The sequence below is a fragment of the Streptomyces sp. TE5632 genome, assembly GCF_054061295.1.
On sequence record NZ_JBSSEA010000003.1, the window covers coordinates 4,824,045 to 4,881,450 of the forward strand.

The following is a 57,406-nucleotide window of genomic DNA, read 5'->3' on the forward strand; positions in this document are numbered from 1 at the left end:
CCTTCGGGAATGACATACGAAGAAGGCCGTCCCGAACCGCCTCCCATCGGACCGGCGCTCTCGCCGAAACCCTGACCGCCGGGATCGCACCTGCGGTACCTCGAGACTTCGGTCCTGTTCAGACCCTCTCAGGGCTCCTTGCAGAAAGATCTTGTTGTGACACGGTGGAGATGTACGTGATCCCGTGCTTCGTGGGGTGACCATGACGCGGCGGAAGCAGTGGGAGGTCAGCGACCAGGGCTTCGGCGTAGTCGCATGATGTCCGGTTTGTGATCACGTGAGTCCCAGGAGGACGAGTGGGCGTCGTGCGTCGCGGGCGTTGTGTCGCAGGCCGGCGGCGATGTCGGTGCTCCCTGCGAGGCGGAGGGCGCCGACGGCGAGGCTGCGCCAGGTGGCCATGGCGCGGGGAGCGGCGCCGGTCCGCAGCTGGGAGGCATCCTCGGCGAACGTCACATCTCTGACGTGGTGCAGGGCCTCGACCTTCCAGTGGTCGCGGATCAATCTCGCGAGTTCGGCGGGTGTGGCCTGTTCGGCGGTGAGGCTGGTGACCGCGTAGACGGTCTTGGTGCTGATCCTGCCGGTCTTGCGGTCCGCTCGGCGGCGCTTGAGCTGGCCGGCCCGGCGGGCCCCGGGGAAGAGCAGGTTGTTTACCGTGCACACCTTGATCCGGCGGATTCCGCCTCGGCCGTGCCCGGCGTCGCGGGTGCGTGACTGCAGCGGAATCTGCTTCCACGGAAGGGACTTGAGCTGCTTGCGGAGCTTCTTCTGGTTCCCTTTCACGATCACGACGTAGTGCGCGGCCCGGCCGAGCAGGTACTGAGCGTGCTCGCGCCGGGTGTGTATCGCATCGCTGGTCACGACCACGTCCGTCAGGTCGGCGACGGTGTCCAGCAGCGGCTGGAAGCAGGTGATCTCGTTGGTCTTCTCGCCCACGTCGAGCTGGGCCAGGACCAGGCCGCCGGCGTGGTCGCATGCGGCGAGCAGGTGGATCTTCCGGCCCTTGGCTCTGGCCGCGCCGCGCAGGCTCTTGCCGTCGACCGCCAGGCCGCGCAGCCGGCTGCCGGTGCTGGAGCGCCGGTCGGCCAGCCAGTGGCCCACCGCCCGGTCCAGCGCGTCGCCGTCGATGCGCGGCCCAGTAGCCGCCGCACTGTCGTTTCCGCAGGCAGGCACCGCTTCGGGAACAGCGGATCGGGCCGTATGCCAAGACGTTCCAGGACAGATGGCGGGGCATCAGCGATCCACTCGCCGACCGCGAGCAGGGAGGTGGCTCCGGCCGGCACCGCGCACGCGGTCAGCGCGAGTACGACGACCGGAGCGTGCCGCACACCGGGCGGATCTCGTGGCTCGGGCACCTCATGCAGTCGCTCCAGCAGGCCCAAGATCTCCTCGGGCACGGCCTCGGGATGCTGGCGGAGTTGGTCAAGGCAGGCGGGATCAGCGATGCTGCGTCGGCAGGCACGGTCTTCCACTCGGATCACGGGGCGTCGAGAACTCCATGATCTTGGAAACCCGTGCGTCACGTCCCCGGACCCTCACCGAGCCGGCAGATCACCACGAACCGGGCGTCAAGCGACTACGCCGAAGCCCTGGCTACTTGCCCACTACCTCGCGGACAGCATCGCCCGCCTGACACACGGCAGCCCTCGGCCGAGATGCCTACCGTCCGCTGTCTTTCGAAGGCCCCAAGTTGCTCACCGTATTCGACCAGGGCTGCCACTTGGAAGTGGTCGTTGCGTTCTGCGCGGATCACGGAGGCCAGGGTTCTTGAGCGGGCCGCGCCGATGCCGAGGCGATTGCGGAGGGTCTTCACAGGGCTGCGGCTCGATCCCCACCCCTCACACGCAAGCCATCCGGCACGGCCCACGGCACGCTCCCACGACCCACGGCGCACTCCCCCTGGCCCCGGCAACCGGCAACCGACATCCCCCAGCTGTGCCCACCCCATGGATACGGGTCAGGGGCCCGCAGCGAGAGCTGCTGGGCCCCTGACCCGTAGTGGGGTCCGCCCCCGACCTCGGGGAGTTACGCCGCCAGGCTGCGCTCAGCGTTCTGCGGGGTCTTGGCGGGGTCCTCGGCGAGGTAGCGCTCGATCGAGTCGTCGAGCTCTTCGAGCCACGGTGTGTGGTGCTCGGCGGCCAGGGTTCCCGTCATGACCGAGCGGTAGGCACGGTCGCGGTAGCCCATGATGTCGGCCTTCTTGTCGCGCTTCCACGCGAGGAAGATCTCGACGACCCGGTCGAGGTCGAACTCGGGGTAGTCCGTCTGCCGCAGCAGATCACGCACGTAGTCGGCCTGGAAGCGGACCTCTTCGGCGTCCGAGGAAAGCTTCTCGAAACGTTCCCGCCACTCGGCGATGGAGGCGGAGCGTTCGGTCTCCGACGGCAGCTCGGCGCGGCCCAGGATGAGGTCGCGTACGTACCAGGCCTGCGCGTCGAACATGTTGAAGGTGAACCACTGGTCCTGCGCGCCGAGGTAGGCCAGACGCGGGTTGTCCTGCCACACGACACCGCGGTAAAGGCCGTCCGGGTACACGTTGTTCGGGGAGGCCAGCGCGAGCTCGTCGGGCAGGAACGGGTACTTGTGCAGGTAGCCGGTGCACAGGATGACGGCGTCGATGTGCTTCGAGGTGTCGTCGGCGAAGTGGACCGTGTTGCCCTCGATGCGCTTGATGACGGGGCGTTCCTCGAAGCCCTCGGGCCAGTCGTAGCCCATCGGCGCGGAACGATAGCTCGCCGTCACCGAGCGTGCGCCCATCTTGAACGCCTGGCTGCCGATGTCCTCGGCCGAGTAGCTGGAGCCGATGACGAGGACGTCCTGCCCCTTGAAGGCTTCCGCGCCGCGGAAGTCGTGCGCGTGGGCGATGTGCCCGGGGAAGGTCTCGATGCCAGGGAAGTGCGGCACGTTGGGGAAAGCGAAGTGGCCGCTGGCGACGACCACATGGTCGAACTCCTCGGTCGTCGATTCTCCGGTGGGGAGATTCTCGACCGTGAGCGTGAAGACCTCACGCTCGGCGTCGTATTCCGTCCAGCGCACGACGGTCTGGAAACGGATGAAATCGCGCACGTTCGTCTTCTTCAGCCGGGCGGCGATGTAGTCCCACAGAACCGGGCGCGGCGGGTATGAGGAGACGGCGCGACCGAAGTGCTCGTCGAAGGTGTAATCAGCGAACTCCAGCGCTTCCTTCGGCCCATTCGACCAAAGATTGCGGTACATGCTCGAGTGCACGGGCTCGCCGTACTCGTCGAGTCCGGTGCGCCAGGTGAAGTTCCACTGGCCACCCCAGTCAGCCTGTTTCTCAAAACAGACAATCTCGGGGATGTCCGCCCCCGCGCGCGCTGCGGTCTCAAAGGCCCGCAGCTGAGCCATGCCCGAGGGGCCGGCACCGACAATCGCTACTCTTTTTCTGTTCGTCACGTATGTCCCTTTATTTTCGCCATGCGGCTCCGTACCCACCCTCACGGGCAGGGCGGAGCCATCCGGTCGCCAGAGTCCGCACGTATCGACCGGTCCAGAGAGACGGATTTCTTTTGACCGTAGCAGGATTGGCTCAGTTGCGCTAATTTGCTGTCGCAATCAATGGCGTCAACCCGTCGGAGGTGCGGGCCGCGACAGCCGGTCCGGCCGTGCGGCTGCAGGTCGACATCAAGCCCCACTCTCGGCGGATGAACTGCAGATTCGTCACCTCGTCGGGTGTGACGGGGTCGCCCGCCGGGCTGGCCGCGAAGGTCGTCGCCCTGCATGTCTTCACCCTTGAACTTCACATCGGCAACGCAGCGGAAAGGGTGGATGGCGCCCTGGCGGAAATGTGCTCGACCACAACTCCTTCCCGGTCTGCGCAATCTCATTCCTCCGAGATGCAGAAAGAAGCGGATCCGTAATCTGGTTCTCCGTCTTGTCCGAGTGAAGGAGGGTTTTCCGTCATCGGTCTGAGCCGGCCGGATGAAAGCAGAGGGCGGCTTGGGCGAGGCTGGTGATCCGGGTGGTCGAGCACCGGAGCTTGCGGAGGAGCCGCCAGGACTTGAGGGTGGCCATGGCCTGCTCGACGAGTGCGCGGATCTTCGCGTGGGACCGGTTCACCGCCTGCTGACCGGTGGACAGGGTCTCCCACCGTCCCCGACACGGGGTGCGGACCGTGCCGCCGGCACCCCGGTAGCCCTTGTCGGCCCAGCACGTGATGTCGGCCTCGGCGAGGGCGTCGACGATGCCGTGTTCGCGAGCCGCGCGGATGTCGTGGACGGCGCCGGGCAAGGCCGGTGAGGCCCACAGCAGCCGGCCGAGGGGATCGGCAGGGACCTGAACGTTCACCCCGTGCCTCTTGTGCTTCCCCGAGTTATTAGGGCCGGTCCGCGGCGATCTCCCCCAGCCTTCGGCCGGGAGGTGCCCCCGGTCGATCGGCAGCAGGGTCCCGTCCAGCAGCACGAACGCCTTCAAGGATGCTTTCCGGACCGCCTCCGCAAGGGTCGGCGCGAGAGCGGCCAGGACCTCGACGGCCCCGGTGATGTACCGGTACGCGGTCGTGATCCCGATGCCGAACCCGGCCGCGAGCTGGGCATGCGGGTGGCCGTTGCGGAGATGGGCAAGAGTGGGCAGGGCCTGACGGCCGACGCTCAGGCGCCGCCAGCGGGTGCCGAGCTCTTGGCGGCGCCGGCGGAGCTTGGCGGACAGGAAACGCAGGGCGGAACTGGACACGTCGACGCGATGGGGCCTCCCCTGCTCTGGGGGCACCTCCCAGCGGTAGCCGGGGGAGAAGCCGAGAGCTCGGGGAAGGGTGGACAGGCACACGGAGCCTCTGGTGGAGACGGATTTCTTGGTCGAAAACCCATCTACCAGGGGCTTCACCTGTCTGTCACCTCAACTGGCCCTCCAACCGGACAGGTTGGAAAGAGCTCAGTACATCAGTGCAGATTTTGCTGTTCCAGCCTTCTGAAGACATCGGACCTCTTGTACTGGACCTTCGCATTTCTGCCCCGACCAGGCTTGCAGCCCTTGAGCCCCAGCTTTCGGGTCTTCTCTGTATACCCAGCTCTCGGACATGTTGGTCATGACTGCGAGCTCGGAAGTATCCATGAGTATGGGCTCCACGAGGGAGCTGCTGCCCTCAGCAGAATGAGGCCGGGGGGTTTTCTCGGAGCGGTTTCGTCCCGCGTGTATCGGCATCTCTTCTCCATTCGGTGAGGTACTCATCAAAGCCCGAGGGTCATTCATCAAGAAGGACGACCGGCTTGGTCGAGGTAGGAGAGTGATGCGGAGTATCGCCGGTTCGGCTGACCGGGGAACTCCGGCTATGTTCCGCGCCGCCTCGTGATGCGGCACCTTCGACGGGGGGTGTTCGGGGGCCCTGTCGGACTCGGCTGTGAGCCCCTGGGGGCCTCCACTCCGAGCCGTGATGGCTGGGCTCGGAGTGATCCCTGCGGGGCGCTTCCCGCCTGACGGGGCGTCAGGAAAGTCGGCAATGGGTCAGCGTGAGTCCTGCCAGAGGCTCAAAGATCTGGCAAAACAGGCAGGTGGTTGAATCATTCAACAATCGTCGGCCGACCCGGGAATGCAAACGTATCTTATGTAAGAAGTCATCTCAATTGGCGAGTCGGCGGTAGCAGATCAGGGTGCAGGCGATGCTGGTGAAGGCCAGGAAGTGCTCGGCCTTACGCTCGTACCGGCGGTGCAGACGGCGGCAGCCGGCCAGCCAGGCCATGGTGCGTTCGATGGTCCAGCGGTGCCGTCCCAGCCGCTGCGAGGTCTCGATGCCTTTCCGGGCGATGCGATGGGTGATGCCGCGTCCGCGGAGCCATCGCCGCAGGTGGCGGTAGTCGTATCCCTTGTCGGCGTGCAGCTTTCCCGGCTTGCGCCGACGGGGTCCCCGCCGGGAGCGGATCGGCGGGATGCCCTGCACCAGCGGGATCAGGGCCTGGCTGTCGTGGACGTTGGCGCCGGAGATCCCCACGGAGATGGGCAGACCGGTCCGCTCCGTGATCAGATGGATCTTCGACCCGTACTTGCCCCGATCGACAGGATTCGGACCCGTCAGCTCCCCCTTTTCAGGGCCCGCATGTTCACCGAGTCGATCGCGCACCGTGACCAGTCCAGCTCGCCGCGGGCTCCGAGTTCGTCCAGGACCAGGCGGTGCAGTTTGGCCCAGACCCGGGCCTTGGTCCACTCGGTGAACCGGCGGTGCGCCGTGGCGCCGGACGGCCCGAACGACTCTGCCGGCAGCTGCTGCCACGTGCAGCCGGAGGTCGCGACGAACACGATCGCGGCCAGCACCTCGCGGTCGCCGTGCCGGCGCCGACCGCCGCCCTGGGGCCGCGTCGGTGCCTCCGGCACCACGCGCTGGAACAGCTCCCACAACTCATCCGGCACCAGCCGCTCAACGATCCCTGCCACGGCCGACAGCCTACCGAGCCAAATGAGATGACCTCTAAAGCGGTTCCGGGTTTCCTTGTGTTGCCCGTCCCCGGGCGTGCGGCCCTACCAGTCCCCTCGCGTCTGCCGTCCGAAGAGGATGCCGCCCGGTTCGGGTGGTGGGGGAGTGCCCGGTTTGAGGGGCCAGGCGATCAGCATGCCGACGACGAAGCCGACCACGTGGGCCGCGTAGGCCACCGTTCCGGCGCCGGAGACGCCCGCGCCGGAGGAGTACACCGCCTGCAGCAGGAACCACAGGCCCAGCACGGTCCAGGCGGGCAGGCGCAGGGGCAGGAAGATCAGGAAGGGGACGAGGACCCAGACCCGTGCCTTCGGGTAGAGGACCAGGTAGGCGCCGAGGACGCCGGCGATGGCTCCCGAGGCGCCGATCAGGGGAGTGGTGGCGTTCGGGTTCGTGAGGGCGAATCCGTATGCGGCCGCGTAGCCGCAGACCAGGTAGAACAGCAGGTACCGCAGATGCCCCATGCGGTCCTCGATGTTGTTGCCGAAGATCCACAGGAAGAGCATGTTGCCCAGCAGGTGCAGCCAGCCGCCGTGCAGGAACATCGCCGTCAGCACGCTCAGCTCGGGCGACTTGTCGTAGCCGGGCGGCCCCACCAGACAGCCCGGTCCCTGCGGGCCCACCCCCGTGCCGCCGGTGGGCACCAGGCGCGGCAGCTGGTGGTGGATCAGCTCCCGCGGCACGGCCGCGTACTGGTCCAGGAACGCCTGCAGATGACAGAACTCCGCCAGGCTGCCCCCGCTGCCCGTCAGCGAACCGGCGACACCGGGTGTGAGGAACAGGAAGGCGACGAAGTCCGCGGCGAGCAGCGCGTACGTCACCCAGGGGGTGCGCCGCGCCGGATTCACGTCATGGACCGGGATGACCACATCCCACGTGTGCCCGCCCGGCCACCGGTGGAATCAGCGGCCGTGCTGAACGCCGCCGTCCGGCCGTGCGTATCCCTTCCCAACCGCCCGCGGCGCGGGGAAGGGGCCGCGGGGCCGACGTGAGGAAAACACAAGTGATGAACGACCGAGGGACCGCTGCGATGCAGGCGCTGCCCGACGGCGAGGCGGAACTCACTCTCGTGGTGCGGCTTCCCTGGGAGGACGTCGCCCGGCTCGGCCAGGAGGCGGGACGGCTCGCCGCCCAGAAGCAGCGGCCGGTGACGCTGGACGAGGCGGTGAGCCACCGCCTGCGCTCCACGCGGCCCGCCGCGGCGCACGCACGGCCGGCCGGGGAGCAGCCGCCGGCCGTGACCTCCGGTACGTCCGGCGCCGTCGGCACGTCCGGAACCTCCGCCGCCGCGAGCGTCTCAGGCGGTTCCAGCGCCTCCGTGTCGTCCCTGCCGCCCCGGCCCGCCACCGACCAGGCGCGGCCTCCGGCCGAACAGGCGCGGCAGGCGATCGAACGGATCAACGGGACCGCGTAGCACCGGCAGGGCGCGTCGGGCCTCCCGCCGTGGCGCGGATTCTCGCCGTCGCCTTGCGGGCCGCCACCAGCACCGGGTCCCAGGTGGGGGAGAAGGGCGGTGCGTAGCCCAGGTCCAGCATCGTCATCTGCTCCACCGTCATCCCGGCGGTGAGGGCGACCGCCGCGATGTCGACGCGCTTGCCCGCTCCCTCCCGGCCGACGATCTGGACACCGAGGAGGCGGCCCGTGCGCAGCTCGGCGAGCATCTTCACCGTCATGGGGGAGGCGTTCGGGTAGTAGCCGGCGCGGCTGGTCGACTCGATGGTGACCGTCTCGAACCGCAGCCCCGCGCGGTGGGCGTCCTTCTCCCGCAGACCCGTGCGCGCGATCTCCAGGTCGCAGACCTTGCTGACCGCCGTACCGACCACGCCCGGGAAGGTGGCGTAGTCGCCGCCGACGTTCGAGCCGATGATCTGGCCGTGCTTGTTGGCGTGTGTGCCCAGCGGGATGTGCCGCTCCTGTCCGGAGATCAGGTCGAGCACCTCCACGCAGTCACCGCCCGCCCAGACGTTCTCGTGCCCGCGCACCCGCATCGACCGGTCGGTGAGCAGCCCGCCGTGTTCCCCCAGGGGCAGCCCCGCCGCCCGCGCCAGGCCGGTCTCGGGCCGCACCCCGATACCGAGCACCACCACGTCCGCCGGGTACCGGGCGTCCGCGGTGGCCACGGCCCGCACCCTGCCGTCGTCCCCGGTGAGCAGCCCGGTGACCTCGGCGTCGTTCACCATGGTGATGCCCAGGCCCTCCATCGCCTTGTGCACCAGGAGCCCCATGTCGGGGTCCAGGGTCGCCATGGGTTCCCGGCCCCGGTTGACGACCGTCACCTCGTAGCCGCGGTTGATCATCGCCTCGGCCATCTCCACGCCGATGTACCCCGCGCCGACGACCACCGCGCGGCGGCCGTCGGTACGGGCCAGCGTGTCCAGCAGCGCCTGGCCGTCGTCCAGGGTCTGCACGCCGTGCACCCCGGGGGCGTCCATGCCGGGCAGTTCCGGACGGATCGGCCGCGCGCCGGTCGCGATCACGAGCTTGTCGTACGACGTCCAGGACTCGGCCCCGGACTCGACGTCCCGCGCGCGTACCCGCCCCCGGTCCGGGTCGATCTCCGTGACCTCGGTGCGCAGCCGCAGGTCGATGTCCCGCGCGCGGTGCTCCTCGGGCGTACGGGCGATCAGGGTGTCCCGGTCGGTGATGTCACCGCCCACCCAGTAGGGGATGCCGCAGGCCGAGAACGAGGTGAAACGACCGCGCTCGAACGCCACGATCTCCAGCTCGTCCGGCCCCTTCAGCCGGCGCGCCTGGGACGCCGCGGCCATCCCCGCGGCGTCCCCGCCGATCACCACCAGGCGCTCCCGCGCGCCCGGGGCCGCTGACGTGCGCGTGTCCGTACTCTTCTCACCCGTGCTCCGGCTCGTGTGCTCGCTCGTGCTCATACGAACACGCTACGGGGGCCGCGCACTTCGGATCCGGCCCTACGGCGTCTCCTCCGGCGCCCGAGTCGGCGCCGACGCGGGCGCGGACATCGGCGCGGGCCGCGTGCGGCGGGGCAGCCTGGGGCGTACGGCCTTCAGCCACAGGAGGGCGAGCAGCGCCGCCACCGCCGCGAACGGCAGCACCGCACCCAGCGCCACCGCGATCCAGCGCAGCATCGTCACGAACGCCTCCCAGCCGCCGGCGAGCGCGTCCAGGAACCCGGGGTCGTCGTCCTTCGCGGGCCGTTCCACCGGCTTCTCGGACAGGGTCAGGGTGATGGTGGCGAGGCTGGTGCGGTCCTTCAGGGACTCCTGCCGGGCGAGCAGCGCCTCCAGGTCGGCCTGGCGGGTGCTGAGTTCGCCCTCCAGGGTGACCACGTCACTGAGCCGGGTGGCCCGGTCCATCAGTTCGCGGATCCGGGCCACGCTGGCGCGCTGCGTCTTGATCCGGCTCTCCACGTCGACGACCTGGTCGGTGACGTCCTCCGCCTTCGCGCGGCGTTCGACGAGCTTTCCGGCGCCCTCGAGCTCCGTGAGCACCGCGTCGTACTTCTCCACGGGTACGCGCAGCACCACGCGCGTGCGCTCGTGGCCCTTCCCGTCCCGGCGGGTGGTCTCGTCGCCGATGTAGCCGCCCGCGTTCTCGGTGGCCGTGCGGGCCTCGTCCAGGGCCTTCGGCGCGTCCTCGACCTGCACGGTCAGCGAGGCGGTGCGGATGATGTGGGCCGTGACGCCCCTGTTCGAGGGCGGCGCGGTGGCCCGCGAGCCGTCCGCCGACGAGCCGCCGGGCGCCCCGTCCTTCGCCGCCGCTCCCGCCGCTTCCTCCGTGCCCGCCTGGGCGTCCGCCTGCGGGGCGGCGGCCTTCTGGTCGGCGGCCGAGGCCCCGCCGGAGTCGGAGTCCGAGCCACCGCATCCGGTCAGGACGAGAGCGGCGGCCAGCAGCAGACCGGCCATCGCGTGGACCGGCCGGCCGGCTCGTCCGGGGCGTGCGGGTCGTGCGGATCGTCGTATGCGCATGCGGGTTCCCCCCAGGGGTCGTGACCACTGACGTTCCTTCGACGCCGGGGGCGGGCCGAACGTTGGCGCGAAACGGTCCCGAAGCGGTCACGGTAGGGACACGAGAGGGCCGGATGGCCCTGGCGGGAACGCGGGCCGAGTCTGAGAGGGTGGAGCCATGAGCGGATCACGTGCGGGCGCGGAACAGCAGGTCGTCGTCGTGGGAGCCGGCATCGCCGGCCTGGCCGCCGCGCACCGGCTGCTCGGACGCGGGGCGCGGGTGACCGTACTGGAGGCCTCGGACCGGGTCGGCGGCAAGCTGCTGCCCGGTGAGATCGCGGGCGCGCGGGTGGACCTCGGCGCCGAGTCGATGCTGGCCCGCCGCCCGGAGGCGGTGACCCTCGCACGCGAGGTGGGCCTCACCGACCGGCTCCGGCCCCCGGCCACCGCGACGGCCTCGTTGTGGACCCGCGGCGCCCTGCGCCCCATGCCCAAGGGCCATGTCATGGGCGTCCCCGGCACGGCCGCCGCCCTGGCCGGTGTGCTCTCCGACGAGGGCCTCGCCCGGATCGAGCGCGATGCCGAACTGCCCCGTACCGAGGTCGGCGACGACATCGCCGTCGGGGAGTACGTGGCGGCCCGGCTGGGCCGCGAGGTCGTCGACCGACTGGTCGAGCCCCTGCTGGGCGGGGTGTACGCGGGCGACGCGTACCGCATCTCGATGCGCGCGGCGGTCCCCCAGCTGTTCGAGGCCGCGCGCGCCCACGCCTCCCTGACCGAAGGGGTACGGGAGATCCAGGCCCGGGCCGCCGCCGCGCAGCAGACCGGCCCGGTGTTCATGGGCATCGAGGGCGGAGTGGGCACCCTCCCGCTCGCCGTCGCCGAGTCGGTGCGGGCACGCGGCGGGGAGATCCACACCGGCACCCCGGTCACCGAACTGCGCCGGGAGCCGGCCGGCGGCTGGCGGGTCGTCGCCGGGGAGCGGGAACTGCACGCCGACGCGGTCGTCGTCGCCGTGCCCGCCCCGGACGCCGCGCGCCTGCTGCGTGCCGAGGCCCCGGGGGCCTCCGCCGAGCTCACCGGCGTCGAATACGCCTCCATGGCGCTCATCACGCTCGCATACCGCCGCGCGGAGACCGGCCTTCCCGCAGGCAGCGGATTCCTGGTGCCACCGGTCGACGGCCGCACCATCAAGGCGTCCACGTTCGCCTCGCACAAATGGGGCTGGATCGCCGAGGAGGACCCCGGCCTCACCGTCCTGCGCACCTCCGTCGGCCGACACGGCGAGACGGAGATCCTCCGCCGCGACGACGCCGACCTCGTCGAGGTCTCCCGACACGACCTGAAGGCCGCCACCGGCCTGGACGCCACCCCCGTGGCCACCCGCGTCACCCGCTGGCACGACGGACTGCCCCAGTACCCCGTCGGCCACCACGCGCGCGTGGCGCGCGTCCGCGAGCACCTCGCCGCCCTTCCCGGGCTGGCCGTGTGCGGCGCGGCCTACGACGGCGTCGGCATCCCCGCGTGCATCGCGAGCGCGTACGCCGCCGTCGACCAGATCCACGGTGACCTCCCGCACGCCGTGCGGCAGGCCACCGCCGACCCGATGCAGAGCCGCCACGGCGGAGCAGGAGAATAAGGGACATGAGCGACGCCACCACCACCCCCGACCCCGCACGGATCCCGAACAAGGGCAAGCTGGCCAAGGACCTCAACGAGGTCATCCGCTACACCCTCTGGTCCGTCTTCAAGCTGAAGGACGTGCTGCCCGAGGACCGCGCCGGGTACGCCGACGAGGTCCAGGAGCTGTTCGACCAGCTCGCCGCCAAGGACGTCGTCGTCCGCGGGACGTACGACGTCTCCGGTCTGCGTGCCGACGCCGATCTCATGATCTGGTGGCACTCCGAGAGCAGCGACCAGCTCCAGGAGGCGTACAACCTGTTCCGCCGCACCAAGCTGGGCCGGGCCCTCGAGCCGGTGTGGTCGAACATGGCACTGCACCGCCCCGCCGAGTTCAACCGCTCGCACATCCCGGCGTTCCTCGCCGACGAGGAGCCCCGCGCGTACGTGAGCGTGTACCCCTTCGTGCGCTCCTACGACTGGTACCTGCTGCCCGACGAGGACCGCCGCCGTATGCTCGCCGACCACGGCAAGATGGCCCGCGGCTTCCCCGACGTGCGCGCCAACACGGTCCCCTCGTTCTCCCTCGGCGACTACGAGTGGGTCCTCGCCTTCGAGGCCGACGAGCTGTACCGCATCGTCGACCTCATGCGGCACCTGCGCGGCTCCGAGGCCCGGATGCACGTCCGTGAGGAGGTCCCGTTCTACACGGGCCGCCGCAAGGACATCGCCGAACTGGTCGCCGGCCTCGCCTGATCAGGCGGCGGGCCGGGGCTCCGGCTTCGCCCGCGGCTCAGGCTCCGCCCGCGACTCCGGTTCCGGGCGCGGCGCGCAGGACGCGCGCCGCCCCGGGACCCGGCCGGTCAGCAGGTACGCCTCCAGGTGGCCGTTCACACAGGCGTTGGGGCCGCCCGCGACACCATGGGTACCGGTGTCCCGCTCGGTCACCAGCGCCGAACCCGCGAGCCGCCGGTGCAGCTCCAGCGCCCCGTCGTACGGGGTCGCCGCGTCCCGCTCGGCCGCCAGGATCAGCGTCGGCGGCAGCTCACCCGCGCCGGCCCGGACGTCCAGCGGCCGCTGCCGGGGCGCCGGCCAGAAGGCGCACGGCAGATTCGTCCACACATTGGCCCAGGTCTCGAACGGGGCCCGGCGGGCGAGCCGGGTGTTGTCCCGGTCCCACACCGCCCAGTCCGTCGGCCAGGGTGCGTCGTTGCACTCCACGGCGACATAGACCGAGCGCGCGTTCTCCGTCTCCACCGCCGCCTCGGGCTGCGGCTCCGCCTGCTCGACCAGCGGCCCCGGATCGCCCTTCAGATAGGCCGACAGGGCGTGCGCGCGATGCGGCCAGTGGTCGTCGTAGTACCCGGTCTGCAGGAACGCCGCCTGCAACTGCCCCGGCCCCACCTTTCCGCCCGCCGGTTCCCGCGCGAGCCGCGCGTTCACCTCCTCGTAGCTGCGGTGCACCTTCGCGGGCGTGTCGCCGAGCCCGTACACGTGGTGGTGCCGGGCCGCCCACGTCCGGAAGTCCGCCCAGCGGTCCTCGAACGCCGCCGACTGGTCGAGGTTGTTGCGGTACCAGATCCGCTCCGGGGCCGGGTGCACCGCCGAGTCGAACACCATCCGCCGGACGTGCGAGGGGAACATCGTGGCGTACAGCGCCCCGAAGTAGGTCCCGTACGACGCCCCCATGAACGTCAGCCGGGGCTCCTTCAGCGCGGCGCGCAGCACGTCCAGATCGCGCGCGTTGTTCAGGGAGTGGTAGTGCCGGAGCGCGCCGCCGACCCGCTCCGCGCAGCCGCGCGCGTACGCCTTGGCCTGTGCGATGCGCTTGCGCTTGTACGACTCCGAGGGGTGCGCCGGCGCCTGTGTGGGGCCCTGGACTGACTTCTCCGGGTCCTCGCAGGACAGCGGCGCGGACCGGCCCACCCCGCGCGGGGCGTAGCCGACGAGGTCGTAGGCCCCCGCGATCCGCTTCCACTCGGGGAGCAGGCCGATGAGCGGGAAGTACGTGCCGTCGGCGCCCGGCCCGCCCGGGTTGTGGACCAGGGCGCCCTGCCGGGGCACCTTGCGCTTTCCGTTGTCCGGGTCCTTCCCGGTGGCCCGGACGCGGCTGACGGCGAGTTCGATCTGCCTGCCGTGCGGACGGGCGTAGTCGAGCGGGACGGTGACCGTGCCGCACTCGATGGTGCCGGGCAGGTCCTGCGCGTCCGGGCAGGCGCCGAACTCGACGCCCTCGGCCGCGGCGCGCGCGGCGGCCACCGCGGTGCCGCGCAGCTCGGCCGCGCCGGGGGCGTCCGGGGCCGCGACAGCGGCCGGGGCGGCGGGACCCGGGGCGGCGGTGGCGCTGCCGGTCGGCGCGACGGCCAGGGTGGTGAACAGCAAGGACCCGGCGGCCGCGTGGACGACGGCAGTTCTCATCGCGTGTTCCCTTCGGTGCACGGCGGCGACAAAAGGGATGTTTCGTTCGGTGGTTGGGGAAGGCAAGCACCGTTCGCCGGTGTCGGAGTCAATGCCCCCGTGTGCCTCCGGGGCCCTGGCCCTGCCGCGGGTGCGGGTGCTCGCGGTGTGCGAAGGCCGCACGCAGATCCGGTTCACCGACCGCGCGGACGCCGCGTACGGCGACGGAGGTGAGATACGTACGGTCGTCACCGGCGCCGTGGGTACCGCGGGGCAGGGCGCCCAGCAGCCGTTGACCGGCGGGAGAGGCCCGGCGCGCGTACGGGTGGACCTCGATCCGTGCTATGACCAGGCAGCTCAGGGTCAGGGTCAGCGGCAGCGCGAACCACAGGGCGACCAGATGGTGCGGCAGTTCCGACGAGGCCGGCAGCAGCAGGGCGGCGGCCCCCAGCCCGACCACGGCCAGCGCGGCGAACCGCACCTGACGCACCCCGTCGAGGATCGTCGTGCCGGTGCCGTCGTCAGGCACGGCCAGTCCCGCACGGACCAGCCGGTCGGCCAGGCCGCGCACGGGGTCCGCGGTCGCCGCTGCGGCCCGTACGGGCGCGATGAGGGCCTGCCCCTCCGGACCGATGGCCCCTATCACCGACCGCTCCATGGCGTCCCGCCCCCGCGGGTCGACCACGGTCGCCCAGCCGGTGCGGGCCAGCAGCAGTCGGCGCCGGCGCGCCATGGAGACCAGGGTGACATCAACGACCCGCCGGGGCCCGCCGCACAGGAACGCCGCCTCGTACAACGTCAGTTCATGCCCGTCGTCGGTGGCCGCACCGGTGGTACCGACGGCCGCCGCGCGGACGGCGGCCAGGCACAGCCGGGCGCACGCCACACCGGCGACGGCCCAGGCCAACAGCAGGAGGAGAACCCAGAACATGGATTGTTTGTAAGGGACACGGACGCGGAAACACCATGCCCTTTCCACCATCCGGACGGAGTGTTGTGGTGATGTGATGTTCCGCTCGGCTTCCCGTCTGGTTCCGGGAGGATTTCGGGGCCACGGCGGCTCAACGCCGCAGCAGCACCCGCCGGGTGGCCCGGGCCAGTCGCACCGCCGGCCGGTGCGACCGCGGCTTCGGCCCCGACCGCTCCAGCCACCACTCCCGCAGCTCCCGCCGCGTCCGCCCGTCCTCCGGCCGCCCGGCGAGCAGCAGTTGCTCCACGAAGTCCAGCGCGTCCCGCCGGTACCCCCCGGTCATCGGCCGGCTCTGCGCATACGAGAGGAAGGCGGCCCGGTACCCCTCGCCGAGCAGCACCGGCAACTCGGGCGCCACCTTGGCGACGACGTCCGCCCGTTTCGCGGCCAGCGCCCGTGCCTGCACCGCCATCCGTCCCCGGTCGAACCCCTCGGGCACGGGCGTCCCGGCGACCAGCGCGGACAACACCGAGGTCTGCGCGAGCGCGAGGCGCTGCCGCGCGGGTTCGGGACACCCCTCCTCCGGCTCGGCGTGAGCGGCGCGGGCGGCGGGAGCAGCCGCCGCCCGCGCCTCCGCCGCGCCCTTCGCCACCGCCGCCCGGACGGCGCCCAACTCGTCCCGCAACTCGGCCGGTTCCGGGAAGTTCTCGTCCCGCTCCAGCAGCACCCCCGGCGGGGACACGCGGGAGGCGAGATCGGTGAGGATGTCCAGCACCGGCCGGGGCACGGGATGGGCGTGGCTGTCGTGCCAGACCCCGTCCCGCTCGACGCCGCCCGCGACATGGACGTACGCGACGGCCTCCAGGGGCAGTTCGGCGAGCGCCCGCGCGGGGTCCTCGCCGCGGTTGACGTGGTTGGTGTGCAGATTGGCCACGTCGACGAGCAGCCGCACCCCGGTGCGGTCGGCCAGCTCGTACAGGAACTGGCCCTCGGTCATCTCCTCACCGGGCCACGAGAACAGCGCCGCGATGTTCTCCACGGCGAGCGGCACGGGCAGCGCGTCCTGGGCGATCCGGACGTTCTCGCACAGCACGTCGAGCGCGTCCCGGGTCCGCGGCACCGGCAGCAGGTGCCCCGCCTCGAGCCGCCGGGAGGCGCTGAGCGGCCCACCCGCCCGGACGAACGCGATGTGTTCGGTGACCAGCGGCGCCCCCAGTGCCGTGGCCCGCTCGGCGAGCGCCGCCAGCCGCCCCGCGTCCGGCCGCTCCGCCCCGCCGAGCCCGAGCCCGACCCCGTGCGGCACGACGGTCACCCCGCGCTCGCGCAGCCGCAGCAGCGACTCGGGGAGATGCCCGGGACACACGTTCTCGGCCACCACCTCGACCCAGTCGATCCCCGCCATCCCCTCCACGGCCTCGGCGATCTCCGGCCGCCACCCGATCCCCGTCCCCAGTCGCACCATGTCGCTGTCCCCCTCCTCCACCGGCCACCCCGTCGGCTCCCGCCTGACTCCCGGTCGGACATGAAGGGGGTATGGCCCCGAAGCCCGCGCCCGAACCGCGTCGCGGCCACCTTCAGAGGAACATTTGAGCTTTCGGGAGGAAACTGCCGGGCGGGGGCCGGTGAGGACGCGCGGTGGGGACCCGTCAGTCAGGTCCGGCCGGACGTGGGCGTACTAGCGGTGGTCGCTCACGGGAATGCCGGGCGCGAAATGGGCGACGGCGGCGATCAGCCGGTCCCGGTCGAGGCGCCACCCGGTCACTGACCGGGAGGCCGTCGCGACCGGGACCGGCACCGGCACGAGGTGCTCCAGGACGGTACGGGCCTTCGGTCCGTCACCGGACAGGACCGGAGCGCCCTCCCGCCGGACGACCCCCACCCAGGGCACGGAGGAGCGGCCCGCGGCCTGCCGCCAGAGCACCACACCGGTGATGTCGCTCCAGGGCACACGGGCGGTGGTGGCCCGGTACCGGGCGGGGCTCCCGCCGAGCAGCACACCCGTCTCGTCCACCCGGAACGCGACCTTGCCGCTGAGCGCCGTGTACGCCATGAGCAGCCCGCCCGCGCCGAAGAGCGGCAGACCGAGTACGCGCGCGTACAGCGGCACGTCCGAGAAAAGCAGGACCGCGGTGAAGGCGGCGCAGACGGCCACGACTCCCGTGGTCCTGAGGTCCCAGCCGTAGTGCGCCTGGTAAACGGGTGAGGTGGTACCGGCCATGGCCGAATCATGGCAGTGGCCGGTTCTCCGGAAGGTCCGGGGGCGGCGCCGCTCCCGCCACACCGGGCAGGGACGTCAGCGCAGGGACGGGTGGTCCGCCACCACGGTGCTGGAGCCGGGGGCGATCTCGGTGAAGCCCGCGTCGCGGACCAGGGGGAGGCCGCTGGTGATCAGGGCCGGCCAGTGGGAGGGGGCGGCGGGGCGGACGGAGAGGGGGAAGCCGGCGTCGTGCCAGGCGGTGCGGTCCTCGTCGGTCAGCTCCCACCAGGCCAGCTGGGCGGCGTGGCCCGCCTGGGCCATGGCCTTGCCGGCCGACATGTCGAGGTCGGGGTTGAGCCAGAGGACGGGGACGGCGGGATCCGCCGGGGGCACGGGCTCCTGGTCCTCCAGGTCGGTTCCGGAGACCTGGAGGCGGGCCAGGTCCTTGGGCCAGCCGTCCAGCGGGACCGGCGGGAAGACGCGGACCTCCGCCGACGTGCCGGTGACCGTGATGCCGTCAAGCGCCTCCGCGCGGCGCCACTCCGCACCGCGGGCCCGGCGCACCACCTTGCGGATGCGGGCGTCCTGCCAGTCGCGGATCGCCTGCGCCCACTCGCCCTCGCCCGTCGACCGCTCGTCGGCCAGCATCGTCAGCACCGCGCGGGCCGCCGTCTCCAGTGCGTCCGTACGGGCCGGGGGCGCGGCTCGCTCGATGCGCGCCACCAGGGGCAGCACGAACTGGGGTGCCGCGTCGCGGGCGCTGGACTCATGGCGGAAGGGGCTGTCGGCGGCGAGCGTCCGGTCGTTGTTCACCGGTCCAGTCTGCCAAGCCGCCGGGCACCGGCGACCGTCACCCCGAGCAGGACGTGCGCTCGGCCTCCCGCCACTCGCATACGGGACACAGCGTCATGCCCTTGTACGACTCCGGGTACTCGGTCGGCTCCCGGCACAGCACGCACTCCGCGTACGGGGGCCCGTCGGCCTTGGGCGGCCTGGACGCTTCGATCAGGCAGTAGTCGTTGTCGCCGATGCTCATACCCCCACCCTAGGACGGTCGGTTTCGTCCGTTCGACGTCGCGATCAGGTCGGAGACCTTCACGAAGTGGTAGCCCTGCTCGCGCAGCTCCGGGACGATCGTCCGCAGGGCCCGCTCGGTTGCCGGGGCCGCGCTGCGGGTGCAGTGCAGCACGACGACGGAACCCGGGCGCACCCCGTCCAGCACCTGCCGGGCCACCGCGTCGGCGTCCGTGGCGAAGGCGTCGCCGCCGACCACGTCCCACTGCACGGCGGTGACACCGGCCGGGGTGAGTGCCCTGAGCGCCGCACGGTCGTAGCACCCGCCGGGGAAGCGGAAGTACGGCATCGGGTCCGGCACCCCCACCTCGCGGAAGGCCGCGTACGCCCGCTCCACGTCCGCGCGCATCCGGTCCGCGGAGACGGTCGGCAGGCCGTAGCAGTCGTCTGTGAACGCGTAGTGGCTGTAGGAGTGGTTGGCGACCTCGAAGAGCGGGTCCCGGCCGATGGAGCGGGCCTGGTCCGGGTACTCCTCGGCCCAGCGTCCCGTCATGAACACGGTGGCCGGCACCTGCAGCGTGCGCAGCGTGGCGATCAGCTGCGGGTGGTCGAAGTGCTCGCCCGCCGCGGCCCGCGGGCCCTGGTCGGCGGTCATGTCGGCGTCGAAGGTGAGGGCGACGGTCTTCCCGTCGGTGCGCGGGCCGTGCTCGAAGACCGGGATCAGACCCGCCGGCCCCGGAGCCAGGGTGGGCGGCCGCGAGGACGGTGCCACGGGTGTGGCGGAGGGCGCGGGGCGCGGCAGCCGTGAGGGGTGGGAGGTGCCGCAGGCGGTGAGGACGGCGCCCAGGGCGACGCATACGGCTGCCGCTCGGCGGGCTCGGCGCGCCCGGCGTACAAGTGTGATCACCGTATGAAGGTATGAGTGATGTACGAGCTTTCCTCTGCTTTACGGGCTGACGTGGCGCCGTGTCACCCGGGTGGCGGTTCCCGGCTCGGTCCGTACGCGGTTTCCGGTTGCGGGGCGGGGTGTGGGGGGTTAACGTACAATCAAATGGTTGTAGATAAGTTGAGTGACGAGGCCGTGGACCGGCTGTTCCAGGCCCTGGCCGACGCGACGCGTCGCGACATACTCCGTCGTTGTGTGCGGGGCGAGCTGTCCGTGTCGCGTCTGGCCGAGGCGTACCCGATGAGCTTCGCCGCGGTGCAGAAACACGTCACGGTGCTGGAGCGCGCCGGGCTGGTCACCAAGCAGCGGCGCGGGCGGGAGCAACTCGTGCGTACCGATCCGGACGCGGTGGGCCGGGCGCGGCAGGCCCTCGACGAACTGGAGGCGGCCTGGCGGGCGCGCGTGGACCGGATGTCCGGTCTGCTCGCGGACGACGCCGGGCCCGACGAGGACTCGACGAAAGGACAGGACACATGACCGTCACGAGCGTGGACAAGGATCTCGACAACCTGACCCTCACCGTGATCGCGGACTTCACCGCACCGGTCGAGAAGGTGTGGCAGCTGTGGGCGGACCCGCGGCAGCTGGAACGCTGGTGGGGGCCGCCGACCTACCCGGCGACCGTGGAGGAGCACGACCTGAGCCTCGGCGGGGAGGTCAAGTACTTCATGACCGGCCCGGAGGGCGAGAAGTTCGGCGGCTGGTGGCGGATCACCTCTGTCACCCCGCCCACCGCCCTGGAGTTCACCGACGGCTTCTCCGACCAGGACGGCAAGCCGAACCCCGAGATGCCGACCACGACGGTACGGATGACGCTCAGCGAGCGCGAGGGCGGTACCCGGATGGAACTGCGCTCGGTCTTCGACAGCCGTGAGCAGATGGACCAGCTCGCGGAGATGGGCATGGTCGAGGGGCTGAAGCAGTCGATCGGCCAGATGGACGACCTGCTGGCGGCCTGACCCGCGTACGGACCGCGGGGGCGGCCGGGGCTCTCCCCGGCCGCCCCCGCGTGCGTCACCGCCGCCAGGGGCCGGTGACTGCGAACGTCGTTCCGGGGGAATAGCAGTTGACGTACATCGTCCGGCCGTCGGGGGAGAAGGTGACCCCGGCGAACTCGCCCCACTCCGGTTTCTCGGGCGTTCCGACGTTCTGCCGGTTGCGCGCCATCGCGTACACCTCGCCGCGCCGGGTGACGCCGTAGACGTGCTGCGCGCCGCCGCCGTCCTCGCAGACCATCAGGCCGCCGCTGGGGGCGAGGCAGATGTTGTCCGGCGACTCGCCGGGCAGTTGTACGTCGGTGTCCGGCCCGAAGACGATCACCAGCGTCAGCCGCCGCCGGTCCGGGTCGTAGCGCCAGATCTGCCCGTAGTGGTCACCGGCCGAACCCTCGGCGCTGCGGGCGAAGGAGGACACGAAGTACACCGACCGGCCGCCCCAGTAGCAGCCCTCCAGCTTCTGTGCGTGCGTGATGCCCCCGGAGCCGAAGTCCTGGAAACGGATGGGGGTTTCGGCGGCCTGCGGATCCGGTACGTCCACCCACTCGATGCGGTCGAAGCGCGCGCCCGTCTCCCGGACCGAGGACAGGTCGGGCACCCCGGGCACCCGCATCGCCTGGAGCCGGCCGCCCGCGCGCAGCGAACCGGTGCCGCCGAGCGGCTTGTCCGGCAGGAAGCGGTAGAAGAGCCCGAAGGGCCGTTCGAACGCGTCCTCCGTCTCGTAGACGACGCCCCGCTTCGGGTCGACCGCGACCGCCTCGTGCTGGAAGCGGCCCATCGCGGTGAGCGGCACGGCACCCGTGCGGCGCGGGTCGGCCCCGTCGACCTCGAAGACGAAGCCGTGATCCTTGGTGTAGCCGTTGGTGCCCGCCTTGTCCTCGGTCTCCTCGCAGGTCAGCCAGGTGCCCCAAGGTGTCGGCCCGCCGGCGCAGTTGACGGCGGTGCCGGCGATCGCGACCCGTTCCGACAGCACCCGGTCGCGGGAGTCCAGGGTCAGCGACGTACAGCCGCCCTTGCCCTGCGGGTCGTACGTCAGCCCGTCGATCACCGGGACCGGGACCCTGCCGTTGGCGCGGTTCTCGTGGTTGCGGACGAGATGGACGCGGCCGTGTCGGCCCGCTAAGGCGGCCATGCCGTCATGGTTGGAGGGGACGGGGCCCTCGCCGGAGCGCAGTTCGTCGCCCTCGCGGGAGAGCACCCGGTAGCGGAAACCCTTCGGCAGGTCGAGCAGCCCGTCGGGGTCGGGGACGAGGGGGCCGTAGCCGTGGTGGCCGAGGTTCTGCGCGGCGGCGGCAGTGGGGGTGAACAGCTCGGAGAGGGAGCCGGAGAACGCGATGCCGATTCCCAGGGCGCCGGAACGGGCGAGCAGTTGACGTCGTGTCGTGGAGGAGGAGCCGGTGGCGGATCCGGTGGACTCCACGGACCCGGTGGACTCCGTGATCCCGGGGGCCCCGGGAGTCCCTGATTCGGTCATGGTGGGGGAACCTTCCTGCTGGCGGACAGGAACTGTGACCCGCCGTGTCTATCACCTGCCGTGAGTCACGGGAACCACGCGTGGCGCACGTGTCACGGGTCCGGGAACCGGTCGGGCGGCGGCCCCGGTTCGTGGGGTGGCCCCGGTGCGGCGGGGGGCGGCCCCGGTTCCTCCAGGGCGCGCTCCGTCGGCGCCGGCTGCTGGGCGGACCGTTCCAGGAAGCGCAGCAGCTCCACCGGGAAGGGCAGCACCAGCGTGGAGTTCTTCTCGGCGGACACCGCCACGATGGTCTGCAGCAGCCGCAGCTGCAGCGCGGAGGGGGTGTCCGCCATCTGCTGGGCGGCCTCGGCCAGTTTCTTCGACGCCTGGAGTTCGGCGTCGGCGTTGATGACCCGGGCCCGCCGCTCACGGTCGGCCTCCGCCTGCCGGGCCATGGACCGCTTCATCGTCTCGGGCAGCGAGACGTCCTTGATCTCGACCCGGTCGATCTGCACGCCCCAGCCGACCGCCGGGCTGTCGATCATCAGCTCCAGGCCCTCGTTGAGCTTCTCCCGGTTGGACAGCAGGTCGTCGAGGTCGCTCTTGCCGATGATCGAGCGCAGTGAGGTCTGCGCCATCTGGGAGACCGCGAACCGGTAGTCCTCCACGTTGATGAGCGCGGCGGAGGCGTTGACGACCTTGAAGTAGACGACCGCGTCCACCCGTACGGTGACGTTGTCCCGGGTGATGCCCTCCTGTGCGGGGATCGGCATCGTGACGATCTGCAGATTGACCTTGTGCAGCCGGTCCACCCCGGGAAGGATCATCGTGAACCCGGGCTGGCGCTCCACGCCGCGCAGCCGGCCGAGCCTGAAGACCACACCGCGCTCGTACTGCTTGACGACCCGCGCCGCCGCGGTGAGATAGACGACGCCCGCGGCGCCGGTGGCGACGACCGCGGTGATCAGCTCCTCGACCATGACGACCTCCCGTTCAGAGGCCTGCTTCCCGCTTTTGTGCTCGCTTCTGCCACGATATGCCCGGTATCCGGTCCGCGGCCATGGCCCGAGGTCGAGGGCTCGGGGCACCGGGCCCCGGGGCTACGGCGTCCCGGCGAGCCGACCGGCGTCCCGGGCCAGCGCGGTGAGCCGGGAGATCGCCCGGAAGTACTTCTTGCGGTAGCCGCCCTTCAGCATCTCCTCGCTGAACAGCTGGTCGAAGGGCAGTCCCGAGGCGAGTACGGGCACCTCGCGGTCGTAGAGCCGGTCGGCGAGGACGACCAGCCGCAGGGCCGTCGACTGGTCCGGTACCGGCCGCACGGCGGTGAGGCACACGGCGGTGAGCCCGTCGGTGAGGGCGCCGTAGCGGCTGGGGTGCACCTTCGCGAGGTGCTCCAGCAGATCCGCGAAGCCGTCCAGCGAGGCGCCCTCGGTGGCGTACGCCGTCTTGGTCACCAGTTCGTCGGTGTACGGCGGCGGTGCCTGGGGCAGACCGCGGTGGCGGTAGTCCTCGCCGTCGATGCGCAGGGCGCGGAAGTGGGCCGACAGGCCCTGGATCTCGCGCAGGAAGTCGGCCGCGGCGAACCGGCCCTCGCCGAGCTTGCCGGGCAGCGTGTTGGAGGTGGCGGCGAGCGCGACCCCCGCCTCGACCAGCTTGCCGAGCAGGGTGGAGACGAGCACGGTGTCGCCGGGGTCGTCCAGTTCGAACTCGTCGATGCACAGCAGCCGGTGCCCGGAGAGCGTCCGTACCGTCTGCTGGAAGCCGAGGGCGCCGACCAGGTTGGTCAGCTCCACGAAGGTGCCGAACGCCTTGAGCGCGGGCTCGGCCGGGGTGGCGTGCCACAGGGAGGCCAGCAGGTGGGTCTTGCCGACGCCGTAGCCGCCGTCGAGGTAGACACCGCGCGGGCCGGCCGGGACGGGCTTCGCCGGCTTCCCGAAGCCGAACAGCCGGCGCCTGCCGGAATTGCCGCCCGGCGCTCCGCCGAGACCCGTCGCGAAGCCTTCGAGGACGCGCACGGCCTCGGTCTGGCTGGGCTGGTTCGGGTCGGGTATGTAGGTGTCGAAACGGACCGCGTCGAACCGGGGCGGGGGCACCATCTCGGCGACGAGCCGGTCCGCGGGGACGTGCGGCTCACGGGCGCACAGGGACAGCGGGGCCGCATCGGCCGGGGGAGCGAGCCGGGAGGCGGGGGAGGAGGACGACACGCTTACTCATACTACGGGGCGTGGAACACTGCACGGCATGCGACGCCTCTTCCCTGTGATCGACGAAACAGCAGCTCCCGCCGGGGAGACGACCGGTGTCTCCCGCGCGGGAGAGGGCACGGAGGGCCGGGAGTGGAGCCTGGCCGAACTGGCCGCCGCGTACGCCTACCCGGAGCCGGAGCCCGGTGGGGACCGGCAGCCGTGGCTGCGGGCCAACATGGTGTCCACGCTCGACGGAGCCGCCCAGCACGAGGGCCGCTCGCAGCCCATCTCCAGCCCGGCCGACATGCGCGTCTTCGGCACGCTGCGGGCCCTCGCGGACGTCGTGCTCGTCGGCGCGGAAACGGTTCGGCAGGAAGGCTACCGCCCGGCCCGCGCCCGTGCGGAGTTCGCGGCGGCGCGCGAGGCGGCCGGACAGGGCCCCGCGCCGGTGATCGCCGTGGTCTCGGCCGGCCTGGACCTGGACCTCTCCCTGCCGCTGTTCACCACCCCGCTGGTGGACACCCTGATCCTGACCGGTGCCGCCGCGTCCCCCGACCGGATCGCCGCCGCCGAGGCGGCCTCCGGGACCCGTGTGGTGATCGCGGGGGACGGCACCGGAGTGGATCCGGCTCGCGTGGTGCGGACCCTCGCGGAACTGGGCCACACCCGGCTGCTGACCGAGGGCGGGCCGCGGTTGCTGGGGCAGCTGGTGGCGGCCGGAGTGCTGGACGAGCTCTGTCTGACCGTGGCCCCGATGCTCGTCGCGGGTGACGCTCAGCGTATCGCCGGTGGACCGTCTGTGACACTTCCGAGTCGTTTCACGCTGAAATCGATGTTGGAGGAGGACGGTTTTCTTTTCACGCGGTACGCGCGGTCCTGACCGGACGGGCGGACCCGAACCCTCCGACGGTGTCCGGGAGAGTCCAGGAGCACCCGGATGCGCGTTCAATGGTTACCGCTGGTCCGGTAATCGGCGGAATGTTCCGTTCCGCTTGATGTCGCGACGGGCACACTGAACCCGGTGGTGCCCGTACGGGCACGGGCAGGACGGATTCCGCAGGGCCTGGCTCGGCCCACGGGGAGAGAGGGCCCACGGCCCTCCGAGGAGAAGGGGCGCCTGGTGTTCACAAGCGTACTGATGATCGAGAAGGCCCTGACGTCCGCCGACGTGGAGTTCGTCACCACCTTGCACGGCGACGAGGAGGTCGCCTTCCAGGTGCTGCTCCAGCCGCGCGGCGAACAGGCGGACCGGCTGCTGAGGGCCATCGACGACGTGGCCCTCGGCGAGCTCGACGACGCCGTCCGGGAGGCGGAGACGCCTGAGGGCGAGGATGCCAGGACGATGGGGGAGCGGGCGCTCGAGGTGTCCCTGCAGGCCCTGCGCGCCGCCGGGCACGGGGCCGACGGCCGGCTGATCGAGGACCACCCCCTGGACGCGCTGAGAACGATGGTCCAGGAGGCCGGGGCGGACGAGGTGATCGTGCTCACCGACCCGCACTACGTGGAGGAGTTCTTCCACCGGGACTGGGCCTCCCGGGCCCGGCACAAGGTGGGCGTGCCGGTGCTGAAACTGTTCTCGCACAGCAAGGCATAGGCTGGGGCGGCGCCTTTCGCACGAGGGCGCGGGGACCGTCGTCCCACTCGTCGCACCACCCGTACGGCCCGCACCGCTCGTACGACCCGCACTCGTCACCACTGGGGAGAAAAACGCATGGCACCCGGCCTTCCTACCGCCATGGACCGACCGCACTTCATCGGCATCGGCGGCGCCGGGATGTCGGGCATCGCGAAGATCCTCGCGCAGCGCGGCGCCGAGGTGGCCGGCAGCGACGCCAAGGAGTCGGCCACCGCCGGGGCGCTGCGCGCGCTGGGCGCCACGGTCCACATCGGGCACGCCGCCGGGCACCTGGCCGACGACGCGAGCTGCGTGGTCGTGTCGTCGGCGATCCGTGAGGACAACCCGGAACTCGTCCGCGCGGCCGAACTGGGCATTCCCGTGGTCCACCGTTCCGACGCGCTGGCCGCCCTCATGGACGGCCTGCGCCCGATCGCGGTGGCCGGCACCCACGGCAAGACCACGACCACCTCGATGCTGGCCGTCTCCCTGACCGAGCTGGGCCGCCGCCCGTCGTACGCGATCGGCGGCGACCTGGACGTGCCCGGCTCCAACGCGCTGCACGGAGAGGGCGAGATCTTCGTCGCCGAGGCGGACGAATCGGACCGCAGTTTCCACAAGTACGCCCCCGAGGTCGCGATCATCCTCAACGTGGAACTGGACCACCACGCCAACTACGCCTCCATGGAGGAGATCCACGAGTCCTTCGAGACGTTCGTCGGCCGGATCGTGCCCGGCGGCACGCTGGTGATCTCGTCGGACCACGAGGGCGCGCGGGAACTGACCCGGCGCCTGCGCACCTCGGCGGGTACGGAAGGTCCTGAAGGTTCGGCCGGCTCCGTCCGGACGGTGACGTACGGGGAGGCGCCCGACGCCGACGTACGGGTGACCTCGGTGGTCCCGCAGGGGCTGAAGAGCGAGGTGACCGTCGAGTTCGAGGGCGTCCCGCTCACCTTCACGGTGTCCGTCCCGGGCCGCCACTACGCGCACAACGCGGTGGCCGCGCTCGCCGCCGGCGTCGCGCTCGGCATCCCGGCCACCGAACTGGCTCCGGCGCTGGCCGCGTACACCGGCGTGAAGCGGCGCCTGCAGCTCAAGGGCGAGGCGGCGGGCGTCCAGGTCATCGACTCCTACGCGCACCACCCGACCGAGATGACCGCCGACCTGGAGGCGATGCGCGCCGCCGCGGGCGACGCCCGCATTCTGGTCGTCTTCCAGCCGCACCTGTTCTCCCGCACCCGGGAGCTGGGCAAGGAGATGGGCCAGGCCCTGGCCCTGGCCGACTCCTCGGTCGTGCTGGACATCTACCCGGCCCGCGAGGACCCGATCCCGGGCGTCACCAGCGAACTGATCATCGAGGCGGCGCGGGCGGCCGGCGCGGACGTGACGCCGGTGCACGACAAGGCGGAGATCCCGGACGCGGTCGCGGGAATGGCGAAGCCCGGCGATCTCGTTCTCACCATGGGAGCGGGCGACGTCACCGACCTCGGCCCGCTGATCCTGGACCGTCTCTCGAAGTGAGACGCGGAAGAAGCACGCAGCAGCAGAAGCGAAGGGGCTGAAGGCTCATGTCGTACGACGTGGAGAAGCCGGACGAGCAGTGGCGCGCGGAGCTGTCGCCGTCCGAGTACGCCGTCCTGCGCCAGGCGGGCACGGAGCCGGCCTTCACCGGTGAGTACACCGACACGAAGACCGAGGGCGTCTACGCGTGCCGTGCCTGCGGCGCCGAACTGTTCACCTCGAAGACCAAGTTCGAGTCGCACTGCGGCTGGCCCTCCTTCTACGACCCGCGGGACTCCGAGGCGGTCGAGCTGGTCGAGGACCGGTCGCACGGCATGGTGCGCACCGAGGTGCGCTGCTCCCGCTGCGGCTCCCACCTCGGGCACGTCTTCGAGGGCGAGGGGTACGCGACGCCCACGGACCAGCGGTACTGCATCAACAGCATCTCGCTGAAGCTGCGGCCCGCCGAAGGCTGATCCGCACGGACGCGCGCCGAGTCGCGCCGTGCTGCCGGGGGAGGCCGCCGGGATTTCCGGCGGCCTCCCCCGGCAGGTGGTTTCCCGAGGTCGGGGCGGGGCAGGTGGCCGCGTAGCGCGGGGCGTGTTCCCCGGGCGCTGTCGGAGGTGCCGTCTACACTCGACCGGCGGCAGACCGTGCGGCCGGCTCGGCCGGAAACTTCCAGCCACCCGAAGGGTGTTCGGCGTCTTGATACGGATCGACTCAGTGACGAAGCGCTACCCGGACGGCACGGTGGCGGTCGACCGGCTCTCCCTGGAGATCCCCGACCGCTCGATCACCGTTCTGGTCGGACCGTCGGGCTGTGGCAAGACGACCACCCTGCGCATGATCAACCGCATGGTCGAACCCACCGAGGGAACGATCCTGCTCGACGGTGCGGACATCCAGCGGCAACCGGTCACCACCCTGCGCCGGTCCATGGGGTACGTCATCCAGAACGCCGGACTCTTCCAGCACCGCACGATCGTCGACAACATCGCCACCGTGCCGCGCATGCTCGGCTGGGGCAAGCAGCGGGCCCGGGAGCGGGCGGCGGAGCTGATGGAGCGGGTGGGCCTGGACACCGCCCTGGCCAAGCGGTACCCGTACCAGCTCTCCGGCGGCCAGCAGCAGCGCGTCGGAGTGGCACGCGCACTCGCCGCGGACCCGCCGGTGCTGTTGATGGACGAGCCGTTCTCGGCCGTCGACCCGGTGGTCCGCAAGGGCCTGCAGGACGAACTCCTCCGGATTCAGGAAGAGTTGGGCAAGACCATCGTCTTCGTCACGCATGACATCGACGAGGCGGTCAAACTCGGCACCATGGTCGCCGTACTGCGCGAAGGCGGCCGGCTCGCCCAGTACGCGCCGCCCGCCGAGCTGCTGTCCGACCCCGCGGACGCGTTCGTCGAGGACTTCCTCGGCGCCGACCGGGGCATCCGGCGGCTCTCCTTCCTCACCACCGCCGCGCTGGAACTGGCCACCGACGCGGTGATCCCGCCGGACGCCACCGCCGAGCGGATCGGCGCGTCGAACGCCCCCCACCTCCTGGTGACCGACGAGGAGGGGCGCCCGCTCGGCTGGTCCGAGCCCCGGCGGCTGACCGCCGGGGACATCGGACCGGACCGGCTGCTGCCGTACGGGCGGCCGTTCGTGCCCGGCGTGGACTCGCTGCGGGTCGCGCTCGACTGCGCCGTGCTCTCCCCCACCGGCTGGGCCGTCGCCGTGGACGACGTCGGCCGGGTGCGGGGCGTCGTCTCCCAGCAGACCATCGGGGACGCCATCCGCACCGCCCACCGGGACGGCCGCACCGGCGACGAGAAGGTCGCCGGATGAGCGGCTTCTTCGACATCCCCAGCGACCTCCAGCACAGCTGGGCGGGCCTGATCGGACTGCACCTGAGGGAGGCGTTGATCCCGGTCGCGGCCGGGCTGCTGCTCGCACTGCCCATCGCCCAGCTGTGCGGACGCTTCCGCTGGCTGTACCCGCCGGTGCTGGGCATGACGACCGTGCTGTACGCCGTCCCGTCGCTGGCGTTCTTCGTCGTCCTCATCGACTACACCGGCCAGACCGAACTCACCGTGATGATCCCGCTGGCCCTGTACAGCCTGGTGGTGCTGATCCCGGCGATCGTCGACGGGGTGCGCGCGGTGCCACCGGAGACGCTGGCCGCGGCCACCGCCATGGGCTTCGGCCCCATGCGCCGGTACACCCAGGTGCAGTTGCCGATCGCCGCGCCCGCCATCATCGCCGGCCTGCGGGTGGCCACCGCGTCCAGCATCTCCCTGGTCAGTGTCGGCGCCCTGATCGGCAATCAGGGCGCCCTCGGCAACCTGCTCGCGGCCGCGCAGAAGTACGACCGGCCCGAACTCGCGGTGAACTCCGTGGTCACTATGGCCGTGCTGGCGATCCTGTGCGACGCGCTGCTGGTCCTGCTCAGAGTCCTGCTCACGCCGTGGATGCCGCGCGGCACACGGCCGAAGCCCGCCGCACGTCCCGAGCCGTACGCAGCCGGGGGCGCGGCCCGGTGAACATCCTCGACTTCATGAACGCCTTCTTCAGCGACAGTGCCCACTGGCACGGCTACGACGGCATCCCGCAGCGCTTCCTCGAACACGTCCGGTACTCGCTGCTGGCCCTCGCGATCGCCGCCGCGATCGGCCTGCCCGTCGGCCTGCTGACCGGGCACACCGGCCGCGGCGGGAACGCACTCGCCTTCATCGCCAACGCCGCCCGCGCCCTGCCCAGTTTCGGCCTGCTGGTGCTGGTGGTGCTGCTGATCGGCTTCGGCCTGTTGCCCGTCATGATCCCGCTGGTCGTGCTGGCCGTTCCGCCGATCCTGGTGACCACCTACGAGGCCGTCCGCACGGTGGACCCCTCCCCGGTGGACGCCGCCCGCGGCATGGGCATGCGCGAGTCGCACATCCTGTTCCGGGTCGAGGTACCGGTGGCGCTCCCACTGATCCTGAGCGGGCTGCGCTCGGCGGCCATCCAGATCGTGTCGACAGCCACCATCGCCGCGTACGTCAGCCTGGGCGGGCTCGGCCGGTACATCATCGACGGGCTCTACCAGCGCGACTACGAGAAGGTGGTCGGCGGGGCCACCCTGGTGGCGGTCCTGGCCCTCGTCACGCTCGCGCTGTTCTGGGCGGCGGGACGGCTGGTGGTGTCACCGGGCGTACGACGGCGCTGAACCGGCCCCGGGCGCACGGGCGGCCGAGTGACAACCGTGATCCGGCCGCGCTTGACGGCCGTCGACCGGCTGGATTGGATCGGTGGATGACTTCTACCGCGAAGAGCAGCAGGTCCAGGACGAGGCACACCGGCGCGGCGCTCGTCGCGCTCAGCGCCGCGACGGCGCTGCTCGCGGGCTGTTCGTCCGGCGACACCTCCGACAACCCCCTCGAGGAGGAGAAGGCGAAGGCCGGCACCGTGGTCGTCGGCTCCAACAACTTCGCCGAGAGCACCCTGCTCGCCGACATCTACGGCGAGGCGCTGAGGGCCAAGGGCCTCAAGGTCACCTACAAGCACAACATCGGCAGCCGGGAGACGAGCTACGGCCTGCTGAAGAACGGTTCCGTCACCGTCCTGCCCGAGTACAACGGCTCCCTGCTCGCCTACCTCGACCCCGAGGCCGAACAGGAGTCCGCCGACGCCGTCAACGCCGCCGTCAAGGCCGAGCTCGACAAGAAGCTGACGCTGCTGGACCCGTCGCCGGCCGAGAACAAGGACTCGGTCAGCGTCAACGCCCGGACGGCGAAGAAGTACGGTCTCACGGCGTCGTCCACCCTCGCCGAACTCAAGGACGCCGCACCGGAGATGGTGATCGGCGGCTCGCCCGAATTCCAGACCCGGCAACAGGGACTGAAGGGCCTGGAGTCCGTCTACGGCCTGAAGTTCAAGTCCTTCAAGGCGCTCGACGCGGGCGGCCCGCTCACCCAGGCCGCGCTCACCGGGAACGAGGTCCAGGCCGCGGACGTCTTCACCACGGACCCGACCATCGTCAAGGAGAAGTTCGTCGTCCTGAAGGACCCGGAGAACCTCTTCGGTTTCGCCAACGTGACCCCGCTGGTCCACAAGGACGCACTCCCCCAGGAGGGCGTCGACGCGCTCAACGCGGTCTCCGCCGCGCTGGACACCCAGACCCTGCTCGACCTCGACACCCAGGTCCAGTTGGAGAAGAAGGACCCGCTGGACGTGGCGAAGGCCTGGCTGAAGTCGGCCGGACTGGACTGACCCCGCGCGGGGTGCGGTGAACGGACCGCACCCCCTGCGCCGTTCACCGTGGCTGGGCCGCCTCCGCGATCAGCCGGTCGAGCAGGGTGGTCAGGACGTCCCTGGACGACTCGCGCTCCCGCGCGTCGCAGAGCAGCACCGGCACGCCCTCCGGCAGGGTCAGCGACTCCCGGATGTCCTCGACCGGGTAGGGGTGCTTCCCGTGGAAGCCGTTCGCGGCGACGACGAACGGGATGCCCCGGCTCTCGAAGAAGTCGATCGCGGCGAAACTGGACTCGGGTCTGCGCACATCGATCAGGACCACCGCGCCGAGCGCGCCGAGGGCCAGGTCGTTCCACATGAACCAGAACCGCTGCTGGCCCGGCGTACCGAAGAGGTACAGCACCAGGTCGTCGGAGACGGTGATCCGGCCGAAGTCCATCGCCACCGTGGTGTCACGTTTTTCCTCGATGCCCTCGAGGTCGTCGACGTCCAGGCCCGCCATGGTCAGCGGCTCCTCGGTGCGCAGCGGGGCGATCTCGCTGACCGAGCCGACCATGGTGGTCTTGCCCACGCCGAAGCCTCCGGCGATCAGGATCTTGACCGTGTCGGGTGCCGAACGCTCGGTGGGTGCCTGAGCGGTGGTGTCAGAGCCGGCCAAGTCCGTCCCTCACTTTCTGCAGCAGATCCAGGTCCGGGGTGGTGCGGGTGACGTGGTGCGGCGGGCGGACCGTGATCCTGCCCGCCTCCAGCAGGTCGCAGAGCATGATGACGATCACGCTCATCGGGAGGTCGAGGCGGGCGGCGATTTCCGCCACCGCGACGGGCTCCGCGCACAGCCGCAGGATGCGGGTGTGCTCGGGCTGCGGCCGGGCGGCCGCCTCGGGCTGCGGATCGACCGCCGTCACCGTCGTGATGAGCGTGAAGTCGGCGCGGCTGGGCCGCGTCCGGCCACCGGTCAGGGTGAACGGTCGGACGAGCCGGCCCGCGACATCGCCTCCGCCCACCTCACGCGCCGGAGTCGACGGTGGGGCCTGCCGTGCCCCCGGGGCGCCGCGCTGAGATGTTCGCCGATCTTCTTCACCAGCATGTTCATCTGGTAGGCGACCACACCGACGTCCGCGCCCGGTCCGGTCAGCACCACGAGATGGGCGCCCGGCCCGGCCGAGGTGAGGATCAGATAGCTGTTGGCCATCTCGATGAGCGCCTGGCGCACCGGACCGCCGCGGAAGTCCATGCTGACGCCCTTGCTGAGGCTCATCAGCCCGGACGCGGTGGCCGCCAGACGCTCCGCGTCGTCGCGCAGGAACCCGGTGGACTTACTGACCACCAGACCGTCCTCGGACAGCACCACGGCCTGGTTCACCTCGGCGACCCGCTCCACGAGTCCGGTGAGCAACTGATCGAGCTGGGTGTGAGTGGCGGGTACGGGGCGTGTCATTTCTGTGTTCCTTCGTCGACGTTCAGCGGTCGGAGGGCGGATTCGGGGGGTTCGGGAGCTCTCGGGAGCCGGCGGGGGCCCCGGAGGAGGCCGTCGTGTCGGTGGTGGCGGACGGTGGCACGGCATCGTCGTCGGCACGGGCGTCGTCGCTGTCCGCACGTGCCCGGGACGTGCCGCGCTGGAAGCCGGCCAGGGAGGAGGCCGCGTCTTCCGCCGTGAAGTCCCCGGAGTCGTGCTCGGTGGCGGACACCGCCACCTCCTCCCGCAGTTCGGCGGCCAGGCTGGTCTGCGGCACCCGGCGGGGGAGCGGGGTGAGCCCGCTGTGCCCGGGCGCGGCCGTGGCCGGGCGGGGAGCGGTCCGTACGGCGGCCCCGGGCCGGGACGGCGCCGTACCCGCGGCCGTGTCGGTCGTGTCAGCCGCATCGGTCGCGGGGAGCGGGGCGTCCGCAGCGTCCTCGGGCTCCTCGGCGTCCGCCGTGTCCGACACGTCCGCCGTGTCCGTGGTGCCGGTGGTGGCCGCCCGGTCCGGGCCGGCCGCCGTGCGGTGCCCGTTCACCCCGACGGCGGGGGTGGCCTCGGTCCCGTGCGGCGCGTCGGCCGCGTCGCACACCACGATCGTGTGCGGGAGCAGCACGATCGCCGTCGTCCCGCCGTACGGCGACGGGCGCAGGGTGACGGTGATGCCGTGCCGGTGGGCCAGCTGGGAGATCACGAACATGCCGAGCCGCAGGTCGTCGGCGAGGGCCACCACGTCGAACTGCGGGGGCTTGGCCAACTGGGCGTTCATCGAGGCGTAGTCGTCCTCGGACATGCCGAGTCCCCGGTCCTCGACCTCGACGGCGAGGCCCTTGGCCACCAACGCGGCACGCACCCCGACGGGGCTCGGCGCGGGCGAGTACACCGTCGCGTTGTCGATCAGCTCGGCCAGCAGGTGGATGACGTCGGCCACCGCGGGCGGAGCCAGCGCCACCTCCTCGTCGGTGTGCACCTCCACCCGCTGGTACTCGGCGACTTCACCGACGGCGCTGCGCAGGATGTCGATCAGTGCGACCGGTTCGCTCCACGAACGGCCGGGCCGCTCACCGCTGACGATGACCAGGTTCTCCTCGTAGCGGCGCAACTGACTTGCCGTGGAGTCCAGTTCGTACAGCCCCTTGAGGACCTCGGGGTCGGTGTGCCGGCGTTCCAGCGCGTCGAGCTTGCTGAGCTGGAGGTTGACGAGGTTCTGGCTCTGCCGTGCGATGCCCAGGATGATCTTCTGGAACCCACGTCTGGTGTCGGCGAGTTCGACCGCCGTGTGCACCGCGGTGCGCTGCGCGGTGTTGAACGCCTGGGCGACCTGCCCGAGTTCGTCGTGGCCGTAGTCCAGGGGAGTGGTCGCCGACTCGGCGTCGACCTTCTCGCCCCGCTCCAGCCGGGCCACCACGTCGGGCAGCCGTTCCTCGGCGAGGCTGAGGGTGGCCATCCGCAGGCCGTGCAGCCGGCGGGACAGCGAGCGGGTGATCCGCCACGACACGCCGACGCACAGCAGCAGGGCGAGCAGCCCGCCGGCGCTGAGCGCCGCCGCGGTCAGCAGCAGACCGCGGGCCTCGTCGGCGCTGCGGGTGAGCAGCGCGTCGGTCTGCTGCCGGATCAGAGCGGCGTACTGCGGTGTGACCTCGGTCAGAGCCGCCTCCCACCGCTTCTGCGCGTTCGGCAGGTCGGCCGCGCCCTTTGCGGTGGGGTGGACGGCGAGCACCTCGTTCTCGACCTCCTGCAGGGTGTGCCATTGCGGGCTGTGCAGGATCCGCTCGGTCTGCGTCTTGGTCTCGCCGCGCAGGGACGGCACGATCTGGTCCTCGATCAGCCAGCGGCGGGTGGCGACCGACCCGGCGAAGGCGGACCAGGACGGCTCGTCGAGTTCCCCGGACGGCCAGGCCAGGGTGAGCCGCGCGTCCTCCTGGGACACCAGTTCCGCCGCGTGCTCCAGTGAGACCAACGGCCTGGCCTGTGAGGTCAGGTCGCCGTCGTCGACCTGCGACAGTTCCTGGAAGGCGTGGATCTGGTCGTCGATGATCGAGGTGTACTGGTCGAGCGCCTGCTCGGCGGTGATGTCGCTCGGTTTGTCCACCTGACCCCGGTAGTACTCGAGGCTGCCCACCGAACCGAGCACCGAGTACAGCCGCTCCGACACACGGGCCGGCGCCTCGGCGATCGCGTCGGCCTGCCCGACCAGCTTCGCCACCGCCGCGTCCGTCTTCTCGCGCTGCGCGTCGAGGGCGGCCCGGGACGTCTCCGGCGAGACCAGCCAGGCCGCAGACAGTCTCCGCTCCTGCTGCAACGCGAGGGTCGCCTCGGTGCCCATCGCACCGGTCGCCCGGCTCAACTCCGTCTGTGCACGGAGCTGAAGCCCCTCCGAGAACATCTGGATCGTCGTCACGCCCCACATGGCGGCGAGGGTGACGCTGGGCACCAGAGCCAGGAGGACCAGCGAGAGACGTATGGAGCCGAGACGGCGCCGGGCACCTGTCCGTGGAGACATCGTCGTCCTAGAGCGGTCGGATCAGCGGGGATTGCGGGTGCGGAGCAGTCGGGGAACGGGCTGCGGACGGGTGGGCCGGACGCACGCCCGGTCACTCCGGGGTGATGCGCGGGAGGTTGTCCGCACACGTGACCGTACAGTCCGTGCGTAACCGAGTCCTTGGGTACGTCCTCACCGGATGCGACCGTCACCGGGTTCCGTTGGCGGCGAACTCGGCGACCGAGGCGGCGTTGGTCTTCGTGACGAACGCCGGTCCGGTGAGCACGGGAGACACCCCGCCGCCGCTGATGTTGCCGTTGGTCCGGTACAACCACAGCGCGTCCACGGCGAGATAGCCCTGGAGGTAGGGCTGCTGGTCGACGGCGAACCGGATGTCACCCCGGCGGACGGCGTCCACCAGGTCCTTGTTGAGGTCGAAGGTGGCGACGCGTGCCCCGGTGTCCGCCTTCTTGGCGGCTTCGGCCATGGTGAGGGCCTGCTGCGCGCCGTTGGCCACCACCTCGTCGATGGTCGGGTCCTGGCGCAGCCGGGCGGTGACGATGCCGGAGACGGCGCGTTCGTCGGTACCGTCCACGTAGAGGTTCTCGGTCTCCCCGTCGAACGTCTTCCGCACGCCGGCGCAGCGCGCCTCCAGCCCGACGTTGCCCCGCTCGTGGATGACGCAGAGGGCGTGCTCGGCCTTCAGTTCGTTCAGCTTGTTGCCGACGGCCTGGCCCGCGACGCCGTCGTCCTGACCGAAGTACTCCAGCAGCCCCGTCGACTTCCAGGCGCCGATACCGGAGTTGAGCCCGACCACGGGGATGCCCGCCTTGCGTGCCTCCTTCACCGCGCCCTTCATCGCCTGCGGTTTGGCCAGTGTGAGGGCGATGCCGTCCACCTTGTCGCGGACCGCGTCGCGCACCAGTTCGGCCTGGCCGTCCGGGTCCGCGTCGCTCACATAGGTGAGGTCGATGCCGTCCTTCGCCGCGGCGGCCTCGGCGCCCTTGCGCACCCTGTCCCAGAAGGCGTCCCCCTCACCGCCGTGCGTCACCATCACGACCCTCATCCCGTCACCGGCCGCACCCGCGCTCCTGGAGTCCGGGGAGTCGCCGGCCACGTCGAAGACGGAGCAGCCGGTCACCAGCAGACCGACGGCTGCCGCGAGCACGGCCGGACGGACGGGCCGTCTCGGGAAACCGTGGGACGGGGGACGAGTGTTCATGAGGGAGCGGACCTCGCTGTACGGCCGAGCAAGTGAGGAGACGGAAGCAGGTGCGGAGTCGCGGGTGTTACGCCGACCGGGTGACTCTCGCTGGCCGGAGCCAATCGCGTCGCACCACCGGTAGTCAAGTGAGGGGCCACGTGAAGTGAGACGCCGCTGCCGCATTGTGATGAACGGTGAGTTCCGAGGTGACAGGGGTGACCGCCCCCCTTCTCCCCTCTAACCGCGCGGCCGGTACGGAACCCGAACGGGTCCGCCCGACAGGCGCGGACGGGCTTGCTCCGGATCAACCCCGAAGGGTTTCCGGGGCGTTGGCGGGACACGGTGACACATCGCGACGAGTTCCGCCCGGATCCGCCCGCCGTTCTCTTTCGCCGACGCGGCTGCCACACTCAGATACCGGACGCGCTGTTTTCTTTCGGCGTCCGAACTTGAATTGCCGGATGTGCACCGCATCACGGGACGAACCGCTGGAACGAACGCCGCCACAAGGTGAGTTATCGTGTACGCGGGGTAAAAACAAACGGCACGACCCGTTCCTTTCCGGCTCAGGAGTTCAGTCGATGGCGAGGCAGGTACGCGCCGAGCAGACCCGCGCGACGATCATCACGGCCGCCGCCGATCTGTTCGACCGGCAGGGGTACGAATCGACGAGTCTCAGCGACATCGTCGGGCACGCCCGCGTCACCAAGGGAGCCCTGTACTTCCACTTCGCCGCGAAGGAGGACCTGGCCCACGCGATCCTGGAGCTCCAGTCCGCCACCTGCCGCCGGCTGGCCAGGGACACCGAGACCCGCGGCCACACCTCCCTGGAGGCGCTGATGCGTCTCACCTTCTGCATAGCCCGCCTGTCGGCCGAGGATCCCGTGCTGCGGGCGGGCCTCCGGCTCGCCACCGGGGGCACCCGGCCGCGCCCTCCGCTCAGTCACCCCTTCGCCGAGTGGATGGACATCGTCACCGCCCGGCTCCTCGGCGCGGTCAAGGAGGCCGACGTCAACCCGGAGGTCGACATCGAGGTCGTGGCCCACTCCCTCGTCTGCTTCTTCATCGGCACCCGGGTCGTGGGCCGGTCCCGGGAACCCGTCGCCCGGCAGCCCCGCCGCACCGCGGAGATGTGGCAGATCCTCATCAGGGGCCTGGTGCCGGTGACCCGCAGGGCGCGCTATCTCAGCCTGGCCGCACGGCTGGAGCGGGAGATCGCCCCGGTGTGACCCGCCCGGCCGCCCTGCCGCCGGTGCGGCCGTTCCTGCCGGTGCGGCCGGTCACGCCGGCCGGCGCCGCGCGTTACGGTGAGCCGCATGCCCGACACCTCCACCGCTCCCGTGCTCCTCGGCAACCGGCCCGGCTCGTTCCCGTACGGCGTGCTCGCCGAGCGGCACCCCGCGATCATCCGGCAGGTGCGCGACGCCTTCCCCTACGAGCCCGCGCAGCGGCACGCGCTCGACGCGCTGCTGGCCAACTGCACCGAAGGCGCGATCGAGGCCCTCCCCGCCGACGCCCACGACCGGGACCGCTGGACGGCCTGGGGGATGGACACGTACACCGGACAGTCCTGGTACGACGTGCCCTGGCTGTGGTCCGAGAGCTGGTTCTATCGCCAACTGCTGCGAGCAGTGGGGTACTTCGGCCCCGGCCCCTGGCAGGGCATCGATCCCTTCCGCCCCTCCAAGCTCGCCGAACTCGACTCGCCCGAGACCGACGAGGAACTCGCCGCGCTCGACGACCTCGCCGGACGGCCCGCGGACGAACGGGGCCGGGCCCTGCTGCACGGCTCCCTCTGGGGAAACCGCGCCGACCTCGGCTTCCGGCTGTCCGCCGAGGGAACCGACCTCGCGGCGGCCGTTCCCGCGCTGGTGGCCGACGACAGCGAGCGCCTGTGGTCGCTGCTGGACCCCTCCCGCGCGGGCCCGACGAGCACCCTGGTGCTGGTCGCCGACAACGCCGGCCGCGAACTCGTCCCCGATCTGCTGCTCATCGACCACCTGCTGGCCCACGGGCACATCGGCCGGGTGGTGCTGCACGTCAAGCCGTACCCGTACTACGTCTCCGACGCCACCACCGCCGACGTCGTCGACGCGCTGCGCCGGCTGACCGACGCAGGGGCGGCGGCGGCCGGTCACGGGCGCCGGCTCCGGGACGCCCTCGCCGACGGACGGCTCGCGCTGCGCGCGCACCCCTTCTCCTGCTCCCCGCTGCCCTACGAGGAGATGCCGGACGACCTCCGCGCCGACTTCGCCCGGGCCGCCGTCACCATCGTCAAGGGAGACCTCAACTACCGTCGTCTGGTGGGCGATCGGCAGTGGCCGCCGACCACGCCGTTCGCGGAGGCCACCGGGTACTTCCCGGGGCCGGTCGCCGCCCTGCGCACCCTGAAGTCCGACGTCGTCACCGGCCTGGCACCCGGTACGGAGGAGGCGCTGGTCGCGGCCGAGGAGCAACGCTGGCGCACCAGCGGCACCCACGCGCTGATCCAGGTGCGGCCATAGCACGCCCCGGCCCGTTTTCGACGCATCGGCGAGGTTTCACGCGATGGTGTGATCATGGTCGGGCCGGTGGATGCCGTCCCGCGCCCACGGGTAGTGCCCGGCCATGTCCTCAGCGTCTTCGGCGAGTCAGCCGTTCGAACTTCCGCACTTCTACCTGCCGCACCCCGCGCGGCTGAACCCGCACCTCGACCAGGCCCGCGCCCACTCGTCGGTGTGGGCGCGCGAGATGGGCATGCTGGAGGGATCCGGGGTCTGGAACCAGGCCGACCTCGACGCGCACGACTATGGCCTGCTCTGCGCCTACACCCATCCCGACTGCGACGGGCCCGCCCTCTCCCTCATCACCGACTGGTACGTGTGGGTCTTCTTCTTCGACGACCACTTCCTGGAACTGTTCAAACGCAGCCAGGACCGTGAGGGCGGCAAGGCCCACCTGGACCGGCTGCCGCTGTTCATGCCGCTGGACCCCGCGGCCCCGGTCCCCGAGCCACGGAACCCGGTCGAGGCGGGCCTCGCCGACCTGTGGGCGCGCACGGTACCCGCGATGTCCCAGGACTGGCGGGCCCGGTTCGCCCTCGCCACGGAGCACCTCCTCAACGAGTCGCTGTGGGAGCTGTCCAACATCAACGAGGGGCGGATCGCCAACCCCGTCGAGTACATCGAGATGCGCCGCAAGGTGGGCGGCGCCCCCTGGTCGGCGGGGCTCGTCGAGTACGCGACGGCCGAAGTGCCCGCCGCCGTCGCCGGAACCAGGCCGCTGCGGGTGCTGATGGAGACGTTCTCCGACGCCGTGCACCTGCGCAACGACCTGTTCTCCTACCAGCGCGAGGTCGAGGACGAGGGCGAGAACAGCAACGGCGTGCTCGTCCTGGAGACCTTCTTCGGCTGCACCACGCAGGAGGCCGCCGACACCGTCAACGACATCCTCACCTCGCGGCTGCACCAGTTCGAGCACACCGCGTTCACCGAAGTGCCCGCGGTCGCCCTGGAGCAGGGCCTCGCCCCGCACGAGGTCGCGGCCGTGACGGCGTACGCGAAGGGGCTGCAGGACTGGCAGTCCGGCGGTCACGAATGGCACCTGCGCTCCAGCCGCTACATGAACGAGGGCGCGCGGCGGACCGGCCCGTGGGCGGGCCCGACCGGGCCCGGCACCTCGGCCGCCGACGTGCGGGGGCTGCTCGCCGTGGGTACGACGAGGCTGCGGGCCCACACCCATGTGCCGTACCGGAAGGTCGGCCCGTCCCTGATCCCCGACATCCGGATGCCGTTCCCGCTGGAACTCAGCCCGCACCTCGACGCCTCCCGGAGCGCCCTCGCCGACTGGTGCCGGCGGACGGGCATCCTCGCCGAAGGCGTGTGGGACGAGGACAAGCTCGCCGCCTACGATCTCGCGCTGTGCTCGGCCGGACTCGACCCGGACGCCACTCCCGAGGCGCTCGACCTCAGCGCCCAGTGGCTCGCCTGGGGCACGTACGGCGACGACTACTACCCACTGGTCTACGGACACCGCCGTGACCTGGCCACCGCGCGGCTGACCACGGCACGCCTGTCGGACTGCATGCCCGTCGACGGCGAGCCGGTGCCCCCGGCGGCCAACGCCATGGAGCGGGCCCTGACCGACCTGTGGGCACGCACCACGGCGGCCATGACGCCCGAGGAGCGGGCCGTCCTGAAGAAGGCCGTGAACGACATGACCGAGAGCTGGTTGTGGGAACTGGCCAACCAGATGCTGCACCGCGTGCCCGACCCGGTCGACTATCTGGAGATGCGCCGGCAGACCTTCGGTTCCGACCTCACGCTCGGTCTGTGCCGGATGGGCCACGGCCCCGCCGTCCCGCCCGAGGTCTACCGCAGCGGCCCGGTCCGCTCCCTGGAGAACGCGGCCATCGACTACGCCTGCCTGCTGAACGACGTCTTCTCGTACCAGAAGGAGATCGAGTACGAGGGCGAGATCCACAACGCGATCCTCGTCGTGCAGACCTTCTTCGGCTGCGACTACCCGAGGGCCCTCGGCATCGTCCACGATCTGATGAGCCGTCGTCTGGACCAGTTCGAGCATGTCGTGGAGCACGAACTACCCGTGCTGTACGAGGACTTCGAGCTCTCTGCGGAGGCCCGCGCGATCATGCGGGACTATGTGCTGGACCTGCGGAACTGGCTGGCGGGCATCCTCAACTGGCACCGGAGCGTGGACCGCTACAAGGACGAGTGGCTCTCGGGCCGGGCCCACGGGTTCCTGCCGGACCGCACACCCCCGCTGCCCGTGCTTTCCCTCTCCTGAGGGGAGCCGGTCCCAGCCGCAACGCCGGGCGGGGTTCCCGCCCCTCCCCGGCGGCCGCGCCCGTCGTCGCCGGGCTCGGCGTACTCGGCGGGCCCGGTCCGGGATGGAGAAGACGACACGACCGGCTGAACGCGGCGGACCGGCTCGCGCGGCCCCCGTCCGCCGGGCAGGATGCTGCCCATGACCACATGTAGCCGCACGTAGCCCACAGGTACGCCCCGGGAGGCCCGGATGACCGGCAGTACGCTCGCCCCCTTCACCGCCGAAGGCTTCGCCGCCCGCATGGAGGGCGTACGGAAAGCGGTCATAGTGGACTGAGTGGCCCCAGACGTCCCACAACGTCCATCGAACGACCCCAGGCGCGACCATGACCCAGGCACCGACACCCACCGCGGACACCGTCCGCCGACTGGTCCGGACCCTCCTGAAGCACGAGGGGGGAGGCGCGGACACCGCCGCCGGACCGGACGGAGTGGACGTGCGGCCCGTCGGCGAGGGCGCCGAACCCGCCACCTGGTGGGTCGGCACCCGCCATGTGCTGCGGCTGGCCCCCGACCGGGCGGCGAGCACACGCAGGCGCCGCGAGCTGCGGCTGCGCGAGATCGTCCGGCCGCACGTCCCGGTCGCGGTGCCGTCGAGCGCGGCGCACGGCGAGTGGGCGCCCGGCCTGGTCTGCACCCTGGACACCAGGCTGTCCGGCGGGTCGGCGGAGGAGCACCGGGTGTCCGCCGGGGGCGAGGCCGACCTGGCCGCACTGCTCGCCGGGCTGCGCGAGGTGCCGGTGCGGCAGGCGGAGACGCTGGGCGTGCCGCGGGTTTCCCCGCGCTCCCTGGAGTCCCTGCGCCGGGCCGCCGGACAGGCCGCCGAACGGCTCGCCGAGGCCGACGAGTTCGCCTCCGGCCGGCTGCGGCAGCTCACCCCGTCCGCCGCCGTCCAGCTCATCGCCCAGCCCGCCTCGGCGGTCCTCGTCCACCATGCCCTCACCGGCGCGCATCTCGTGGTCAGTGCCGAAGGCCGGGTACGCGGTGTCCTCGGCTGGGCGGAAGCGGTGATCGGCGACCCCGCCGAGGACATCGCCGGTCTGGCGTGCGCCGTGGGCTCCCCGGCCGCCGTACGCGCCGCCACCCTCGCCGGCTACGGCGCCCGCCCCTGTCTGCGCGGGCTCTGGCTGGCCCGTTGCGACAGCGTCCTGCACCTCGCCGAGGCGCTCGGCGGCAGGGGCACCGACCCGCTGCCGCTGCTGCGGGTCCGGCTGCGCCGGGCCTGGGAGGCGATCCTCCTGGAGCGGGTGACGGACCTCCGCGGCACCGACGACATGCCCTGAAGACATGCCCTGAAGACATGCCCTGGGGGACGCCCAGCCGCCGGGGCCCGGCGCTCACCGACAGGAAGGCCCGGCTCGGGGAACCGGTACCGAGTGGGACGACACGGCAAACACTCGGGACAAGGCGCCCCCACCGAGGCCGTCCACCTGAAAGAGTCGTGTCCATGCAGGTCTGGCCTGGCGAGGCGTATCCCCTCGGTGCCACGTACGACGGCGCCGGCACGAATTTCGCGGTCTTCACGGAGGCCGCGGACCGAGTAGAGCTGTGTCTGCTGCACGACGACGGCTCCGAGACGGCGGTCGAACTGCGCGAGAGCGACGCGTTCGTGCGGCACGCGTACCTGCCCGGCATCATGCCCGGACAGCGCTACGGCTTCCGTGTGCACGGGCCGTACGCCCCCGAACGGGGGCTGCGCTGCAACTCGGCGAAGCTGCTGCTCGATCCGTACGCGCGTGCGATCGGCGGGTCGATCCGCTGGGGCGAGGAGGTGTACGGCTACCACTTCGACGCGCCCGAACGGCGCAACGACCTGGACTCGGCGCCGCACACGATGACGTCGGTCGTGGTCAACCCGTACTTCGACTGGGGCGACGACCGGCCGCCCCGGACGGAGTACCACCGCACGGTGATCTACGAGGCGCACGTCAAGGGTCTCACCATGCGCCATCCGGGACTGCCGGAGGAGCTGCGCGGCACCTACGCGGGCCTCGCGCACCCGGCGCTGATCGAGCATCTGACCGAACTCGGCGTGACGGCACTGGAGCTGATGCCGGTTCACCAGTTCGTGAACGACCACCGGCTGGTGGACATGGGCCTGAACAACTACTGGGGCTACAACACCATCGGTTTCTTCGCCCCGCACAACGCCTACGCGTCCTGGGGCGACCGCGGTCAGCAGGTGCTGGAGTTCAAGTCGGCGGTGAAGGCGCTGCACGAGGCCGGTATCGAGGTCATCCTCGACGTCGTCTACAACCACACCGCCGAGGGCAACCATCTGGGCCCGACGCTGTCCTTCAAGGGCATCGACAACCCGAGCTACTACCGGCTGGGGCACGACAGGCGCCACTACACCGACACGACGGGGACGGGGAACTCCCTGCTCATGCGGTCCCCGCACGTACTGCAGATGATCATGGATTCGCTGCGGTACTGGGTCACCGAGATGCACGTCGACGGGTTCCGCTTCGACCTCGCGGCGACCCTGGCGCGGCAGTTCCACGAGGTGGACCGGCTCTCGTCGTTCTTCGACCTGGTGCAGCAGGACCCGGTGGTCTCCCAGGTGAAGCTGATCGCCGAACCGTGGGACGTGGGCGAGGGCGGCTACCAGGTGGGCAACTTCCCGCCGCTGTGGACCGAGTGGAACGGCAAGTACCGGGACACCGTGCGGGATTTGTGGCGGGGCGAGCCGCGCACGCTCGCGGAGTTCGCCTCCCGGCTGACCGGCTCCTCCGACCTGTACCAGGATGACGGACGGCGCCCGCTGGCCTCGATCAACTTCGTGACCTGCCACGACGGCTTCACCCTGCACGACCTCGTCTCGTACGACGACAAGCACAACGCGGCCAACGGCGAGGACGACCGGGACGGCGAGAGTCACAACAGGTCCTGGAACTGCGGCGCCGAGGGCGAGACCGACGACCCGGACGTGCTGCGGCTGCGAACCCGGCAGATGCGGAACTTCATCGCGACGCTGATGCTCTCCCAGGGCGTGCCGATGATCAGTCACGGCGACGAGGTCGCCCGCACCCAGCACGGCAACAACAACGCCTACTGCCAGGACAACGAGCTGGCCTGGATCGACTGGCCCGCGGAGCGGGACCAGCGGGACCAGCGGGACCAGCGGGACCAGCGGGACCAGCGGGACCAGCGGGACCGGTTGCTGGCCTTCACCCGTGCGATGGTGCGGCTGCGCAAGAACCATCCGGTCTTCCGCAGGCGCCGCTTCTTCCACGGACGGCCGGTGGAGGGCACTCACGACGACCTGTCCGACATCGCCTGGTTCACTCCGGAGGGGGCGGAGATGACCCAGCGGGACTGGGACTCGGCGCGGGCCTCGGCGCTGACGGTGTTCCTCAACGGCAACGCGATCTCGGAACCCGGCCGGCGCGGCGAACGCGTCACGGACGACTCGTTCCTGCTGATGTTCAACGCCTCCCCCCATCCGATGGAGTTCGTGGTACCGGTCGACCACGGCCGGCAGTGGCAGGTCGTGGTCGACACCGCCCGCGAGGACTGCGTGCCGCCGGGCACCGGCCCGAAGGTGCGGGCCGGTGCCCGGCTGACGCTGACCGACCGCAGCCTGACGGTGCTTCAGCGGCCCGCTTAGGCCGGTCCGGCGGCCGGTCCGGCGGCCGGTCCGGCGGCCGGTCCAGCGGCAGCCGGGTCACTGATGACAGGAAGGGCGGCAGGGCGGGTACGTACGTCTGCATGACCCCTGAGCGACCCGACCCCGCGGTCCCCACCGCCACCTACCGGCTGCAGCTGCGGCCCGACTTCCCGTTCGCGGCCGCGGTGGCCGCGGTGCCGTACCTGGCCTCGCTCGGGGTGTCGCATCTGCACCTGTCCCCCGTCCTGGAGGCGGTGCCGGGCTCACCGCACGGCTACGACGTGGTGGACCACGCGCGCGTGCGTGCGGAGCTGGGCGGCGAGCAGGGGCTGCGGGCCCTGTCGCGCACCGCGCGGGAGCACGGGCTCGGCCTGGTCGTGGACATCGTCCCGAACCACATGGCGATGTCCCCGCGCCACAACCGCGCCCTGTGGGAGGTGCTGCGCGAAGGGCCCGCGTCGCGCCACGCGCGGTGGTTCGACATCGACTGGGAGGCCCAGGGCGGCCAGGTGCTGCTGCCGGTGCTGGGCGGGCCGCTCGGCGCGGAGACCGACCGGCTGAAGGCCGACGGCGACGTGCTGCGCTACCACGACCACGCGTTCCCGCTGCGCGAGGGCACGGCCCACCTGCCGCTGCCGCAGTTGCTGGACGCCCAGTGGTACCGCCCGGTGTGGTGGCGTCTGGCCCGTACGGAACTCAACTACCGGCGGTTCTTCAGCATCTCCGAGCTGATCGGGGTACGGGTCGAGGACCCGGAGGTGTTCGAGGCCACCCACGCCAAGATCCTCCAGCTGCTGCGCGAGGGCGTGGTCGACGGGCTGCGCGTCGACCACCCGGACGGGCTCGCCGACCCGGACGGGTATCTGCGGCGGCTGCACGCGGCGACCGAGGGCCGCTGGACCGTGGTGGAGAAGATCCTGTCCGACGGTGAGCCGTTGCCCGCCTCCTGGCCGGTCGCCGGCACCACCGGCTACGACGCCCTGCGGCAGGTGGACGGCCTGTTCACCGACCCGGCGGGGTTCGGGGAGCTGCTCGGCCAGTACCGGCGGTTCGCGGCGCCGCAGACGGACCGGGGCGGCGAGTGGGCGGCGACGGTGCGGCGGGCCGCGTACAAGGTGCTCACGCACGAGCTGGCCGCCGAGGTGGACCGGCTGACCCGGGTGGCACACCGCCTGTGCGCCGGCTCGCCCGCGCCCGCGCTGCGCGACCGCGCGCCCTGGGCGCTGCGCACCGCGCTCCAGGAGCTGCTGGTCCGGCTCGAGGTGTACCGGCCCTACACCTCCGTGGACCCGGCCGGCGTGGTCACCGAGGAGGCGGCGGCCGCGGCACGGCTCGCGTTCGCCGTGCCCGAGGAGGCCGGGGCGGTGGACGTCGTACGGGATCTGGTGCTCGGGCGGTACGGCGACGGGCCGGAGCAGGTGGAGTTCCGTACGCGGTTCGCGCAGACGGCGTCGGCGCTGCGGGCCAAGTCGGTGGAGGACACGGCGTTCTACCGTTATGTGCCGCTGCTGTCGGCGACGGAGGTGGGCCAGGAACCCGGCGACCCGGCGGTGTCCCCGGAGCGGTTCCACGCGTACTGCGCGCGCATGCAGCGCGACTGGCCGGCGACGGGAACGGTGGTGTCGACGCACGACACCAAGCGCAGCGCCGACGTGCGGGCCGCGCTCCATGTGCTCACCGAGTGCCCGCGGCGCTGGGCGGACGTCCTGACGGAGGTGACCCGCACCGGCGAGGGCGTGCCGGACGCACAGCTGGCGTGGGCGGCCTGGCAGACGGTGTTCGGGCTGGGCCCGGCGGACCCGGAGCGGGTGGCGGGGGCACTGCTCAAGCATGTGCGCGAGGCGGGGCTCCACACCAGCTGGACGGAGCAGGAACCGCCGTACGAGGAGGCGGTGGCCCGGTTCGTGGCGGCGGGGCCGTGCGGGGCGCCGGGCGAACGGGTGACGGCGCTGCGGGCCTCGCTCGAGCCGCACATCCACGCCAACGTGCTGGGCACCGCCCTGGTCCACCTGACGATGCCGGGCGTGCCCGACGTCTACCAGGGCACCGAGTTCGAGTACCGGGCCCTGGTGGACCCCGACAACCGGCGCGCGGTGGACTTCCCGGCCGGCGAGCCGTCCGGCCCGGGCACGGGCGACGGCAACGGCAACGGCGTCGGCGTCGGCGTCGGCAAAAACGCGGTGACGCGGGCCGCGCTGCGGCTGCGGGCGCGGCGGCCCGAGGCGTTCGGCGACACGGCGTCGTACGAGCCGCTGGCCGCCGAGGGGCCCGGAGCCGCGCACTGTGTGGCGTTCGTGCGTTCCGGTGCGGTGCTGACCGCCGTGACCCGGCTGTCGCTGCGGCTGGCGGAGGCGGGCGGCTGGCGGGAGACCCGGCTGGCGCTGCCACCCGGCCGGTGGGCCGACGTACTGGAGCCCGGCCGGGAGTTCACGGGGCACGCGCGTGTGGCGGAGCTGTTCGAGCGGTCGCCGGTGGCGCTGCTGGAGCACGCCGCACACCCCCCGGGGCCTCCCCCGTCGAACCCTTGACACCGTTCCGTGGCCGTGGGGTACTGCGCAGTGCGACATGGGGTGGATGACCGGGGACCACGGGGGATGACGGGGGGTGGGTCTCCTGCCGGAGCTGCGCTATCCGACGGTGGCCGAACTGGTGTCCTCCGCCCGTGCGCTGACGGTCCAACGGCCCGGTCTGAGCGTCCTGCGGCAGGTGGGGGCCTCCCGTGCGGGGCGGCCGCTGCACCTGCTGTCCGTGGGCCACGCCCGGCGTGCCGTGCTGGTGGTCGCCGGCGCCCATGCCAACGAACCGGCGGGCGGGGGCACCCTGCTCGCGCTGGCCCGGCGGGTCCTGGTGGAGAGCGAGCTGCGCAACGGAACGTCCTGGCACTTCCTGCTGTGCGCGGACCCCGACGGGGCGAGCCTCCACAGGACGTCGCCGCCGCACAGCCTGTACGACTACCACCTGGGCTTCTTCCGTCCCCAGGGATCGGAACAGCCGGAGTGGGCGCCGTCGGTGCTGCCGCCCGGCCGGCTGCCGCCCGAGACCCGGGCCCTGACCGGGGTCATCGACGAGCTGCGGCCCTACCTCCAGGTGTCGCTGCACGGGACCGATCTGGGCGGCAGCTGGGTCCAGTTGACGAGGGACGTGCCGGGACTCGCCGAGCCGTTCGCCAAGTCGGCCGCGGAGCTGCACATTCCGGTGGAGACCGGCGCCTCGGACGCGGCCGGCTGGCCGGTGTCCGGCCCCGGGGTGCGGGTGATGCCCGCCCCGGGGGCCGGGCCGGCGTATCCGAGCCTGCCGGACGACGCGCGGCACAGCACCTGGTACCGCGCCCACCGGTACGGCGGTCTGACAGCGGTCGTCGAGGTGCCGATGTGGGCCGCGGCCCTGGTGGACGATCCGGGCCCGCATCCGGCACCGGCGGCGGCGCTGCGGTGTCTCGCGGACCGGCTGCAGCGGGACGCGCGGAAGGTGCGGCAGGTGCTCGAGGAGGCGCGGCCCGGGGCCATGACGGGCGCCGGGGCCGCCGGCGGTCCGCTGCTGCGGGCGGCCACGTGGGGGCTGGAGCTGGTACCGGGACTGGCCGGCGACCTGATCCACACCCCGCCCGCGGACGGCACGAGGGCGTACGTGAGCAGTGTGGACGCGTTCACGCGGCGGGTGCCGCTGCGGGCGGCGGCGATGCTGCTGCGGGAACTGCGGGAGACCGACGCGCACGCGGCGGCGCGTCTCGACCGGCTGGTCGCCTTGTGGAGCGACGCCTTCGCCGTGCACTTCCGGGCCCGCTGGGTGCCCGTGGAGCACCAGGTGGAGCACCAGGCCCGCACGGTCGTGGCGGCGGCACTGCACGCCCGCGCGTGACCGGGCGGCGCGCACCGGCGAGGAGCGGGAAGCCGGAGCGGACCGCCCCGGCTTCCCGCTCCCCCTTGCCTGCTTGCCTACGCCTCGTCCAGGGCGAACACGGAGCCGGTCCGGGCCCTCATCACGCACGCGTTCGGGAAGGTCTCCGTGTACTCGACCGGCTGCCCCCGCCACTGCCCGCGCGCGTGGGCGGTCACCGGGGCGTGGACCATCGTGCAGATGGTGTCCCGCGCCGGGATTTCGGAGATCCGGCCGTTCGCCGCGGCGAGTTCCGCGCAGGCGTCGGCGGCGCGCGGGTGGCCCTGGGGCGGGTCGCAGAGGAGCATACTGCCGGACTTCGTGCCGGCCCGGGTCTCGCCCCGGTCGACGCCGACGGCCAGCCAGGTGTCGGGGGCGGCCGCGCCCCGGGTGTCCGCCTGCGCGGGCGCGGGCGCGGTGCAGACGAGGAGGGCGATCACCGCGAGCAGCGCGCCCCGTACCGCTTTCACTGAGGTGCACGTGGTGTACATGGTGTACGTCATTCCAGATGCATCGGCACGGCGGTGCCGGAACCCCAGCCCGGCTCACCCGAACGGGAACGTGCGACCGGAAACCACCATGTCGCGCCGCGCCGCGCTCAGTTCACCGCGAGCCGGTACGTCATCCGCCCGAAGCCGACCTGGTCGCCCTCGCGGACGACTGCCGCGCCGACGACCCGACGCCCGTTCACCGTCGTGCCGTTGGTCGACCCGAGGTCCCGCAGCACCCACAGGCCGCCCTGCCGGTGGAGCTCCGCGTGCACCCGGGAGACCGTCTCGTGGTTGAGCCGCAGCCCGTTGGCGGGATCGCGCCCTATGCGCAGCGGGTGGTCGGTCGCCGGATGGGGCAGCAGCAGCTTCGGCAGCCGCTCGGCCCGCCATGCCCCGCGCAGCCGTACCGTGAACCCGGAGACCGCCTCCACGGAGGAGAACAGCACGCGCGAGAAGCGGCCCCCGGTGGGCAGGTCGGCGGTGAGCGGGGCGAGTTCCTCGGGAGACCGGGCGGCGAGGGCGAGTTCCATGCGCCGGATGAACGTGTCGTGGGACAGCCGTCCCACGGCGGCGCCGTCCCGCAGCACCTTCAGCGCCTTGTCCCGCTCCACGTCGGAGATCCGCGCGGGGTACGTGTTGAACTCGAAGGACGACGTCACGCTGCTGATTGTCGGCCAGCGCGGGGCGGACTGTCCAGGAGACCGGAGAAGAGCCGTCCCGGCCGTCCCCCACGGTTCCCTCACCTCCGGCAGCGACACCCACCGCAAAAGGATCATTCTCCGGCGGATCGGTCTTTCATGCAGCACGATGGACGGGCTACATCACGGTGAGCAGACGAAGGGGAACCGTCCGTGCAGTTCGAGGTGTGGGCACCGCAGGCCGGCAGAGTGACGCTCCAGTGCGACGGCGTCACGAGCGCGTTGGCGCGCGATCCGGAACGAGAGGGGTGGTGGCGCGGGGAGGCCGACGCGCGCGACGGCTCCCGGTACGGCTTCTCTCTGGACGACGGGCCCGTGCTGCCCGATCCGCGCTCGCGACGGCAGCCGGAGGGGCCCGACGGGCCGAGCGCGGTCGTCGACCACGAGGCGTACGCCTGGCGCGCGGCATGGGACGGGCGCCCGCTGCCCGGCGCCGTCCTGTACGAGCTGCATGTGGGCACGTACACGCGCGAGGGCACCTTCGACGCCGCCGCCGAGCGGCTGGAGCACCTCGCCGGACTGGGCGTCACCCATGTGCAGCTGATGCCGGTGTGCCCCTTCCCGGGCCGCCACGGCTGGGGGTACGAAGGGGTCTCGCTGTGGGCGGTGCACGAGCCGTACGGCGGACCGGAGGCACTGAAACGGTTCGTCGACCGCGCGCACGGTCTGGGGCTGGGCGTCGTCCTCGACGTGGTGCACAACCATCTGGGACCGTCGGGGAATCACCTCCCGCGGTTCGGCCCGTACTTCACCGACACCCACCACACCCCGTGGGGCGCCGCCGTCAACCTGGACGCGCCCGGCTCCGACGAGGTGCGGGCGTATCTCGTGGAGAGCGCACTGGCGTGGCTGCGGGACTACCGGATCGACGGGCTGCGCCTGGACGCCGTGCACGCGCTGGGCGGACACGCGCGCGTACCACTTCCTCGAGGAGCTGTCGGCGGCCGTGGACGCGCTGGCCGCCGACACCGGCCGGCCGCTGTTCCTGATCGCCGAGTCGGACCGGAACGACCCCCGGGAGATCACCCCGCGTGCGGAGGGCGGCCACGGGCTGCACGCGCAGTGGAACGACGACTTCCACCACGCCCTGCACACCGCGCTGACCGGTGAGTCGCAGGGCTACTACGCCGACTTCGCGCGCGCCCCGTTCGCGGCCCTCGCCAAGACGCTCCGCGGCGGTTTCTTCCACGACGGCACGTACTCCACGTTCCGCGGGCGGCGTCACGGCCGGCCCCTGGACCGCACGCGGGTCGCCGGGCACCGGCTTCTCGGCTACAGCCAGACCCACGACCAGGTCGGCAACCGGGCCCGGGGGGACCGGCTGGCCGCGCTGGTCCCCCCGGGCCTGCTGGCCTGCGCGGCGGCCCTGACCCTGACGGCCCCGTTCACGCCGATGCTGTTCATGGGCGAGGAGTGGGCGGCCGACACGCCCTGGCAGTTCTTCACCGACCACACCGACGCCGAGCTCGCCAAGGCGGTGCGCGACGGCAGACGCCGGGAGTTCGCGGCGCACGGCTGGGCCGAGGAGGACGTGCCCGATCCGCAGGACCCCGCCACCCGTGACCGCTCCTGCCTCGACTGGTCGGAGCCGGAGCGCGAGCCCCACGCGCGCGTGCTGGCCTGGTACCGGCGGCTGATCGCCCTGCGGCACGCTCAGCCGGACCTCACCGACCCCGACCTCGCCGACACCAAGGTGGTGCACGACGAGGAGCGGCGCTGGCTGGCCTTCCGGCGCGGGGACGTGCTGGTGGCCGTGAACCTGGGCGGCGAACCGGTCCCGATCGCGCTGGGCGTCCAGCACGCGCGCGTGCTCGCCGCCTGGGAGCCGGTCGACGTACCGGGCACCGACGGGGTGCTGCGCCTGCCCGGCGAGTCCGCGGTGGTGCTGCTGCAGGAGTGAATCCGACCACTCATGGGGAGCGGTAATGGCAGAACATTCGTGTGGAAGGCGGAAGTTGAGAAACGACCCCGCCATCGGGCTGCATCGCGCACCGCATGCGGAGTACTCTCCTTGATCGTTGGGGCTGGGAGTGCTCGGGGGAGCGGAAGGCGGTGCGCGGGTGGGTTCGGGAGGGCTGGAGCTGCCCCCTGGTGACGAGGGTCACGAGGGAAACTCCACGGACGTCCCGCCCGGTGCGGTGTCGTTGGCGCGGCCGATGGACGCGGGTTCGATCGGGCCGGACCTGGACTGGGGCGCCGACGACTGGCGCGAGGTGCGGACCCGTGCCCAGCGGGCCGGCCGCGCCTACATCTGGCTGAACCTCGTCGAACAGCGGCTGCGCTCGGTCGTCGCCGCCGTGCTGCGTCCGATCTACGAGCCGATGCACGGCGACGACTGGGTGGTCGCCGCCGCCGGACCCGCCGGACAGGAGTGGGTGCAGCGCGCGGTCGCGGTGCGCGAGGTCAGCCGCCGCAAGGGCTATCTGCTCGACCCGGCCGACGACAACGTGCTCTCCTTCCTCACGCTCCCTCAGCTTCGGGAGCTGATGGTCCAGCACTGGCCGTGCTTCGAGCCGTACTTCGACGACCGACGGGACGTCGAACTGGCCCTGGACGAGCTGGAGGTCACCCGTAACGTCGTCTCCCGCAACCGGGCGCTGTCCGAGGCGGTGCTGAACCAGGCCGAGCGGGCCTCGGCGCGGCTGCTGGAGATGCTCGGCGCCGACGGCGACGTGCCGTCCGCGCGCCGGCTGCCCGTCGACGCGGTGGAGGACCTGGTCGGCGACCGGTACGCGGACGTGGTCGCCGTCCACCCCGACCGGGTGCGGCTGCTCCGCCAGTTCCCGGCCGAGGACATCTTCGGCGGCGCCCGCCGTCTGGACGCCATCGGCATAGGCCTCAACCTGCTGGTGCAGAACTTCTCCGGGCGCCGTCTGGTGCGGCTCGCCGAATCCGGCTGCCGGGTGCGGCTGCTGTTCCTCAACCCCGCCTCCAGCGCGGTCAAGCGCCGCGAGCGCGAACTCGGCCTCAAACGGGGGGAACTCGGCCGCGCGGTCGAGATGAACATCCTCCACATGCGCCGGGTGCGGTCCCGGCTGCGCGACCCGGGAGCCTTCGAGATCCAGGTCTACGACGAGACGCCCCGCTGCACGGCGTACCTCGTGGACGGGGACGGCGCCGACGGCGTCGGCGTGGTGCAGAACCATCTGCGCCGGGCCCGGGGGATGGAGGCACCGGTGCTGGTGCTGCGCAACGGCAGCAAGGTGGTCAAACCGGGTGAGGCCGAGGAGGGCGGGCTGTTCCCCACGTACCGCGAGGAGTTCGAGCAGATGTGGATGGATTCACGCCCGGTGTCGTGAATGCCCGCCTTGCGGTCGCCCGTCATGAACCCTCCCGATCGGTGAACGGAAGGCGACCTTCGGGTTGTCAGTGGCGCGTGCGAAGGTGGGAACCACTGGGGGAACGCACCACACAGAAGGGGGACGGCCCATGGGCTGGCACCGAGAGCTGCTGATCGGCTTCGACCTGGAGACGACCGGCACCGACCCGCACGAGGCGCGGATCGTCACGGGGGCCGTGATCGAGGTCAGGGACGGGGAGCCGCTGGGGCGCCGGGAGTGGCTGGCCGACCCCGGGGTGCCCATTCCGGCGGAGGCGGTGGCCGTGCACGGCATCAGCGGTGAGCGGGCGGCGGCCGAGGGAAGCCCCGCCGACCAGGTGGCCGACGCGATCGCCGACGTCCTCACCGCCCACTGGAGCGCGGGCGTCCCGGTCGTCGCCTACAACGCCACGTTCGATCTGACGCTGCTCTCCGCCGAGCTGCGCCGGCACGGGCTGCCGTCGCTGCGCGACCGGCTGGGGGGCGTCGACCCCGCCCCGGTCATCGATCCTTACACGATCGACCGCAGTGTCGACCGTTATCGCCGTGGCAAGCGGAACCTCGAAGCGGTCTGCGCGGAGTACGGCGTCGCGCTCGACTCCGCGCACGACGCGGCGGCCGACGCGCTCGCCGCGGCCCGGCTGGCCGGCGCGATAGCCGGCCGCCACCCGAAGGTCGCGGCCCTCGGCCCGGCGGAGCTGCACCTCCGCCAGATCGAGTGGTACGCCGAATGGGCGGCGGACTTCCAGAGCTTCCTGCGCCGCAAGGGCGACGCCACCGCGACCGTCGACGGGACCTGGCCGCTGCGCGAGCCGGCCGGCGCACGGGTCTGACCCGGCGGCCCCGGGAAGCCCCGGCGGAGCGTGGCGGACCTCAGGGCGGACCTCAGGGAGGCGCTCGCCGTCGGGGTGCCAGGAATCAGAACGGGTACCAGCGGACGGTCGGGTCGCCGTCCCGGAGGGACGCCACGCGGCGCTTGAACTCGGCCAGGGCCTTCGGGTTGCTCGGCGCGTGCTGGGAGACCCAGGCGCAACTGGCCGTCTCCCGCGCGCCGCGCAGCACCGCGCAGCCCTCCCAGGCGCGCACGTCCCAGCCGTACGTCTCGGTGAAGGACGCGTACGCCTCGTCCGACAGCCCGTAGCGGTCGTGGGACAGGGCCATGACCACCAGATCGTGCTCGCGCAGATCGGCCGAGAAGGTCTCCAGATCGACCAGGACCGGCCCGTCCGGCCCGACGTGCACGTTCCGGGGCAGCGCGTCCCCGTGGACGGGTCCCGGCGGCAGACGGGGCGTCAGCGCCGCGGCGGCCGCCGCGAAACCGTCGCGCCGTTCGCGCAGGTACGCGGCGTCCTCGGGGTCGATCGCCTCGCCCGCGAGCCGCAGCCAGCGTTCCACACCGCCCAGCAGCTCGCGGGGCGGCAGCCCGAAGGAGGGGGTGGGCAGGGCGTGCACCACCCGCAGCAGTGCGGCCAGGTCACGGGGTTCGGCGGGCCGTACCGGCGCGGGCAGCCGGTGCCACACCGTCACCGGGTGCCCCTCGACCAGCAGCGCCCGGGATTCCGCCGCCCGCACCGCGGGTACGTCGGCCTCGGCGAGCCACAGTGCGACGGCCAGCTCCCGGCGGGCCCGCTCCAGCAGGCCGCCGTCGCGGCCGACCTTGACGACCAGGTCACCGGCGGCGAACACCGCGTTCTCGCCCAGGGCGAGCAGCCGCGCGTCCCGGGCGGCCGCGCGCCCCGACAGTACGCCCGCCGCCGCCAGGACGTCCCGTGCCCGTGCCTCGTCCATCCGTCCGCCTCCGTGCCTGTTCCTGTGCCCGCATCCGGTCGTCCGACCGTGTCCGCACCGTCGGTAAGTCTCGCATTCGCACAGGTCGGCCGAGTGCGGCGTGTCCCGGTACCCGGCGCGGCGGGCCGGCGAGTGGGAAGGCGACGGATTCCGGAGGTGCGGCGTCGGCACCCTGAATCCGGTTGCACGAGACGTATCGTCTCGTCTAAGGTCGGGGCATGACCCGCCCCGCTCACATCGCCATGTTCTCCATCGCCGCCCACGGCCACGTGAACCCGAGCCTCGAGGTGATCCGCGAACTCGTGGCGCGCGGCCACTGGGTGACGTACGCGATCCCGCCGGTCTTCGCGGACAAGGTCGCCGAGACCGGAGCCGAGGTGAAGCTCTGGAACTCCACGCTGCCCTCGCCCGACGACGACCCGGAGGCGTGGGGGAGCACCCTGCTGGACAACGTGGAGCCGTTCCTCGACGACGCGATCCAGGCGCTCCCGCAGCTGATCGAGGCCTACGAGGGGGACACCCCCGACCTGGTGCTGCACGACATCACCTCCTATCCGGCGCGCGTGCTCGGCCACCGCTGGGGCGTGCCCGTGGTCTCCCTCTCACCGAACCTCGTCGCCTGGGAGGGATACGAGAAGGAGGTCGGCGAGCCTATGTGGGAGGAGCCGCTGAGGACCGAGCGCGGCCAGGCCTACTACGCCCGCTTCCGCGCCTGGCTGGAGGAGAACGGGATCACCGAGCACCCCGACCCGTTCGTGGGCCGCCCCGCCCGCTCCCTCGTCCTGATCCCGAAGGGCGCTGCAGCCCCGTGCCGACCGGGTCGACGAGAGCGTGCACACCTTCGTCGGGGCCTGCCAGGGCGACCGGAGTGCCGAGGGGCGGTGGCAGCGGCCCTCCGGCGCGGAGCAGGTCGTCCTGGTGTCGCTCGGGTCCTCGTTCACCAAGCAGCCGGACCTCTACCGGGAGTGCCTCAAGGCCTTCGGCGACCTGCCCGGCTGGCATCTGGTGCTCCAGATCGGCAAGCACGTCGACCCCGCCGAACTGGGCGAGGTGCCGGCGAACGTCGAGGTGCGGTCCTGGGTGCCGCAGCTCGCGATCCTGAGACAGGCCGACCTGTTCCTCACCCACGCGGGTGCCGGCGGCAGCCAGGAGGGGCTGGCCACGGCCACACCGATGATCGCCGTACCCCAGGCGGTGGACCAGTTCGGCAACGCGGACATGCTCCAGGCGCTCGGCGTCGCCCGGCACGTCCCGGCCGGGGAGGCGACCGCCGAGGCCCTGCGCGCGGCGGCCCTCGACCTCGTCGGCGATCCGGAGGTCGCCCGTCGGCTGAAGGAGCTCCAGGCGGGGATGGCCCAGGAGGGCGGCACCCCCAGGGCGGCCGACCTCATCGAGGCGGAGCTGCCGAAGCGGCGGTAGCCGTTTCACGCAGTCCGCGCCGCCCCGCCCGGCTCCGTCCCGCGCGGGCACGGCCGCCGTGCCCGGCCCCGCGGGGCGCGACGGCCGCCCTATCGTGTGGGCATGGCGACGACATACGCGGCGCTGCTGCGCGGGATCAATGTGGGCGGCAGCAGAAGAGTCCCGATGGCCGAACTGCGCACCTTGATGGAAAGCCTCGGCCACGAAGCGGTGCGCACCCATCTCCAGAGCGGCCAGGCCGTGTTCACCTCCCCGCGCGGCGACGAGGAGTCGCTGGCCGCCGGACTCGCGGAGGCGATCGAGCGGCACTTCGGCTTCGCCGTCGACGTGATCGTGCGCGACCACGCCTACTTACGGGGCGTCGCCGACGCCTGCCCGTTCCCGGCCGCCGAACTGGCCCCCAGGCAGCTCCACGTCACCTACTTCTCCGCCGCCGTCGACGCCGACCGCTTCGCGCGGATCGACGGGGCGGCCCACCTGCCCGAGGAGTTCCGCCTAGGCGACCGCGCCCTCTACCTGTACGCACCGGACGGCCTCGGCCGCTCCAAACTCGCGGAGCAACTGGCCAAGCCCCGGATCACCAGGGGCGTCATCGCCACCACCCGCAACTGGAACACCGTCGTCAAGCTCGTGGAGCTCACCCGTGCATGAGGAGAACATGGCCGTGGACGCCGCCATCGAGGGCGAACTGAAACTCCTGGACCCCGAGGTGCGCCGCTCGCCCGAGCGGGTCGGGGCGCTGCTGCATCCGGAGTTCGTCGAGTTCGGCGCCTCCGGACGGATCTGGGACCGTGACTCGATCATCGCCCTGCTCGCCGGCGAACACGTGTCGGGGGACCTGGCCGGCACCG

Annotated in this window: 50 protein-coding genes and 3 pseudogenes (1 of these 53 running past the window's edge); 27 read left to right on the forward strand and 26 right to left on the reverse strand. The window is 71.8% G+C overall.

The features are described from left to right. Positions 1-273: 273 nt before the first annotated feature. From ACVW19_RS27225 to ACVW19_RS27235, 3 genes and pseudogenes are all read right to left on the reverse strand, one after another. The gene (locus ACVW19_RS27225) at positions 274-1,170 is read right to left on the reverse strand and encodes an ISAs1 family transposase (RefSeq protein ID WP_457462558.1); all 897 of its coding nucleotides are present in this window, start codon (positions 1,168-1,170) and stop codon (positions 274-276) included. Positions 1,171-1,184: 14 nt separating this feature from the next. After that, positions 1,185-1,520: pseudogene (locus ACVW19_RS27230) on the reverse strand (transposase family protein); the annotation flags it as partial. Between the two features lie 502 nt (positions 1,521-2,022). Further along, a complete protein-coding gene (locus tag ACVW19_RS27235) occupies positions 2,023-3,459 on the reverse strand; it encodes an NAD(P)-binding domain-containing protein (RefSeq protein ID WP_457462559.1) in 1,437 nt (478 codons plus the stop codon). 164 nt (positions 3,460-3,623) lie between these two features. On the opposite strand from ACVW19_RS27235, the gene ACVW19_RS27240 reads away from it, so the two are divergent. After that, on the forward strand, positions 3,624-3,878 hold the full coding sequence (locus ACVW19_RS27240) for a hypothetical protein (RefSeq protein ID WP_457462561.1): 255 nt from the start codon (positions 3,624-3,626) through the stop codon (positions 3,876-3,878). Positions 3,879-3,918: 40 nt separating this feature from the next. Here the strand turns inward: ACVW19_RS27240 and ACVW19_RS27245 are convergent, their stop codons facing one another. From ACVW19_RS27245 to ACVW19_RS27255, 3 genes are all read right to left on the reverse strand, one after another. After that, positions 3,919-4,725, reverse strand: a complete 807-nt coding sequence (locus ACVW19_RS27245; protein WP_457464804.1) for a transposase family protein — start codon at positions 4,723-4,725, stop codon at positions 3,919-3,921. Positions 4,726-5,572: 847 nt separating this feature from the next. After that, positions 5,573-6,372, reverse strand: a protein-coding gene (locus ACVW19_RS27250; protein WP_457456963.1) for an IS5 family transposase whose coding sequence is annotated in 2 segments (ribosomal slippage) — positions 5,573-6,034 and positions 6,037-6,372 — 798 coding nt in all. Because the reading frame shifts where the segments join, the coding sequence is not laid out codon by codon here. 93 nt (positions 6,373-6,465) lie between these two features. Further along, the gene (locus ACVW19_RS27255; protein ID WP_457462562.1) at positions 6,466-7,290 is read right to left on the reverse strand and encodes a rhomboid family intramembrane serine protease; all 825 of its coding nucleotides are present in this window, start codon (positions 7,288-7,290) and stop codon (positions 6,466-6,468) included. 137 nt (positions 7,291-7,427) lie between these two features. Here ACVW19_RS27255 and ACVW19_RS27260 point away from each other — a divergent pair, with 137 nt between their 5' ends. Further along, positions 7,428-7,835, forward strand: coding sequence for a hypothetical protein (locus tag ACVW19_RS27260; RefSeq protein ID WP_457462564.1), 408 nt, complete (start codon positions 7,428-7,430; stop codon positions 7,833-7,835). On the opposite strand, the gene ACVW19_RS27265 is transcribed toward ACVW19_RS27260, so the two are convergent. Both ACVW19_RS27265 and ACVW19_RS27270 read right to left on the reverse strand, forming a co-directional pair. Then, positions 7,819-9,306, reverse strand: coding sequence for an FAD-dependent oxidoreductase (locus tag ACVW19_RS27265; protein WP_457462566.1), 1,488 nt, complete (start codon positions 9,304-9,306; stop codon positions 7,819-7,821). The two genes, ACVW19_RS27260 and ACVW19_RS27265, sit on opposite strands and share 17 nt — an antisense overlap. 39 nt (positions 9,307-9,345) lie before the next feature. After that, entirely contained in the window at positions 9,346-10,362 is a 1,017-nt protein-coding gene (locus tag ACVW19_RS27270; RefSeq protein WP_457462568.1) for a DUF4349 domain-containing protein, read from the reverse strand. Between the two features lie 157 nt (positions 10,363-10,519). On the opposite strand from ACVW19_RS27270, the gene hemG reads away from it, so the two are divergent. Together hemG and hemQ are read left to right on the forward strand one after the other, a co-directional pair. After that, positions 10,520-11,980: a protoporphyrinogen oxidase gene (gene hemG, locus ACVW19_RS27275; RefSeq protein ID WP_457462570.1), complete on the forward strand. Its 1,461-nt coding sequence runs from the start codon at positions 10,520-10,522 to the stop codon at positions 11,978-11,980. A 5-nt stretch (positions 11,981-11,985) separates the two neighbouring features. Further along, positions 11,986-12,717 carry a hydrogen peroxide-dependent heme synthase gene (gene hemQ, locus ACVW19_RS27280; protein ID WP_457462572.1) on the forward strand — a complete coding sequence of 244 codons (732 nt, stop codon included), beginning with the start codon at positions 11,986-11,988 and terminating at the stop codon, positions 12,715-12,717. On the opposite strand, the gene ACVW19_RS27285 is transcribed toward hemQ, so the two are convergent. The 7 genes from ACVW19_RS27285 to ACVW19_RS27315 all read right to left on the reverse strand — a co-directional run bounded on the left by ACVW19_RS27285 (position 12,718) and on the right by ACVW19_RS27315 (position 19,386). Further along, positions 12,718-14,379 carry an alpha/beta hydrolase gene (locus tag ACVW19_RS27285; protein WP_457462574.1) on the reverse strand — a complete coding sequence of 554 codons (1,662 nt, stop codon included), beginning with the start codon at positions 14,377-14,379 and terminating at the stop codon, positions 12,718-12,720. A gap of 88 nt (positions 14,380-14,467) precedes the next feature. Then, complete coding sequence (locus ACVW19_RS27290) at positions 14,468-15,289, reverse strand: TIGR04222 domain-containing membrane protein (RefSeq protein WP_457462576.1); 822 nt, start codon at positions 15,287-15,289, stop codon at positions 14,468-14,470. Between the two features lie 130 nt (positions 15,290-15,419). Next, complete coding sequence (locus ACVW19_RS27295; RefSeq protein ID WP_457462578.1) at positions 15,420-16,730, reverse strand: DUF692 domain-containing protein; 1,311 nt, start codon at positions 16,728-16,730, stop codon at positions 15,420-15,422. A 213-nt stretch (positions 16,731-16,943) separates the two neighbouring features. Next, positions 16,944-17,486, reverse strand: coding sequence for a hypothetical protein (locus ACVW19_RS27300; protein ID WP_457462580.1), 543 nt, complete (start codon positions 17,484-17,486; stop codon positions 16,944-16,946). Positions 17,487-17,561: 75 nt separating this feature from the next. Continuing rightward, the gene (locus ACVW19_RS27305) at positions 17,562-18,278 is read right to left on the reverse strand and encodes an aminoacyl-tRNA hydrolase (RefSeq protein WP_457462581.1); all 717 of its coding nucleotides are present in this window, start codon (positions 18,276-18,278) and stop codon (positions 17,562-17,564) included. A gap of 37 nt (positions 18,279-18,315) precedes the next feature. Then, positions 18,316-18,501 carry a hypothetical protein gene (locus ACVW19_RS27310; RefSeq protein ID WP_457462583.1) on the reverse strand — a complete coding sequence of 62 codons (186 nt, stop codon included), beginning with the start codon at positions 18,499-18,501 and terminating at the stop codon, positions 18,316-18,318. A 9-nt stretch (positions 18,502-18,510) separates the two neighbouring features. Next, the gene (locus tag ACVW19_RS27315; protein WP_457462584.1) at positions 18,511-19,386 is read right to left on the reverse strand and encodes a polysaccharide deacetylase family protein; all 876 of its coding nucleotides are present in this window, start codon (positions 19,384-19,386) and stop codon (positions 18,511-18,513) included. A gap of 144 nt (positions 19,387-19,530) precedes the next feature. Here ACVW19_RS27315 and ACVW19_RS27320 point away from each other — a divergent pair, with 144 nt between their 5' ends. Further along, positions 19,531-19,902 carry an ArsR/SmtB family transcription factor gene (locus ACVW19_RS27320; protein WP_457462586.1) on the forward strand — a complete coding sequence of 124 codons (372 nt, stop codon included), beginning with the start codon at positions 19,531-19,533 and terminating at the stop codon, positions 19,900-19,902. Beyond that, on the forward strand, positions 19,899-20,384 hold the full coding sequence (locus tag ACVW19_RS27325) for an SRPBCC family protein (RefSeq protein WP_457462587.1): 486 nt from the start codon (positions 19,899-19,901) through the stop codon (positions 20,382-20,384). The genes ACVW19_RS27320 and ACVW19_RS27325 overlap by 4 nt, the downstream gene beginning before the upstream one ends. A gap of 55 nt (positions 20,385-20,439) precedes the next feature. Here the strand turns inward: ACVW19_RS27325 and ACVW19_RS27330 are convergent, their stop codons facing one another. From ACVW19_RS27330 to zapE, 3 genes are all read right to left on the reverse strand, one after another. Next, the gene (locus tag ACVW19_RS27330) at positions 20,440-21,894 is read right to left on the reverse strand and encodes a PhoX family protein (RefSeq protein WP_457462589.1); all 1,455 of its coding nucleotides are present in this window, start codon (positions 21,892-21,894) and stop codon (positions 20,440-20,442) included. A 92-nt stretch (positions 21,895-21,986) separates the two neighbouring features. Then, on the reverse strand, positions 21,987-22,853 hold the full coding sequence (locus ACVW19_RS27335; protein WP_457462590.1) for a slipin family protein: 867 nt from the start codon (positions 22,851-22,853) through the stop codon (positions 21,987-21,989). A 120-nt stretch (positions 22,854-22,973) separates the two neighbouring features. Then, positions 22,974-24,077, reverse strand: coding sequence for a cell division protein ZapE (gene zapE / locus ACVW19_RS27340; RefSeq protein ID WP_457462591.1), 1,104 nt, complete (start codon positions 24,075-24,077; stop codon positions 22,974-22,976). A gap of 37 nt (positions 24,078-24,114) precedes the next feature. On the opposite strand from zapE, the gene ACVW19_RS27345 reads away from it, so the two are divergent. From ACVW19_RS27345 to ACVW19_RS27380, 8 genes are all read left to right on the forward strand, one after another. Continuing rightward, positions 24,115-24,939 (forward strand): pyrimidine reductase family protein, encoded by an 825-nt coding sequence (locus ACVW19_RS27345; protein ID WP_457462593.1) that lies wholly within the window; start codon positions 24,115-24,117, stop codon positions 24,937-24,939. 240 nt (positions 24,940-25,179) lie between these two features. Beyond that, complete coding sequence (locus tag ACVW19_RS27350; RefSeq protein ID WP_457462595.1) at positions 25,180-25,653, forward strand: indole-3-glycerol phosphate synthase; 474 nt, start codon at positions 25,180-25,182, stop codon at positions 25,651-25,653. Positions 25,654-25,770: 117 nt separating this feature from the next. Then, a complete protein-coding gene (gene murC, locus ACVW19_RS27355) occupies positions 25,771-27,195 on the forward strand; it encodes a UDP-N-acetylmuramate--L-alanine ligase (RefSeq protein WP_457462597.1) in 1,425 nt (474 codons plus the stop codon). 47 nt (positions 27,196-27,242) lie between these two features. Next, positions 27,243-27,650, forward strand: coding sequence for a peptide-methionine (R)-S-oxide reductase MsrB (msrB, locus tag ACVW19_RS27360; protein ID WP_457462598.1), 408 nt, complete (start codon positions 27,243-27,245; stop codon positions 27,648-27,650). Positions 27,651-27,879: 229 nt separating this feature from the next. After that, positions 27,880-29,004: an ABC transporter ATP-binding protein gene (locus ACVW19_RS27365; protein ID WP_457462600.1), complete on the forward strand. Its 1,125-nt coding sequence runs from the start codon at positions 27,880-27,882 to the stop codon at positions 29,002-29,004. Further along, positions 29,001-29,699, forward strand: coding sequence for an ABC transporter permease (locus tag ACVW19_RS27370; RefSeq protein WP_457462601.1), 699 nt, complete (start codon positions 29,001-29,003; stop codon positions 29,697-29,699). Before ACVW19_RS27365 ends, ACVW19_RS27370 begins: the two co-directional genes overlap by 4 nt. Continuing rightward, complete coding sequence (locus tag ACVW19_RS27375; protein WP_202279465.1) at positions 29,696-30,361, forward strand: ABC transporter permease; 666 nt, start codon at positions 29,696-29,698, stop codon at positions 30,359-30,361. Before ACVW19_RS27370 ends, ACVW19_RS27375 begins: the two co-directional genes overlap by 4 nt. An 86-nt stretch (positions 30,362-30,447) precedes the next feature. Beyond that, the gene (locus ACVW19_RS27380) at positions 30,448-31,404 is read left to right on the forward strand and encodes an ABC transporter substrate-binding protein (protein WP_457462603.1); all 957 of its coding nucleotides are present in this window, start codon (positions 30,448-30,450) and stop codon (positions 31,402-31,404) included. 43 nt (positions 31,405-31,447) lie between these two features. Here the strand turns inward: ACVW19_RS27380 and ACVW19_RS27385 are convergent, their stop codons facing one another. From ACVW19_RS27385 to ACVW19_RS27405, 5 genes are all read right to left on the reverse strand, one after another. Further along, positions 31,448-32,044: a GTP-binding protein gene (locus ACVW19_RS27385; protein WP_457462605.1), complete on the reverse strand. Its 597-nt coding sequence runs from the start codon at positions 32,042-32,044 to the stop codon at positions 31,448-31,450. After that, the gene (locus ACVW19_RS27390) at positions 32,031-32,390 is read right to left on the reverse strand and encodes a DUF742 domain-containing protein (protein ID WP_457462607.1); all 360 of its coding nucleotides are present in this window, start codon (positions 32,388-32,390) and stop codon (positions 32,031-32,033) included. The genes ACVW19_RS27385 and ACVW19_RS27390 overlap by 14 nt, the downstream gene beginning before the upstream one ends. Next, a complete protein-coding gene (locus ACVW19_RS27395) occupies positions 32,342-32,824 on the reverse strand; it encodes a roadblock/LC7 domain-containing protein (RefSeq protein ID WP_457462609.1) in 483 nt (160 codons plus the stop codon). Before ACVW19_RS27395 ends, ACVW19_RS27390 begins: the two co-directional genes overlap by 49 nt. A 22-nt stretch (positions 32,825-32,846) precedes the next feature. After that, positions 32,847-35,345: a sensor histidine kinase gene (locus ACVW19_RS27400; RefSeq protein ID WP_457462611.1), complete on the reverse strand. Its 2,499-nt coding sequence runs from the start codon at positions 35,343-35,345 to the stop codon at positions 32,847-32,849. A gap of 187 nt (positions 35,346-35,532) precedes the next feature. Next, complete coding sequence (locus ACVW19_RS27405) at positions 35,533-36,546, reverse strand: substrate-binding domain-containing protein (RefSeq protein WP_457462612.1); 1,014 nt, start codon at positions 36,544-36,546, stop codon at positions 35,533-35,535. A 563-nt stretch (positions 36,547-37,109) separates the two neighbouring features. Here ACVW19_RS27405 and ACVW19_RS27410 point away from each other — a divergent pair. The 7 genes from ACVW19_RS27410 (at position 37,110) to ACVW19_RS27440 (ending at position 48,822) form a co-directional block, all read left to right on the forward strand. Continuing rightward, complete coding sequence (locus tag ACVW19_RS27410; RefSeq protein ID WP_457462613.1) at positions 37,110-37,757, forward strand: ScbR family autoregulator-binding transcription factor; 648 nt, start codon at positions 37,110-37,112, stop codon at positions 37,755-37,757. An 87-nt stretch (positions 37,758-37,844) separates the two neighbouring features. Further along, positions 37,845-39,032: a damage-control phosphatase ARMT1 family protein gene (locus ACVW19_RS27415; RefSeq protein ID WP_457462615.1), complete on the forward strand. Its 1,188-nt coding sequence runs from the start codon at positions 37,845-37,847 to the stop codon at positions 39,030-39,032. Between the two features lie 103 nt (positions 39,033-39,135). Continuing rightward, a complete protein-coding gene (cyc2, locus tag ACVW19_RS27420) occupies positions 39,136-41,313 on the forward strand; it encodes a germacradienol/geosmin synthase Cyc2 (protein WP_457462617.1) in 2,178 nt (725 codons plus the stop codon). 367 nt (positions 41,314-41,680) lie between these two features. Continuing rightward, a complete protein-coding gene (locus tag ACVW19_RS27425; protein ID WP_457462619.1) occupies positions 41,681-42,637 on the forward strand; it encodes an aminoglycoside phosphotransferase family protein in 957 nt (318 codons plus the stop codon). 164 nt (positions 42,638-42,801) lie between these two features. Further along, positions 42,802-44,964 carry a glycogen debranching protein GlgX gene (gene glgX / locus ACVW19_RS27430; protein ID WP_457462620.1) on the forward strand — a complete coding sequence of 721 codons (2,163 nt, stop codon included), beginning with the start codon at positions 42,802-42,804 and terminating at the stop codon, positions 44,962-44,964. A gap of 101 nt (positions 44,965-45,065) precedes the next feature. Continuing rightward, positions 45,066-47,492 (forward strand): malto-oligosyltrehalose synthase, encoded by a 2,427-nt coding sequence (gene treY, locus ACVW19_RS27435; protein ID WP_457462622.1) that lies wholly within the window; start codon positions 45,066-45,068, stop codon positions 47,490-47,492. Positions 47,493-47,568: 76 nt separating this feature from the next. Then, positions 47,569-48,822 (forward strand): M14 family zinc carboxypeptidase, encoded by a 1,254-nt coding sequence (locus ACVW19_RS27440; protein WP_457462623.1) that lies wholly within the window; start codon positions 47,569-47,571, stop codon positions 48,820-48,822. A 77-nt stretch (positions 48,823-48,899) separates the two neighbouring features. On the opposite strand, the gene ACVW19_RS27445 is transcribed toward ACVW19_RS27440, so the two are convergent. Beyond that, positions 48,900-49,343 carry an SSI family serine proteinase inhibitor gene (locus tag ACVW19_RS27445; protein WP_457462625.1) on the reverse strand — a complete coding sequence of 148 codons (444 nt, stop codon included), beginning with the start codon at positions 49,341-49,343 and terminating at the stop codon, positions 48,900-48,902. A 95-nt stretch (positions 49,344-49,438) separates the two neighbouring features. Further along, positions 49,439-49,990: an FHA domain-containing protein gene (locus tag ACVW19_RS27450; protein ID WP_457462626.1), complete on the reverse strand. Its 552-nt coding sequence runs from the start codon at positions 49,988-49,990 to the stop codon at positions 49,439-49,441. Between the two features lie 192 nt (positions 49,991-50,182). On the opposite strand from ACVW19_RS27450, the pseudogene treZ reads away from it, so the two are divergent. The 3 genes and pseudogenes from treZ to ACVW19_RS27465 all read left to right on the forward strand — a co-directional run bounded on the left by treZ (position 50,183) and on the right by ACVW19_RS27465 (position 54,181). After that, positions 50,183-51,929, forward strand: a pseudogene (gene treZ / locus ACVW19_RS27455) (malto-oligosyltrehalose trehalohydrolase). Between the two features lie 160 nt (positions 51,930-52,089). Continuing rightward, positions 52,090-53,328 (forward strand): SAV2148 family HEPN domain-containing protein, encoded by a 1,239-nt coding sequence (locus tag ACVW19_RS27460; protein WP_457462628.1) that lies wholly within the window; start codon positions 52,090-52,092, stop codon positions 53,326-53,328. 130 nt (positions 53,329-53,458) lie between these two features. Further along, on the forward strand, positions 53,459-54,181 hold the full coding sequence (locus ACVW19_RS27465) for an exonuclease domain-containing protein (RefSeq protein WP_457462629.1): 723 nt from the start codon (positions 53,459-53,461) through the stop codon (positions 54,179-54,181). Between the two features lie 85 nt (positions 54,182-54,266). Here the strand turns inward: ACVW19_RS27465 and ACVW19_RS27470 are convergent, their stop codons facing one another. Then, a complete protein-coding gene (locus ACVW19_RS27470) occupies positions 54,267-55,136 on the reverse strand; it encodes an aminoglycoside phosphotransferase family protein (RefSeq protein WP_457462631.1) in 870 nt (289 codons plus the stop codon). A 218-nt stretch (positions 55,137-55,354) separates the two neighbouring features. On the opposite strand from ACVW19_RS27470, the pseudogene mgt reads away from it, so the two are divergent. From mgt to ACVW19_RS27485, 3 genes and pseudogenes are all read left to right on the forward strand, one after another. After that, a pseudogene (gene mgt, locus ACVW19_RS27475) lies at positions 55,355-56,555 on the forward strand (macrolide-inactivating glycosyltransferase). A 102-nt stretch (positions 56,556-56,657) separates the two neighbouring features. After that, on the forward strand, positions 56,658-57,206 hold the full coding sequence (locus ACVW19_RS27480) for a DUF1697 domain-containing protein (RefSeq protein ID WP_457462632.1): 549 nt from the start codon (positions 56,658-56,660) through the stop codon (positions 57,204-57,206). Beyond that, on the forward strand, positions 57,199-57,406 hold the 5' portion of the coding sequence (locus ACVW19_RS27485; RefSeq protein ID WP_457462634.1) for a nuclear transport factor 2 family protein. It continues 167 nt past the right edge of the window; 208 of the gene's 375 nt are visible here — the first part of the coding sequence; the start codon lies at positions 57,199-57,201; the stop codon falls past the right edge of the window. The genes ACVW19_RS27480 and ACVW19_RS27485 overlap by 8 nt, the downstream gene beginning before the upstream one ends.

Coding starts and splice junctions, on each gene's coding strand:
- ACVW19_RS27330 (WP_457462589.1), bottom strand. CDS start 21,894: ATGACCGAATCAGGGACTCCCGGGGCCCCCGGGATCACGGAGTCCACC.
- ACVW19_RS27425 (WP_457462619.1), top strand. CDS start 41,681: ATGACCCAGGCACCGACACCCACCGCGGACACCGTCCGCCGACTGGTC.
- ACVW19_RS27445 (WP_457462625.1), bottom strand. CDS start 49,343: ATGACGTACACCATGTACACCACGTGCACCTCAGTGAAAGCGGTACGG.
- glgX (WP_457462620.1), top strand. CDS start 42,802: ATGCAGGTCTGGCCTGGCGAGGCGTATCCCCTCGGTGCCACGTACGAC.
- hemG (WP_457462570.1), top strand. CDS start 10,520: ATGAGCGGATCACGTGCGGGCGCGGAACAGCAGGTCGTCGTCGTGGGA.
- ACVW19_RS27300 (WP_457462580.1), bottom strand. CDS start 17,486: ATGGCCGGTACCACCTCACCCGTTTACCAGGCGCACTACGGCTGGGAC.
- ACVW19_RS27290 (WP_457462576.1), bottom strand. CDS start 15,289: ATGTTCTGGGTTCTCCTCCTGCTGTTGGCCTGGGCCGTCGCCGGTGTG.
- ACVW19_RS27415 (WP_457462615.1), top strand. CDS start 37,845: ATGCCCGACACCTCCACCGCTCCCGTGCTCCTCGGCAACCGGCCCGGC.
- hemQ (WP_457462572.1), top strand. CDS start 11,986: ATGAGCGACGCCACCACCACCCCCGACCCCGCACGGATCCCGAACAAG.
- ACVW19_RS27285 (WP_457462574.1), bottom strand. CDS start 14,379: ATGAGAACTGCCGTCGTCCACGCGGCCGCCGGGTCCTTGCTGTTCACC.
- ACVW19_RS27320 (WP_457462586.1), top strand. CDS start 19,531: ATGGTTGTAGATAAGTTGAGTGACGAGGCCGTGGACCGGCTGTTCCAG.
- cyc2 (WP_457462617.1), top strand. CDS start 39,136: ATGTCCTCAGCGTCTTCGGCGAGTCAGCCGTTCGAACTTCCGCACTTC.
- ACVW19_RS27265 (WP_457462566.1), bottom strand. CDS start 9,306: ATGAGCACGAGCGAGCACACGAGCCGGAGCACGGGTGAGAAGAGTACG.
- ACVW19_RS27480 (WP_457462632.1), top strand. CDS start 56,658: ATGGCGACGACATACGCGGCGCTGCTGCGCGGGATCAATGTGGGCGGC.
- ACVW19_RS27345 (WP_457462593.1), top strand. CDS start 24,115: ATGCGACGCCTCTTCCCTGTGATCGACGAAACAGCAGCTCCCGCCGGG.
- ACVW19_RS27410 (WP_457462613.1), top strand. CDS start 37,110: ATGGCGAGGCAGGTACGCGCCGAGCAGACCCGCGCGACGATCATCACG.
- ACVW19_RS27310 (WP_457462583.1), bottom strand. CDS start 18,501: ATGAGCATCGGCGACAACGACTACTGCCTGATCGAAGCGTCCAGGCCG.
- ACVW19_RS27370 (WP_457462601.1), top strand. CDS start 29,001: ATGAGCGGCTTCTTCGACATCCCCAGCGACCTCCAGCACAGCTGGGCG.
- ACVW19_RS27270 (WP_457462568.1), bottom strand. CDS start 10,362: ATGCGCATACGACGATCCGCACGACCCGCACGCCCCGGACGAGCCGGC.
- msrB (WP_457462598.1), top strand. CDS start 27,243: ATGTCGTACGACGTGGAGAAGCCGGACGAGCAGTGGCGCGCGGAGCTG.
- treY (WP_457462622.1), top strand. CDS start 45,066: ATGACCCCTGAGCGACCCGACCCCGCGGTCCCCACCGCCACCTACCGG.
- ACVW19_RS27380 (WP_457462603.1), top strand. CDS start 30,448: ATGACTTCTACCGCGAAGAGCAGCAGGTCCAGGACGAGGCACACCGGC.
- ACVW19_RS27405 (WP_457462612.1), bottom strand. CDS start 36,546: ATGAACACTCGTCCCCCGTCCCACGGTTTCCCGAGACGGCCCGTCCGT.
- ACVW19_RS27335 (WP_457462590.1), bottom strand. CDS start 22,853: ATGGTCGAGGAGCTGATCACCGCGGTCGTCGCCACCGGCGCCGCGGGC.
- ACVW19_RS27325 (WP_457462587.1), top strand. CDS start 19,899: ATGACCGTCACGAGCGTGGACAAGGATCTCGACAACCTGACCCTCACC.
- ACVW19_RS27470 (WP_457462631.1), bottom strand. CDS start 55,136: ATGGACGAGGCACGGGCACGGGACGTCCTGGCGGCGGCGGGCGTACTG.
- ACVW19_RS27395 (WP_457462609.1), bottom strand. CDS start 32,824: ATGACACGCCCCGTACCCGCCACTCACACCCAGCTCGATCAGTTGCTC.
- ACVW19_RS27295 (WP_457462578.1), bottom strand. CDS start 16,730: ATGGTGCGACTGGGGACGGGGATCGGGTGGCGGCCGGAGATCGCCGAG.
- ACVW19_RS27400 (WP_457462611.1), bottom strand. CDS start 35,345: ATGTCTCCACGGACAGGTGCCCGGCGCCGTCTCGGCTCCATACGTCTC.
- ACVW19_RS27465 (WP_457462629.1), top strand. CDS start 53,459: ATGGGCTGGCACCGAGAGCTGCTGATCGGCTTCGACCTGGAGACGACC.
- murC (WP_457462597.1), top strand. CDS start 25,771: ATGGCACCCGGCCTTCCTACCGCCATGGACCGACCGCACTTCATCGGC.
- ACVW19_RS27260 (WP_457462564.1), top strand. CDS start 7,428: ATGAACGACCGAGGGACCGCTGCGATGCAGGCGCTGCCCGACGGCGAG.